Source organism: Synechococcus sp. L2F (assembly GCF_024345695.1).
In the GTDB taxonomy this organism is placed as follows: domain Bacteria; phylum Cyanobacteriota; class Cyanobacteriia; order PCC-6307; family Cyanobiaceae; genus MW101C3.
On record NZ_JAGQBP010000005.1, the window covers coordinates 1 to 57,671 of the forward strand.

The 57,671-nt window shown below is 59.7% G+C and carries 43 protein-coding genes and 2 pseudogenes (1 of these 45 running past the window's edge); 24 read left to right on the forward strand and 21 right to left on the reverse strand.

From position 1 onward, the window contains the following. The first annotated feature begins 159 nt into the window (after positions 1–159). The 8 genes from KBZ19_RS12530 (at position 160) to KBZ19_RS12565 (ending at position 10,326) form a co-directional block, all read left to right on the forward strand. Complete coding sequence (locus KBZ19_RS12530) at positions 160–477, forward strand: hypothetical protein (RefSeq protein ID WP_255101160.1); 318 nt, start codon at positions 160–162, stop codon at positions 475–477. Beyond that, a complete protein-coding gene (locus tag KBZ19_RS12535; RefSeq protein ID WP_255101161.1) occupies positions 474–779 on the forward strand; it encodes a hypothetical protein in 306 nt (101 codons plus the stop codon). The genes KBZ19_RS12530 and KBZ19_RS12535 overlap by 4 nt, the downstream gene beginning before the upstream one ends. A gap of 113 nt (positions 780–892) precedes the next feature. Beyond that, on the forward strand, positions 893–1,909 hold the full coding sequence (locus KBZ19_RS12540) for a DUF932 domain-containing protein (RefSeq protein ID WP_255101162.1): 1,017 nt from the start codon (positions 893–895) through the stop codon (positions 1,907–1,909). Positions 1,910–3,152: 1,243 nt separating this feature from the next. Further along, complete coding sequence (locus tag KBZ19_RS12545) at positions 3,153–5,327, forward strand: AAA family ATPase (RefSeq protein WP_255101163.1); 2,175 nt, start codon at positions 3,153–3,155, stop codon at positions 5,325–5,327. 177 nt (positions 5,328–5,504) lie between these two features. Beyond that, a complete protein-coding gene (locus KBZ19_RS12550) occupies positions 5,505–7,307 on the forward strand; it encodes an AAA family ATPase (RefSeq protein WP_255101164.1) in 1,803 nt (600 codons plus the stop codon). Positions 7,308–7,346: 39 nt separating this feature from the next. After that, positions 7,347–8,339 (forward strand): hypothetical protein, encoded by a 993-nt coding sequence (locus tag KBZ19_RS12555; protein ID WP_255101165.1) that lies wholly within the window; start codon positions 7,347–7,349, stop codon positions 8,337–8,339. 468 nt (positions 8,340–8,807) lie between these two features. Continuing rightward, the gene (locus tag KBZ19_RS12560) at positions 8,808–9,458 is read left to right on the forward strand and encodes an alpha-ketoglutarate-dependent dioxygenase AlkB (RefSeq protein ID WP_255101166.1); all 651 of its coding nucleotides are present in this window, start codon (positions 8,808–8,810) and stop codon (positions 9,456–9,458) included. Then, entirely contained in the window at positions 9,451–10,326 is an 876-nt protein-coding gene (locus KBZ19_RS12565) for a hypothetical protein (protein WP_255101167.1), read from the forward strand. The genes KBZ19_RS12560 and KBZ19_RS12565 overlap by 8 nt, the downstream gene beginning before the upstream one ends. Before the next feature lie 950 nt (positions 10,327–11,276). Here KBZ19_RS12565 and KBZ19_RS12570 read toward each other — a convergent pair. Beyond that, positions 11,277–11,615 carry a hypothetical protein gene (locus KBZ19_RS12570; protein WP_255101168.1) on the reverse strand — a complete coding sequence of 113 codons (339 nt, stop codon included), beginning with the start codon at positions 11,613–11,615 and terminating at the stop codon, positions 11,277–11,279. 15 nt (positions 11,616–11,630) lie between these two features. Continuing rightward, on the reverse strand, positions 11,631–11,798 hold the full coding sequence (locus KBZ19_RS12575) for a hypothetical protein (protein WP_255101169.1): 168 nt from the start codon (positions 11,796–11,798) through the stop codon (positions 11,631–11,633). Positions 11,799–12,224: 426 nt separating this feature from the next. Here KBZ19_RS12575 and KBZ19_RS12580 point away from each other — a divergent pair, with 426 nt between their 5' ends. From KBZ19_RS12580 to KBZ19_RS12595, 4 genes are all read left to right on the forward strand, one after another. Further along, positions 12,225–12,740: a zincin-like metallopeptidase domain-containing protein gene (locus tag KBZ19_RS12580; protein WP_255101170.1), complete on the forward strand. Its 516-nt coding sequence runs from the start codon at positions 12,225–12,227 to the stop codon at positions 12,738–12,740. 776 nt (positions 12,741–13,516) lie between these two features. Further along, complete coding sequence (locus KBZ19_RS12585; protein WP_255101171.1) at positions 13,517–16,723, forward strand: hypothetical protein; 3,207 nt, start codon at positions 13,517–13,519, stop codon at positions 16,721–16,723. After that, complete coding sequence (locus tag KBZ19_RS12590) at positions 16,720–17,625, forward strand: hypothetical protein (RefSeq protein ID WP_255101172.1); 906 nt, start codon at positions 16,720–16,722, stop codon at positions 17,623–17,625. Before KBZ19_RS12585 ends, KBZ19_RS12590 begins: the two co-directional genes overlap by 4 nt. A 38-nt stretch (positions 17,626–17,663) precedes the next feature. Further along, the gene (locus KBZ19_RS12595; RefSeq protein WP_255101173.1) at positions 17,664–23,987 is read left to right on the forward strand and encodes a DEAD/DEAH box helicase; all 6,324 of its coding nucleotides are present in this window, start codon (positions 17,664–17,666) and stop codon (positions 23,985–23,987) included. Positions 23,988–24,514: 527 nt separating this feature from the next. Here the strand turns inward: KBZ19_RS12595 and KBZ19_RS12600 are convergent. Genes KBZ19_RS12600 through KBZ19_RS12615 form a run of 4 tightly spaced genes read right to left on the reverse strand, consistent with a single transcriptional unit; the run spans position 24,515 to position 33,069 of the window. After that, on the reverse strand, positions 24,515–27,985 hold the full coding sequence (locus KBZ19_RS12600; RefSeq protein ID WP_255101174.1) for a DEAD/DEAH box helicase family protein: 3,471 nt from the start codon (positions 27,983–27,985) through the stop codon (positions 24,515–24,517). Continuing rightward, positions 27,972–30,101, reverse strand: coding sequence for a DUF262 and DUF1524 domain-containing protein (locus tag KBZ19_RS12605; protein WP_255101175.1), 2,130 nt, complete (start codon positions 30,099–30,101; stop codon positions 27,972–27,974). Before KBZ19_RS12605 ends, KBZ19_RS12600 begins: the two co-directional genes overlap by 14 nt. Further along, entirely contained in the window at positions 30,098–31,201 is a 1,104-nt protein-coding gene (locus KBZ19_RS12610; protein WP_255101176.1) for a restriction endonuclease subunit S, read from the reverse strand. Before KBZ19_RS12610 ends, KBZ19_RS12605 begins: the two co-directional genes overlap by 4 nt. Next, a complete protein-coding gene (locus KBZ19_RS12615; RefSeq protein WP_255101177.1) occupies positions 31,198–33,069 on the reverse strand; it encodes a class I SAM-dependent DNA methyltransferase in 1,872 nt (623 codons plus the stop codon). The genes KBZ19_RS12610 and KBZ19_RS12615 overlap by 4 nt, the downstream gene beginning before the upstream one ends. A 261-nt stretch (positions 33,070–33,330) precedes the next feature. On the opposite strand from KBZ19_RS12615, the gene KBZ19_RS12620 reads away from it, so the two are divergent. From KBZ19_RS12620 to KBZ19_RS12635, 4 genes are all read left to right on the forward strand, one after another. Then, positions 33,331–33,957, forward strand: a complete 627-nt coding sequence (locus KBZ19_RS12620; RefSeq protein WP_255101178.1) for a hypothetical protein — start codon at positions 33,331–33,333, stop codon at positions 33,955–33,957. 89 nt (positions 33,958–34,046) lie between these two features. Further along, on the forward strand, positions 34,047–35,663 hold the full coding sequence (locus KBZ19_RS15230) for an AAA family ATPase (RefSeq protein WP_399220261.1): 1,617 nt from the start codon (positions 34,047–34,049) through the stop codon (positions 35,661–35,663). Then, the gene (locus KBZ19_RS12630; protein ID WP_399220263.1) at positions 35,660–36,208 is read left to right on the forward strand and encodes a hypothetical protein; all 549 of its coding nucleotides are present in this window, start codon (positions 35,660–35,662) and stop codon (positions 36,206–36,208) included. The genes KBZ19_RS15230 and KBZ19_RS12630 overlap by 4 nt, the downstream gene beginning before the upstream one ends. Positions 36,209–36,415: 207 nt before the next feature. Further along, positions 36,416–36,985, forward strand: a complete 570-nt coding sequence (locus tag KBZ19_RS12635) for a DUF4236 domain-containing protein (protein WP_255101179.1) — start codon at positions 36,416–36,418, stop codon at positions 36,983–36,985. Positions 36,986–36,998: 13 nt separating this feature from the next. Here the strand turns inward: KBZ19_RS12635 and KBZ19_RS12640 are convergent, their stop codons facing one another. From KBZ19_RS12640 to KBZ19_RS12650, 3 genes are read right to left on the reverse strand one after another with little or no spacing between them, the layout of a single operon-like run. Further along, positions 36,999–37,667: an alpha/beta family hydrolase gene (locus KBZ19_RS12640; RefSeq protein WP_255101180.1), complete on the reverse strand. Its 669-nt coding sequence runs from the start codon at positions 37,665–37,667 to the stop codon at positions 36,999–37,001. Beyond that, complete coding sequence (locus KBZ19_RS12645; RefSeq protein WP_255101181.1) at positions 37,657–38,343, reverse strand: HD domain-containing protein; 687 nt, start codon at positions 38,341–38,343, stop codon at positions 37,657–37,659. Before KBZ19_RS12645 ends, KBZ19_RS12640 begins: the two co-directional genes overlap by 11 nt. Positions 38,344–38,401: 58 nt before the next feature. Continuing rightward, positions 38,402–39,196 carry an SIMPL domain-containing protein gene (locus KBZ19_RS12650; RefSeq protein ID WP_399220265.1) on the reverse strand — a complete coding sequence of 265 codons (795 nt, stop codon included), beginning with the start codon at positions 39,194–39,196 and terminating at the stop codon, positions 38,402–38,404. Positions 39,197–39,342: 146 nt separating this feature from the next. Here KBZ19_RS12650 and KBZ19_RS12655 point away from each other — a divergent pair, with 146 nt between their 5' ends. Beyond that, positions 39,343–39,516, forward strand: coding sequence for a hypothetical protein (locus KBZ19_RS12655; protein ID WP_255101182.1), 174 nt, complete (start codon positions 39,343–39,345; stop codon positions 39,514–39,516). A gap of 342 nt (positions 39,517–39,858) precedes the next feature. Here KBZ19_RS12655 and KBZ19_RS12660 read toward each other — a convergent pair whose 3' ends face one another. The 5 genes from KBZ19_RS12660 to KBZ19_RS15140 form a co-directional block, all read right to left on the reverse strand. Further along, entirely contained in the window at positions 39,859–40,182 is a 324-nt protein-coding gene (locus KBZ19_RS12660) for a hypothetical protein (RefSeq protein WP_255101183.1), read from the reverse strand. Between the two features lie 112 nt (positions 40,183–40,294). Further along, the gene (locus KBZ19_RS12665) at positions 40,295–40,765 is read right to left on the reverse strand and encodes a hypothetical protein (protein ID WP_255101184.1); all 471 of its coding nucleotides are present in this window, start codon (positions 40,763–40,765) and stop codon (positions 40,295–40,297) included. 110 nt (positions 40,766–40,875) lie between these two features. Further along, positions 40,876–42,765, reverse strand: a complete 1,890-nt coding sequence (locus KBZ19_RS12670; RefSeq protein ID WP_255101185.1) for a WYL domain-containing protein — start codon at positions 42,763–42,765, stop codon at positions 40,876–40,878. A gap of 12 nt (positions 42,766–42,777) precedes the next feature. Continuing rightward, positions 42,778–43,137, reverse strand: a complete 360-nt coding sequence (locus KBZ19_RS12675) for an AAA family ATPase (protein ID WP_255101186.1) — start codon at positions 43,135–43,137, stop codon at positions 42,778–42,780. A gap of 4 nt (positions 43,138–43,141) precedes the next feature. After that, positions 43,142–43,414, reverse strand: coding sequence for a hypothetical protein (locus tag KBZ19_RS15140; RefSeq protein WP_315856360.1), 273 nt, complete (start codon positions 43,412–43,414; stop codon positions 43,142–43,144). Positions 43,415–43,601: 187 nt separating this feature from the next. Here KBZ19_RS15140 and KBZ19_RS12685 point away from each other — a divergent pair, with 187 nt between their 5' ends. Continuing rightward, positions 43,602–43,988: a hypothetical protein gene (locus tag KBZ19_RS12685; RefSeq protein ID WP_255101187.1), complete on the forward strand. Its 387-nt coding sequence runs from the start codon at positions 43,602–43,604 to the stop codon at positions 43,986–43,988. Positions 43,989–44,149: 161 nt separating this feature from the next. On the opposite strand, the pseudogene KBZ19_RS12690 reads toward KBZ19_RS12685, so the two are convergent. The 3 genes and pseudogenes from KBZ19_RS12690 to KBZ19_RS12700 all read right to left on the reverse strand — a co-directional run bounded on the left by KBZ19_RS12690 (position 44,150) and on the right by KBZ19_RS12700 (position 47,753). Next, a pseudogene (locus KBZ19_RS12690) lies at positions 44,150–44,454 on the reverse strand (AbrB family transcriptional regulator). Positions 44,455–45,224: 770 nt separating this feature from the next. Beyond that, positions 45,225–46,976: a DUF262 domain-containing protein gene (locus tag KBZ19_RS12695; RefSeq protein WP_255101188.1), complete on the reverse strand. Its 1,752-nt coding sequence runs from the start codon at positions 46,974–46,976 to the stop codon at positions 45,225–45,227. Positions 46,977–47,006: 30 nt separating this feature from the next. Continuing rightward, the gene (locus tag KBZ19_RS12700) at positions 47,007–47,753 is read right to left on the reverse strand and encodes a M20/M25/M40 family metallo-hydrolase (RefSeq protein ID WP_255101189.1); all 747 of its coding nucleotides are present in this window, start codon (positions 47,751–47,753) and stop codon (positions 47,007–47,009) included. Between the two features lie 175 nt (positions 47,754–47,928). On the opposite strand from KBZ19_RS12700, the gene KBZ19_RS12705 reads away from it, so the two are divergent. The 6 genes from KBZ19_RS12705 to KBZ19_RS12730 all read left to right on the forward strand — a co-directional run bounded on the left by KBZ19_RS12705 (position 47,929) and on the right by KBZ19_RS12730 (position 55,135). Beyond that, positions 47,929–48,630: a MerR family transcriptional regulator gene (locus tag KBZ19_RS12705; RefSeq protein ID WP_255101190.1), complete on the forward strand. Its 702-nt coding sequence runs from the start codon at positions 47,929–47,931 to the stop codon at positions 48,628–48,630. 34 nt (positions 48,631–48,664) lie between these two features. Beyond that, on the forward strand, positions 48,665–49,921 hold the full coding sequence (locus KBZ19_RS12710; RefSeq protein ID WP_255101191.1) for a VWA domain-containing protein: 1,257 nt from the start codon (positions 48,665–48,667) through the stop codon (positions 49,919–49,921). Next, the gene (locus KBZ19_RS12715; protein ID WP_255101192.1) at positions 49,908–50,561 is read left to right on the forward strand and encodes a metallophosphoesterase family protein; all 654 of its coding nucleotides are present in this window, start codon (positions 49,908–49,910) and stop codon (positions 50,559–50,561) included. Before KBZ19_RS12710 ends, KBZ19_RS12715 begins: the two co-directional genes overlap by 14 nt. After that, positions 50,558–50,935: a hypothetical protein gene (locus tag KBZ19_RS12720; protein ID WP_255101193.1), complete on the forward strand. Its 378-nt coding sequence runs from the start codon at positions 50,558–50,560 to the stop codon at positions 50,933–50,935. The genes KBZ19_RS12715 and KBZ19_RS12720 overlap by 4 nt, the downstream gene beginning before the upstream one ends. Positions 50,936–50,982: 47 nt before the next feature. Beyond that, complete coding sequence (locus KBZ19_RS12725; RefSeq protein ID WP_255101194.1) at positions 50,983–54,516, forward strand: TM0106 family RecB-like putative nuclease; 3,534 nt, start codon at positions 50,983–50,985, stop codon at positions 54,514–54,516. A 157-nt stretch (positions 54,517–54,673) separates the two neighbouring features. Then, positions 54,674–55,135 (forward strand): hypothetical protein, encoded by a 462-nt coding sequence (locus KBZ19_RS12730; RefSeq protein WP_255101195.1) that lies wholly within the window; start codon positions 54,674–54,676, stop codon positions 55,133–55,135. A gap of 121 nt (positions 55,136–55,256) precedes the next feature. Here the strand turns inward: KBZ19_RS12730 and KBZ19_RS12735 are convergent, their stop codons facing one another. The 4 genes and pseudogenes from KBZ19_RS12735 to KBZ19_RS12750 form a co-directional block, all read right to left on the reverse strand. After that, complete coding sequence (locus tag KBZ19_RS12735; RefSeq protein ID WP_255101196.1) at positions 55,257–55,901, reverse strand: hypothetical protein; 645 nt, start codon at positions 55,899–55,901, stop codon at positions 55,257–55,259. Between the two features lie 443 nt (positions 55,902–56,344). Then, the gene (locus tag KBZ19_RS12740; RefSeq protein WP_255101197.1) at positions 56,345–56,599 is read right to left on the reverse strand and encodes a DUF1651 domain-containing protein; all 255 of its coding nucleotides are present in this window, start codon (positions 56,597–56,599) and stop codon (positions 56,345–56,347) included. Continuing rightward, positions 56,596–57,108 carry a hypothetical protein gene (locus tag KBZ19_RS12745; protein ID WP_255101198.1) on the reverse strand — a complete coding sequence of 171 codons (513 nt, stop codon included), beginning with the start codon at positions 57,106–57,108 and terminating at the stop codon, positions 56,596–56,598. Before KBZ19_RS12745 ends, KBZ19_RS12740 begins: the two co-directional genes overlap by 4 nt. Before the next feature lie 318 nt (positions 57,109–57,426). After that, a pseudogene (locus tag KBZ19_RS12750) lies at positions 57,427–57,671 on the reverse strand (DMT family transporter) (its annotated part continues 313 nt past the right edge of the window); the annotation flags it as partial.

Below are 57,671 nucleotides of genomic sequence, written 5' to 3' on the forward strand. Positions count from 1 at the left end.
CGCCTTGCGGTTCTGTTTCCCCGAGAACGGGCCAGGGCACTGACGCGTGTGCCTTCCAGTCAGCGGTCTGGTTCCCGCCTGCCGGTCCACCGCCTCCAGCTGGCTAACCCCCTGCCTCCCTCTCAATTCCCTCCACCGCCTGCTGCGCAGGCTTTTTTCATGCATTTCCACAGCGAGATCACCATCCGCCGCCCCGATGGTTCCCTCTTCCCTCCGATCGGCCTCCTCCATCAAGACGATGACGTCCTCTCCGGAATCCTGTTCCTGCAGAGCATGGGCCGCCAGATGGCGTGGCATCGCAATGGCGAGCTCAGCGGCCTCCAGCTCCAGGTCACCCCTACCCCTGAGCCCGAAAGCGCCCGAACCGACAGTCGGGAAGCCGCCAGTTTGTCCCCACCGCGCCACAAGGACCTGGATGACGCCTTCTCCTTCCTCGATTCCCCTGCCTGCTGCCCCAATGGAGCCCAGAGGCCATGAATATCACCGTGCTGACGGGCACCGCCCCCTTGCCGGTGCAGCTGACCTGCTTTGACTGCGGCGCCATCCGCGCCGAGCTGCTTCTGCTGGTCCCCGGCGTCGCCCCCCGCTGGCACGAAGAGTCCGCCGGTGGCTTCTCAGTGCTGATCGAGGTCTGGGGGAAGCAGGCACAGGAACTCAGCGACCACGCCACCCCCGGCATGCGGCTGGCCGCCTCCGGACGGCTATGCGGCAACCACTGCGGCCTGCGGCTGGTGGTCGATCGCTTCCGGCTGCTCAATCCATCCCCCTCCTGTAGCTGATCCGTTCAAACGGGCAGGCGGGTGTGAGCCCCGCCCCAGCTGTTGCCGGTCTCTCCCCCGAGGCCGGCTTTTTTGTCCTCTCTGGCGGCCTGTGCGCCGCAGCTGTGAACCCCATGTCCCACGATTTCCACTCCGGTGTCTTCCTCAACAGCCAGCCCGCCTGGCACCGCCTGGGCCTTGTGCTCGACGGCACCCTGCCGGCGCGGGAAGCCTTCCGCCTCGGTGGCGCCGACTTCCAGCTCGCCGGCCGCCCCGTCTACGACGCCGATATGCAGCCCATTGATGGCTACCAGGCGATTACAAGGACCGATACCGGCACCACCCTCTCGGTGATGAACGCCACCTATGAGGTGGTGCAAAACGAGCAGTTGATCCGGGTCGCCGAGGCCCTCCATAGCGATGCGGTCATGGATGCGGTCTGCGTTCTGGCGGGCGGCCGCAAGGTGACCTTTACAGCAAGGGTGCGCCAATCAGAAGGGGAGGTGCTCCCTGGTGATGCGGTGAATCAGTACCTGGTTGGCTGCACCAGCCATGACGGCACGATCGCTTTCTCCGTGTTCTTCTCCCCCATCCGGGTGGTGTGCAAGAACACGCTCTCTGCTGCCCTGGGTCTTGCCTCAGCGCGTAGCCGGCGCCAGCAGGGCTGCCGCATCCGCCACACCCGCAATGCCAATGCCTTGATCAGCCGGCTGCCTGAGCTGATTGACCTGCAGCGGCAGCAATTCAGCGGAGGACTGGCCGAACTGCGGGCGATGGCCGCCGCCCCCTGCACGGCTGCGCAGTTCCGCAGCTATGTCGAGACCCTGTTCGCCGATCAGCTGCGGGGAGCGATCAATGACCGCCGGGGCGATGCGGCGACCAGCCGGCCCAGGCGGCTGGAGGATCTTCCTGCCTGGGAGGGTCTGTCCGCCAAGTTCGACGGCCAGGCCATCGGCAGTGACATTCCGGGCGTGCAGGGCTCGATGTGGGGCGCCTACCAGGCGGTGACCGAATACCTCTCTCATGACGCTGGTCGCTCGAGAGATCCGATCGAAGCCGCCCGCCAGCGGCTGGAGGGGCTGTGGTTCGGTAAAGCCGCCGCCACCCTCACCCAGGCCCATGAACTGGCGCTGGCAGCCACCCGCAGTTGATGGCCTGCGGCTGGCTACATACGGGATCAGAAGAAAACAGCCGAAAAATGGGCAAGGTCTCTGACCTCCTTGCCCATTTTGTCCACACCAGCGGGCTGCGATGACCACCGGTGCGGCTTGATGGTGCCATGGCTTCTGGGGGATTCGGTTGAGCCGGGAGGCGCCGGAGCTTCCCCCGATCCCGTACATCCTGGCGCTCTTGATCTGGTTAACAACCTTAGGTGTGGTGGCGGGGGCTTTTGCCCCGAGCACGTCAGCACAGAGGAGACCCGCGGGCTTTCCCGGGTACCCACCCCGTGTGAGAGCCGAATCCCCCAGGAGGAGACCGTCCACCACAGAGACACTCAACAATCCGCCCATTCCATGAACATCAGCACCCAGCGGTGCACACAATCCCTATGACTTCCTACGAACCCAACGTCTGGACCACGATCGCCACCTTCTGCCGGGAGCTAGCTCCTATCAGCGGGGCGTTGCTTGACTCAATCGGTCAAACGGCAGCAGCAATCGATCGAGCCGGATTCGATTCTCGCTCGCTCAGAGCATCGGTAAATCGAAACCGACAGCCGGTGCTAACTACTGAGCATGAAGAAGATGAAGAATGGACATAATCGGATTAACTGGTGGATTTCCTTGCCGCCACCGTGCGCGGGATGTGATTTTACCTCTACCTCGTGATCGAAGTCTGGCGCCGCAAGTACGTCGTCTGGGATCTCGCCGACCGAGAGCACCCGGCCATCGCAACAGATGCTGGCTGCGCCTCCGGGAACACTGCTCCCAGTCCGGCATTGAGTCTTGCGACACCGTGCTGTTCACGGCCAAGGTGCAGCGCTGTACCAAGGGCTTGGGATCAACCCATCGCGTCGGTCGTCGAGGCAAGCCGCCGGCGGCAGCAGGTGAGTCGGCTAGGGGGCCCATCCGGGATGCGGTGGTCAAGCACCGCGCCCAGCGCCACAGCGTGATGTTGAGCGAACTGCAGTAGCAGGTGCAGACAGGCCCTGCTGCTCGCTGACGCGGAAGCTTAGGCCAGGCGGCTCAAGATCCACCGGGATGCGCTGCTTCAGGACCTACGGGAACTTCAGGAGCGGTTGCATCTGATCACCACCCATTGCAGGATCCTGGACCCCGGGGCCACTCGCTCGCTTCCGGCGAAGACAATACGGGCCACGGATGGGCGCCGGCGCTATTCGTGCTTCGCACGTGAGGCCATGCACAATGGATAGGGGTTCGCAAACCTCGGCCGATGACGGCACCCGTCCGCTGCCACCTGCTGATCGGCCCTCCCGCCAGCGGTAAGACCACCCTGGCCCACCAGTTGGCCCCCCTTCTCTCAGAGCCCGGCGCCTCTCCCGTCCTGGTGCTCTCCACGGATCGCATCCGCTGCGAGGTGTTCGGCGATGCCGCGGTGCAGGGTCCCTGGTCGGACATACGCGAGCGGTTGCTGGAAGAGTTGCGGCAGGAGGTGCGCGCCGGCCGACCGGTGATCCTCGATGCCACCCATGCGCGCCGACCCTGGCGGCTTGCCTTCACCCAGGCCCTGGAGCTTCCGGCACCGGTGGAGTGGATCGGCTGGTGGCTGCACACCCCACCAGCGCAGTGCCTCGCATGGAACCAGACGCGCCCGCGGAAGGTACCAGAGCCGGTGATCCGCGAAATGGCCGCGGCGCTCAGCCACAAGACCTTCGGGCCCTCCCGAGCCGAGGGCTTCGCGGTGCTAGTGGGTATCGATCCCAGCAAGGATTCCGTGGATACACAATTTCTGCAGACCCAGCTGGATGCTCTCGACAAACGAATCCGCAACGCCGTCAACAAGGAATTGGGGAAGAAGAACGGCAAAAAGCTTCATGCCTACTCCCGCCTGCTGGATCTTGAGCGGCTGCTGTATCTGATTCGATTACTGAGCTGCTTTCCTGAACTGGAGGCCACCGACGAAGCCACCCGGGAACAGTTGGAGGCGATCGTCAGCCCTCTGCCGGAAGGAAGCCTGGCCGAGAGGGCTGCGGCGTACATGCGCAGCTGGAACGAGATCCAGGGCGGTTTCGGCGAGTGCTATGCCGACCCGGCGGCCATCGAACGTGATCTCGACTGGCTGGAGGCGAATGGCTTTCTGCGAGCGAAGGAATCCAGCCGAGCGGCGATCGAGCCTGGTCCATTCCAGGCCAACCCATCCGACCCCGTGAATGGCGGCTACCCCGCCCACGGTGATCTCGCCGTCTTCCAGCGGGTGTTCACCCTGCTGCGCCACATCCTGCTCGAGCCCTTTGACACCCACACAGAGGGGGAGCGCTCAGCAAAGAACTCCTCTGGGCCCAATACTCAGAAGTTGCCCACCCACCTGATCCAGGAACTGGCAGAGATCCCAGGCAGCTATATGCCCGGGGAGCAAGACACCCTCCAGCAGGATGTGCGCCATCTGCTTACGCCCTACGGCTTCCGGAAACAGAACGACAACGCCCGCCATGGCTATGCCATAGGCAATGCCGTGCTCTCCGGTGCCCAGCTGTTGGAGGTGTACGGCTGGCTGCGGGAGACAAGCGAGCGTCTGGCCGATCCCTCCCATCAGCAGTTGCTGGAGAGTCTGCGCCGGCGGCTGAGATGGGGTGGGCTACTGAAGGAAGCCGACCAAAAACTGCCCCTGCGTGCAGTGGTGAACCGCTCGATCGTGCACCCCCGCACCGGCAGCCTGGCAGCAGACAACGGCAGCCGGATCGACACGGCGATCGTGGAGCACCGCAGAGTTCAACTCGAGCGTATCCAGCGAGCGTCGTCGCACCCCAACAGCCCCGATGGCATCTTCACCATCTGGCCGCTGCAGGTGATCTTCCACAACATTGCCTGGTACCTGGCCTATGAGGAATGGCATCCCGGCCAGGAACACGGGCTGATCCGAACCGAACGGCTCGATCGCCTCCACTGGATCCGGGAGGACGGCAGCTTCCGTCGTGACGAGGACCCCCATCACCAGGCCCTGCATCGGCTGGAGCGGCTGCTACAGGTGTGCGGCGGCATTTTCTTCGGGGAGGATCTCGATGCTCAGCTCGACCTGGCCAGCCCAACCCCAGCCGGACAGAAACGGCAGCTCAACAACACCCTTCGGTTTTCGTGCCAGGAGTGGAGCTTTGCCTTCATCCGCGAAGCCTCGCAGAAATTCCCAACCAGACAGATCCGCTACTCCAAGCCCATCACCTCGACTGCTGGCTGGAAGGCCGACAAGCTGCATTGCCTGCAGCCCAACCCCGCCGGCGACAGCCATCCCTACCCAGTGGAGATTGATCTGCCGATCTGGACCCTGGAGGAAGATCGGGATCTGCAGGCCTGGCTGTTCCGCTTTGGTGCCGGTATCAGGATTGAGAAGCCGGAAAATCTACGCTTCTTACATCGCACCACTGCCAAAGAGGTGCTGGATATTTACAGATAGTTAAAAGGATGACCATTCACAAAAGGAATGCAGCCACACTGGAACAATGCAAGCACGTCTCCACTGGCCAGCCATCATTCCTGGCCCCTGACTGCTCGAGCCGGAAACCCTCACAGCAAAGTGGCATAGAAATCCTGCCAAGCATACTGTTATCAACCTCCGGAACAAATCAACTACATGGACTCCACAACAATCCTGCCTTCTCTGACGATTGGAAACTTCAAGGCATTCCGAGGCATCAATCATATTGAACTAGCCCCACTAACAATACTATACGGACCAAACTCTTCCGGAAAGAGCTCTATTCTGCAAGCCATCCTTATGCTTGCAGACACTTTAGCCCTGAATGGTAATACAAGAGACTTGGGGCATGATAATAGGCTCAGGCTGGCATGCAACCAAAGAACTGATCTTGGCAGTCATGCAAACTTCACACATGGCCAAGGCGCCCTGAGGCGGTCAATATCGCTGGGCTTTCAAGCCAGAAAGAGCATCATTCACCCAAGCTGTATTCGTGAATGCTCCTTGCCAAGTATTCTTGACGAAATCTCAGGCTATCAGATTGTTCTTCACTTCTCCGAGCCCGGCCCAACTGACTCTCCAATAGCCAATCGCATCGATGTTCTGTACGGAAAGGAGAAGACCAGGCTACTCTCTTATCTGCTAGACTCGGCATCAGACGCATTTGTTCCAAATGAAGAATGCATAACTGATTATATTTCGTGGCTGGAAGATCTTCGGCTCTTGGCAGATAACTGGGAAACACCCTTCTGCCTTTGGGAACTCACAAGTTCCTTCGGTGGCCATGCACTGCTTCCATGGCTAGCTAACACAAGAAGCGATAGGCTGCTGATTCTTGAGCCGGCAGCGTGGGCTGAAGAAGGAGAGGAAAATCCCGATCCGTGCAGGCATTCTCTCAGCAACCAGATGATCTGGTTGTTTAAGGAGATGGACTTACGCTCAGATGAGCTTGCAAGAATCTTGTTTGCCTTTGATATCGACACACAAGTTATTACCTGGAGAACCCAAAGGCTGATCCGTGTTGACAGTCCAACTACTCAGGGAGGGACTCAGAAGCCGCTTGAGTTAAGGGTTTCAGAATCAATGAAGAATGCGCTCCAAGGCGCCATCGAGCTCAAGTCTACATGCTCCAGATGCACACCGGACAAACTAGGAATGTCAGAAGCAAGCGTAGAATTCTTGCGCAAACTGGTTGTTAAGGGAATCTTTGGCCTTGATGACTATAGCCTTGAAGATTCACTATATAAGATTGCCTCGTTACTTTGCTGCTTCCCCGTTCCTCTGCGGTTTGCTGGCACTATAGGTCATATAGGCCCGCTAAGGCCGCAGCCAAAACGCTTCTACTCAACAACTTCAGTATATTCTAATTTTCCCACCAGCCCTCCTCCCGAATGGCTTAAGAAGATTCTTCAGTCTTCCGAGGCCGGCATTGCTAGTTGCAACAATTGGCTACGGCGCCTAGACATTGATTACTCGATGAAAGTCATCCAATCATCTGACTCCGTAATAGGTAACTATATCACGGTATCCCTAACAGACCTAGCCACTGACACACGACATACTCTCTGCGATGTTGGCTTTGGCTTGTCACAGATCATCCCGATCATCACTACGGCTGCCTTGTCTGAGGGGCAGTTGCTAATGGTTGAGCAACCAGAGCTACACCTGCATCCCCGCCTCCAAGCAGAACTTGGGAACCTATTCGTTGAATCTTGCACCAAGGTGAAACCGAATCAATGGATTATCGAATCGCACAGCGAGTTACTGCTGCTTCGGGTTAGGCGCCTAATTCGAGATGGCGCAATATCTTCCTCCAGCGTAAAAGTAATCTATGTTGATCCTACACGCAAAGGATCAAGACTCAAGATTCTTAGGATTGGCGAAGATGGCGAAATGCTTGACGATTGGCCTGCTGGTTTCTTTGAAGATAAGTTGATTGAAATGGAGGGCCTACTCTAGATGCTTCTTCGAGTTCTAGCAGACGTAGACCACGAAAGCTTGATTCCCATTGAGAATTCAGCCCATGCTTATCTAGCTGATGAAATCCATGGCCACACTGTTCTCTACATTGATTCTGCCAAGCCGCTTGAGCTGACGAAGTTTTGGGATACGGTTCCAGAATTCTTGCAACCTAGATACAGAGCTGCACTGGAGCGTGCACTATCGAATGGCCGTGTTAAGTATGGGGATCCCGGCGAAGATGTGCAATCCTTTTCAATTCCAACATTATGGATTGATTCAAAGGCGGATTCTGGTCTCGGAAATTCTCTCCAAGACGTCCAAATTGGGCTAGACGAATTTGTGCAGGGCATAGATCTTCCGCTTGAAAGTCGTCGAGAACATCTTCATCCCAACGCCATTGCCTTTTCTCGGATACTGGCTTTGCGACGGCATATTGCTCTCATGAATCAGCTCCATCTAAGTAGCGGTTTATTCAGGCACGAGGTGTGGAGAAGCATCTTTAGTCCTTATTCGCACGAGTTAGGCAAAGTCACATTGTGTGATAGATATTGCCTTGCAAAGCATGGGATGAATGGGCTCGAATACTTGATCTCTAGACTTTCATCCTCGGGCTGCACTTCTCTCAATGTCTATGCGTCACTTTTTGAAGAGAAGAATGCAGGGTCTCGTATCTCAATAGATAAGGAAAAGATCTGGCGCTCAATTCGCCATTTGTCTGGCATTGGCCAAAAGAATGGCGTCTCAATTGGAATTAGTCTAGGGGCCGATCGTAAATTTAGGCTCCCTGCCCATGACCGCTATATTCGCTTCCAAGACCTGGTTTTTTCGCTTGGCAGTGGCATCACTCTTTTTTCTGACAACCGCCTGCGTGCTCACCATCAGTTATCCATGGGCTTGTATGATAGCAACCTCCGTTCTGTTGAACAAGCCTTGAGAAAGGAACAGGAGATCAGTTTTGAGCTTCCATTCGCCAGTAATGCAAGGGAGGCTGAGCAAGAGAGGAATTTTCTGGAACCCATCGATACATAACACACGACGAGCAGCTGAGCGATTGCTTCTGTCTTTGGCTTGACAACGCCTCAATTCCTCTTTACATCAGTGCCATCAAGTAAACCATTGTCGCATTCATCGCCTAGCTCCTCGGCTGGCGCTCATCTCAGGAACGGCTCAGAGGGCTGCTTTGCTGCGTAACGTGCTGAAACACAACAGCTAAGAGGCACGAGAAGCCAGTTTATACCAATGCTTCTCTCATGCCGATCTTTAGTAGCAAGCCCTACCATAGCTTAGGGCTTAAATGCACTCCGAGAGAAACGACTTGGATAAGGCAGCAAGGCAGGAAACACGGTCCCGGCTTTCTACGCTGGTAATGGCAGTCGCCGGCAGGGCTGTACTTGACTTGCATGCAGCTCTGCAAAGCTCGTCATTCGCACGAGGCGGGTTCGATCTGCCGTCATTGGTGCGAGATTGGAAAACCGAAGCCTCATCTCTATCTCTCCTATGAATACTCAGCTGGGGCTTTTCGATTCACCCGCACTTGAAGGGCCGCAGCAGCTCCAGCTGCCTGGTCTGGCTTTGCGCTTCTGGCCCCGCTGGTCTAGGGCCAATACCGACAGATTGAGCAGTCGCCTGAAAAGTGAAGTTCGCTGGAAGCAGGACCAGATCAGCCTCTTCGGCCGCACCCATCCACTGCCACGCCTCACCTGCTGGGTAGGCGACCCTGGCTGTTCCTACACCTACAGCGGGGTGGCCAACCCGATTGAGCCCTGGACCCCGCTGCTCCAGGAGCTGCGGGAGCGCGTGCAGTTTGCAGCTGGCTGCCTTTTCAACTCCCTGCTGCTCAACCGCTACCGCGACGGTCGCGACAAGCTCGACTGGCACGCCGACGACGAGCCGGAGCTTGACCCTGCAGCCCCGATCGCTTCCCTGAGCTTGGGCACCGCCCGCAGCTTCCGCCTGAAGCCGAAGGTCCCTGCGTTCCATCCAGGCGAACCGCTGGTCTACGAGCTTGGCCACGGTGATCTCCTCGTGATGGATCCCCCCACCCAGGAGCACTGGCTGCATCAGGTTCCCCCTCGCCTGCGTGTGAAGGCAGAACGCATCAACCTCACCTTCCGCGTGATCCGCCCGGAGGCGATCCGCCATGTATGAACAGCTGATCCCTGCCGTTGTCGACACCTTCTCCCTGCCTGGGGAGCCGGAGCACGACTTTCTCCTGCGTCTTCGCGCTGCCGACATCTGCCTACGCAGGAACTACGCCACTTCCGCTGCCGTGTCGTCCGAGCCCTATGCCGAGCCGATCCTCCGCGCCGCCTACCTGCTGCGCTACCTGGGGCACTACACTCTTCAGCTCGGAGATCTCCTCAAGGAGCTAGAGGGATCCGCGGCGGCGCATGTGCTTGCGCTGCCGGAACTGCGCCTGGCCGCACTCTGTGGCGGGCCCTGCCCGGAGGCGATCGCTCTGGCCGCACTGCACAGCCAAGCCGGGGGGCGCCGCCTGCAGGTTGATGCACTCGATCGCCATGCCGAGGCCTGGTCCGACTGCTGGCCGATCACCAGCGCGATCATCCGCCACTATCCCGGCCATCCAGAGGTGAGGATCGAGGGGGTGGGTACGGATCTTCTCAAGCCCTCGCTGACGCCGCAGGAACACCGCCGGCTGCAGATGGCTCAGGTCTTCACATCCATGAACTGCCTAAACGAACTCGTGGGCGTTGATGCCGACAGTCTCCAGCGTGGTCTGGCGATGCGTCTTGATGCGCTGTCTCCCGGAACGCTCGTGCTCGCCAGCGACCTTGCCGGCTACAGCGACTGTGCCCAAGGCCTGCAAATGCTGCTGGATCTGCTCACCGCGCGGCAGGCCACGGTCTTGCTGGCTGAACTGGATCCAAGCCGGCCCCACGAGATGGAGAACCGCTTCGAGATCCCGGAGCGGATCGCCTGGATCTACAGCGGCGAGTACGAAAACAGGTTCCGCATCTTCGTGCGGCAGCTCCGCCTGGCCGCCGTCCTGAACTGAACATCGTTCTTCGCACGAAGAAAGCAAGATCTCCGCTCGACTGGCCCGAACTTGAAGAGGTCCTTTGCCTCTTCCGCCATGCCTCGTCGCTCCGGCAGCTGGGAGCAGTTCCATCACCACATCCGATGGAGCGAACCACCAAGACCCGCTCCTGCGCCACCACCACCGGTGGTGCGCTCGGCCCAGAGGGCATCCAGGAGCCCTCGCCCAGAGTCCAGCAAGGGCTCCGGCGAGTCGGGCTATGCACATCTGCTCCTCACGTTGTGGCAGGTTTTCTGGCGCGGCTTCTGAGGTCAAACGGATCGTTCGCCGGGGTCGGCAGGGAGCGGCCCAGACCCACCACCGACAGACCAACCAGCAACACCTGGCCGCCGGGTGCAGCGCGAGGGCAACGCTCAGCGTGAGTGAGGCCGCAACTCCACCGAGGGCTGCAAGACCAGTGTTTGCAAGGCCATGCTTCACAAGCGTTTCCCGGCCAGCTGCATCGGCACGGTTCCACTCCATGCGATGGGCCAGGAGCCACAGGGTGTGGTGCAACGCTGCGGCCACAATCGTCGCCTCCAGGCACTCGGGCCCGATGGCATGAGGCATCCCCTCGGCCACGAGTGCATCAACACCCCCATCCAGGTGCGCCCTGCTCACGTCCCACGCATCCATCGGCTCGGCCCCTCTTGCGCGGTTCCAGCTCGCCGTCTCGAACTGCCATCCCTGAGCGGCGCTTCCCCCCTCCGCCTTTGGGATCCAGTGGCTGGGATCCTTGTCCGCCAGCCAACTGCTCACTGCCCCCTGCGGATCAGGCACCCGAAACAGCAGCTCCGGCAGCTGGCCTCTGAGTTCGGCGCTGTGACGTGCCAGACGTTCCTGAACAGTGGTGAGGGTGGTGGGATCGGCGAGCGCATCGCGAAGCCGGGCGATCAGGGCACCCCACCCAGCGGCGGCCAAGGGTTGTCTCATGCCACACCGCGGGAGTTGATGCCCTGCTCACTATCCAGGTAGCGGCGCAGGTTCACGCCGGCGTCATGGGCCGCCGCCAACTGCTGCGCCTGCTGATCCTGGCCCAGCCCATCCCAGAAGGCATGAAACACATCCAGCGTCGCCTTACCCATCCCCACAAATGCGAGCAGCTTGAGCGGCCAGCCCAGCCAGGGGAAGATCAGTAGCACCACGCTGAGAACAACGCGCACCATCGCTCCCTGCTTACTGCTCTCCCACACCGTGACGGAGATGGTGCGCACCTGGGTTGCCCGATCGATCTCACCCCGCTGTCGCAGGGCTTCAGTGCGCAGCACTACAGGCAGGGTCTGCTAGATGGCGTAGACCACCACCCCGTAGAAGGTGGATTCGGCCACGAACTCCCCTCCGCTGAAGGATCCACCGTTGCCATTGGCGTCAATCGAGGCGAGCCCGGCTGAAGGTGCTGACTCCCAGCCGGCGCGGGGGAGGCGGAAGGGATCAGAAGCTACGCGGGTCATGGGTCTTCTGCATGGTCGTGAAGTCAGTCTCAGCAGGTTGAGCGGGCAAGGGTGGCTTGACCGTGCGAACGACCAACAGAAGCCGGATGCCATCAGGCCTCCTCTGCAACCTCCTCGACCCCGTCCTCGAATACATCCGACCCTGGAAGCTCCAGTAAGGGGAGGGCCCGGACAGCACTGCCAGAGATCCCTCGGATCGAGCCATACATCTGGGCCGTGCTGACCATCACCTTCTCGATTGTCAAGCGACATCCGGAAATGGACCTCCGGCGGCAAGAAATCTGGCCCACCCTTTCGGGATTGAGACCCGGCTTGTTGACGCTGTAGCCGGCGTCTATCGGTCTTGGTCATCAGTCGTTGGCAATGGGGGTGGATCGTGAGGGACGGGATGCTCATGGGCTCCCTCCCTCCTCCCCGGTGGTGGGGATGGTGCTCACCGCACTGCTGGCCTTGATCAGACCGGAGCGCCGATTCTCGCGCAGGCGGTACTGTCGCCCCGCATGGTCAGCGCATGGCTGTGGTGCAGCAGCCGATCGAGGGGATCGGGCCTGCGATCTGCCCGCCATCGATCGGATCCAGCTGCCCGATCGCGCCAGTTTCTACTCACCGGCAGCGTTCTGCGCCAACTGGGCCCATGAGCAGATCCATTCCACCCGCCATGAATCCCCTCTGAAGCGGGATCTGGGCGGTGTCTTCGTGAAGCCGCGCTATGCCCGTGAGGAGCTGGTCGCTGAGCTGGGGGCCTTGCTGCTGGGTGATCGAATGGAGATCGGCAGCGAGATCGAGAGCTATGTAGCCGATCTCGGCCACTGGTTCGAGCTGCTTAGGCAATCGCCCGAGGTGCTCTTCCAGGTGCTCAGCGAGGCGCGGCAGGCGGCGGATCTGATCTGCCCGGAAGCGTCTGAGCAGCTGGAGCACCAGGGCGAGCTCCGCCCCGCCTGAAGGGTGCGGGGCATGCTCTGGGTCTTGCTATGCACTCCATCAAGTCATTGCAAGGTGATCACAACTGAGGAGGGTCCTCAGTGTCAGACCACCGCGATTTTCGTTTTTCGCAGGAAGATCAACACAACTTGAGCCTCCTACCGCAAAGCTAGGTTCATGACCAATAGTCGCCACTCGAAGCATCAATTGGATCGAATCCACAGTTGGATGATGCAACACTTTCAGCGACTAGGCCGAGTCGTAAGACTACTTCATCTCATATCGATTCACTCCTTGCACAACTCGCAGCAATGTCGAAGTCGATATGAGTGGCTCATCCGACAACATGAAAGTATGACAGAAGAGATGCGGCAGCCCTCCCATGATCTTGCCTTCCAAGTGGGTATGTATCGCAAGCAACAGGAAGACTCACGTCAGGAAGCTCTAGTGCAGCAGGCCCGACTGAGAAGCACTCATGATGGTCGCTGTGTGCCCAAAGAAGTATTTGGCACTACAAATCTCCTTAATTCAGCCGATCGAGTGGCGGGGTTGTTACAGAATGAGACGGTTCTTCCCATGAGTGCCTATCTTGGCTTCTCTGAGCGTTTCCAGAATCTGAATGCCATGCTTCAGGCTCCACATCAGACGTTGCGCCGAACGCAGTTCAGGTTTGTGGCCATTCTTCCACAGCAGCATTCCGAGGGACAGTACCAAGGAGCGCATTGCACTTGGAGCAAGTCAAGCCGTATGTCTAGTTCCGCCGTCGATGCCAGGGGACGCGGCGTGGGACTAGTCCTGTGAGCCAGATCGTCGACTTTGCTGCTCCTGGCCAGGCTCGAGCTTTCTGGGGCGAACTAGATGTTGATGGGCTCCTGCAGGCGCAGCCAGCAGGTCGGCGCTACTTGGGTGCTCTTCAGATCGATCAGAAGACAGCTGAGATTCTCTTGGATATAGCGGCTGCCAACTTCAGCCGTCTGAGACCCTTCACAACCAATGCCTGTACCCAGGTCTTCGACAATGTCGACCGACAGCGCTATTGGTGCCGCCTCACAACCATTGCCTTATCTGAGTTCGCGTACCACCGCAGCGCTAAGAAAGCCTTCTGGAAAGAGCTTTCAGCACGTCTGAATATCGATGAAAGCCAGGCGATGCGCAACTGCTTCTACGACATTCTCAGGAAAGGGTTTACTTCGCTCGGTGCAGTTCAGGCGCACGATCACGCAGAAGTGCGTCGCCTCTATGTGGCTACCCTCTACTTACAGAACGGGATCCCTGTTCAGCATCAGGAGCGGTTCGCCACATTGCTATCTGAACTCAGAGACGATTACGGATGGTGGGAGATCGCCCATTCCAGTCCCGCCGCGATCTCGGAGCTGCTCCACCATGACTGCAGCCACAGACACGATGCTTGGGGTACCATCCTCAGGTTCCTGAGCCTCAGTTGTCCGAAGGACGGAGAGGACTGCCAACCGATCTCCGGCGAACTTACCCAGAGCCTGGCGATGATCGCCACCGAGCTTGACCGCCGTGGCCTCGATGCTCGCATGCTTGTTGACGAGACACAGCGCAGCAGCTTGCTGGCCGGATTCGATATCCCCAACGCATTCTTTCTCCGCGATTGGTCGTCCATTGCACAATTACTGCGCTTCAACCCCACCCCCTCCACCGGCAGGCGGATTCGCTCGATGCAGCGCCGGCCGTTGACGCTTCGCCTCGAACCGGAGGAACGGGGAGAGATACAGCTCGTTCTTCCCCCACAGCACATCTATCGAGCTGAATGGAAGAACCGCAGCACGAGCTTTTGCTGCATTCCGGAGGCCGAGGGAGCGGAGTTCGACATCGACACTGCCCAAGGGATCCTGGACCTGGATCGGGAGATAACCACCCCTGTGCTTGCAATCGAGGAACTCTGGCGCTGGCAGTTGCGGATGGGGGCTGGAGAGGGGGAGGTGGCGTTCGAGTGGAACTGCTGCGGAGTCGATCCAACATCTCCCATTTTGATCTTCGATCCCATCAATGGTGAACGCCTTGAACCCTCCACTGATCTGGGATCTGCCAGGGAACTGGTGGTGTTTACACCCAGGGACTACCTCCTAGCGGATCATCCCGATGTGGAGGTGTTGGAACGCATTCGTTGGTGCAGCATCAAGGGCTGGTGGGGTCATCACCTCGAAAAGAACTCCGAAGCAGTTCAGCTTTCCTTCCGCTCCGGCGATACCAGCTTCTCCCTGGACTGGAGCGGCCAAACCCTTCGAGTACCCGAGCTTCGCGGTGAACGCATCCACAACCGTCAGCTGATCTTCAGTTCGGCTCCGCAGCTCTGGATCCCGCCACTGGAGCATGACCTCGACGTTCACGTGCGCGTCGATGATCTCGATCGAAGAGTATGCCTGACCGCCGAAGCTGATCTGATTCCTCTGGATGCTGATTCCAACTGGCAGTGCATCGACCTCAGCGACTGCATCCAACAGACCGCCCGAGTTGCCGTCGTCGTTTGGCTGGAGCAAGAGCATCCCTTCCTGCCTCGTCGCTGGGAGCAGGTGGCGCAGGTGGACCTGGAGGCCATGGCTATTGACCCCTTAACACTGCCTAGCCCCAGCCTTCTCAGGCTCCACTCGGAGAAAAATAAAGAATGGCCATTCAACCCAGAACTTCAACCTCTTGTCTTGGAGGAAGCGACGGAGTTCTGGTTGCCTGCATGGCGGCTCAAGGGTCTCTGGCCGTTCGAAACAATCACAATTCATTTACGCAGCAGCGAAGCATCGCTGAGCGTCGATCAAGTCGCCTCGGCTAGGGGAGAGCTGGAGATTGAAATGGCCACCTTCCGCTACAGCCTTGCAGAGTCCGACCACTATGAATTCTATCTGCAACGTCAGGGTGATCCCGATCTCCATTTGATTTGTGGTTTGGGGCAACCCGAAGCGGAGTCGATCGCATGGGATTCCAGTGATGGGATCCTCGATGGCCTTCGTCCAGGAACTACCTATCAGTTGGAGGTCTGGAATCTCTTGAACTCCAACCAATCACCCGAATCAGTCGATCTCGTTGCAGCTAGCGAATCGATTGACGTCAATTTAGAAGATTTCCTTGTCGAGCCTGCCGGTCTCTACTATCTGGAACTTCGAAAGGATAGCCGGCATTTACGGACTCTGGGCTGGTGGTCGGGCATTAAAGACAAGCTCGCACTTTTCCCTGATGGCATAGACCTTGAGCTGCTTGGCAACCTGCTTGACAACGAACCACTCGAGGCATTCAAGGGTAGCTTTTCATCTCATCCGCATGCTCTTTCTGACCGGATGTTGGCGAGGGCCGTCGATGCCCTCGCCGATCCTCAGGCACTGCCGTCTTGGATCGATCGGAAGCTTCTTAGGAACAAGCTTGATGTCTGGCTACACCCTGAAGGCCCTGTGGATGACACCCCCCAACAGCCTGATGGTGATTGCCCTAAGGAACAGCCAATCAAGATCACACTTCAGCTGGAGCCCGTTCCGTTTCGCCCCTGGTCTAGGAGAAGCCGACTTGAAGCTACTCGATACTTCATACATAGCTTCCAGAAGGTCCGTGAGAGCATGGGTATTCCTTCAGATGGAATTCGCATCGAAGCCCTTGATACAGACATCTGGGTGGTACTAGCGAAAGTATTTTTACGAGAAGACCTCAGCCAGATACTCGTCAAGGCTGGCGAAGAACACGCGCTAAGAATAAAGCAAGTCGAGACAGGAAAAAGGCTGCAGGCACTGGCCTTCCACGTCAAGTTTACCCCTTCCCAAGAGCATTCCTCCTCCAGAAGAGCTCAGTCAGAGGAGTTTCTGGAAATCATGAATGACTGTCGAAATGAAATGAATGTTTCCCCTGATTCAATTCGATTTTCGATTGATGAGGAAACGGCGCTGCCTGTCATCACGGTGAGCCATAAGGAGCATAAGGAGAAGCTCGATGAAATGAGGGCAGAGGCAGAATCCGAACTCTCAGTTGGTATCACCCTAATCCGTAAACGCGAATGACCATGCACGACCAGCTGATTCGAATCCTGTCCCGCCATCGGGGTGAAGTGGATCGTCACTATCCACGGCCCTTGCCACTTCATGTCATCACCCAGTTGCTCCAGCAGGAGGAGGCGCCAGACAAGCCAGCTCCTGACCAAAGTGCACTGATTGAGACCCTCCATGAACTGGAGGCGAAGGGAGAGATTGTCTCAGGACCAGGCAAGTGCTTCTGCATGGCGCCCCCCAGCCTGGTGATTGAGGCTGACTCCATGCTCAATGCTCGATTCCTCGGTGATCGGGCCTACCTTGCCGCGGTGCACCAGCATCTCGATTCCAGCATTGAGGCAGAAGACTGCTGCCTCAATAGTCCATTGGATCCTGCACAAGCCCGTCAGAGACTGGCGCGGGTTGGTGTGAGCCTAAAAACCTGGGACGATCTACTCCGAGCTCTACCCTCTCCCACGACCCCCTCCCCCCTGGCGCTCCGCCATGCCAGTTGGAACCGGGATCCCTTTCAGCTATTTGATTGGATCGAGCACTACAAGCCCTCCACGGCAACAACTCAACCTCACCGCTGGCTCGAGCTCTTTCACGCTGAGGATGTGAGTTCTCACTTGCTGCGTCTACCCGATCACACCCTGCTCTGGAAGATTGAGAACCTCTTCTATGAGATCACCCCAGATGTAGCGGTGTTGGCGATGTTTGCCCTTGATCGTGAGGATGGCAGGCCACTGTTGATTCCCTGGCAGGAGGCTACCGGCATCCTTGATTTGCGTGAGATTCAGCTTCCAGCTGCCTATGCCCGGCTGCTCTGGGCCCTCTCGGAGCCAGCTCCGGAGACCTGGAGGTCACGAATCGTGAGAGCACGCAACAGGCCTCTAGTGCGGGCAGCCCTCAACCGCCTTGGTCTGGAGATCTGATCCTTGCGACCACCCATCAACATTCCCCCTTCTTCCCCATGATTACGAAAGGACTGGATGCTGTCGCTGCAGCCACTGAGCCTCGGGAGAGCCTCATTCGGTACCTGCTATCGGCGTATCTCCTTCGTGATGCACATCTGAGATTCGGCTTCGAACAGCTGCTCCAGGAGCCTGGTGCAGTCGCTCAGGACCCCTATCTCGAAGGGACCCAGCCCTATCAGGGTGACAAGTCTCTGTTGGACCTGCAAAGAGAAGGTGTTTTGGACCCAGGAATCCTACGGATGTTCGATCCACCTCATCGTGTGCTGTACAGCCACCAGGAAAGGGCCATTCGCTCAGCGGTTCAGGATCAGGAGAACATTGTTGTGGCCACGGGAACAGGGTCGGGTAAGACGGAATGTTTCACAGTTCCGATGATGGATCACCTGTTGAAGAACCCACAGCCAGGGATGCAGGCACTGATCCTCTACCCCATGAATGCGCTGGTGAACGACCAGGTGAAGCGTCTTCGTCAGCTTCTCTGTCGCCAGGGGAGTGACCACCAGCTCATACGCTTTGGCTTTTACACAAGCCGAACAGAGAAAAGCACAGACAAGGCCATTGCCGCCTTACGCGAGGAACTGGAGGGAACAGACAGGAATGAGCTCCTATCGCTCCTTTCTATTCGTGACCAAGAAGCACTAGCCGACAGGCCCCATCAGGACATTGTGGAGGCCGCTCAGATTCGTATCCTGCAGATTCAGCTTGTATCCAGAGAGCAAATCTGGCAGAACCCACCACAAATCCTGGTGACCAACTACTCAATGCTCGAGCACATGCTCGTGCGACCCTTGGAGCGCTCAAGGATTTTTGAAAGTTCTCGCCACTTTCACATGCTCATCGTCGATGAGGCACACACTTACAACGGCTCAACTGGCACCGAGGTGTCAATGCTGATTAAACGCTTCAAGTCTGCGGTAGGAGTATCAGAGAGCGGTAAGATCCAGGCAATGGCCACAAGTGCCTCGCTGGGAGAAAGTTCTGATCCAGAAACCAAGAGTAAGGTCATTGCTTTCGTCAGTCAGCTATTGGGGGAACCTTTCAAAGATGTAATCTGGGGTGAGCGGGTTTCCGTTGAAGTACGCCTCGGAGAACCTTACGAACTTCCCGGTGGACTCCAGGAAGAGGAACTCTATGAGTTCGTTGATGAGCTTAGTCTTCCCTCACTGAAAGCAACGTTGACCGCTTGGAAGCTGCAGCTCAGTTGCCTTGTGCCTGATGCGGTCCTTGAGAATGCAGAAGTGGAGGGGCGAGGCGAGATCCATCAGTTCTTGTGGCATGCCCTCAAAGGCCATCCCGTGATGCACCGTTTGATCAAGATTCTGGCCCGTGGCCCACAGCCATGGCAGCAATTGGCGTACAGCCATGAACTATGGGCTGTACCCACATCCCTCCAGGGAGAAGTCTTGCAGGAAGAACGACTTCGTCTCGAAAGAGCCCTTTCAAATCTGGTGCAACTAGGCACCCTGGCACGATCGTCGCCAAATGAGCTTCCCTTACTCCCCGTTCGATTGCATTTGCTATTCCGCAGCATTGAAGGTCTATTTGCTTGTGTGAATCCAGCATGTGATGATGCCGCTCATGATCCCAATTCGACTCAGAAAGTTAAGTATGGTCGTCTCTACCTGAGTAGTCAGCAAGAGTGCAGTTGTTGCTCAGCTCCAGTTATTGAGCTTTCGAGTTGTCGCAAATGTGGTGAAGCCTTCGGTCTCGGCATTGTCCGTAACAAACAGCTTCAACCTTTGCCAAGGTCTCTGGAAAACCTGGAGGACAAAAGTGAATTGTATGTAGTAACCACAGTTCCGGTCGATAACATTACCAGTGATGAAGATACCGGTGAGGAAGATTCCGCAGAGGAATCCTCTGATGCCACTGAAGGGTTGGTCTTGAACGGTGGTTATCTCCTCAGTCCACTGTCCCTGATGAAAGATGGTGACAAGTGGAGTGTACGCCTCAAGCCTTCTAGTGATGGTGGGTCTGTTTGGCCACTCCAGTGGTATCGACCTGCCAAAAGCGGCAATGAAGAGGGTGGGCTGTTGCAATGCTGTCCCGCCTGTGGAGCGCGAAAGCGACTCAGTGGTTCGATTGGCCGCTTCGTTTCTTTCTCAGACGCACCTTTGGAGGTCATGTTGGATACGTTGTTTGAGCTGATGCCTGATTCGGTTGATGTGCGACCTGGTACCACACAGCGTAAGATTCTTACCTTTTCAGATGGACGCCAGGATGCTGCATTCTTTGCCTCGGATTTTCAACGTACCCATACGGAAAATCTCTATCGACAAGTTGTATGGCATACATATCTGAGTAAACAATCTGATGGTGTTGCGAGCATACGAGAGGTGGAGGCAGGGATTGCTGACGAGTTTCTCACTCTTTCGGTGCCACATCCCGATCCACAGCCCCAACGCCATCATCGCAGTTATGTTCCTCATGATGAGAATGAAAGGGATCGGAAGAATCGTCGAGATTGTCTACAGTGGGCAGGCCAAAGGGCGCGTGAGCTCTTACTGCGCGAATTCGGCCTTCCTTCTTCTCGAAGATTCTCTATAGAGTCTCTGGGAATGCTGGCATGTCACGTCGACGCGATCAGTCAGGATCTCATCCTCAAGGTAGTTGGTCATTTCAGTCTTGAAGGTGAAGATGCGAGGCAATTGGCACAAGTGTTTCTCACTAGTCTTACAGATCAGATTCGGCTCCTGGGAGCAGTTGACCTCGATGACGCTTCTCATTACTTTCCCGAGACTGGGGGTGTGGATGGAGGTATGCCAGGCATGCTTGGCTTAACAGGACGTCCGCGAATCCGCCTGAAGTTAAGAAAGGTGCCTAAAGAGAAAGACACCATTTCTTTTCTGCCTCGTCTAACTAAGGATCGCGGCGAGCATCCTTTTCAGAATCGGCTTCTTGATTATTGCCATAAGTTCTTTGGAGGACTCCCCAGTGAGGGCTCAATGAATTCACTCTATCAGTCGCTCGTGAACGAGCGCATCTTGAGTGTCTACAATGACGGCCACCAATTGGAATGGGATATTCTCACACTGACTTGCTCGGACGATGATTGGTTTTGCTGCCCATCTTGTCAGCAGTTGTTCCATATCCCTCTGTTGAGGAATCTCAATCCTGATAAGAGAAAGCATGCATTCAGCTGTCCATCCTACAAATGCAAGGGCAGTCTTCAGACTTGTGTGCCAAAGTCCTTACCCATCAATCATTATCGCAATTTGATTTCACGAAAACCGTTGCCCCTTCGTGCCGAGGAGCATACAGCGCAGTTGGAAACAGAGGATCTCTCCCAGAGAGAGAATCGCTTTAGACGAGGCCAAATCAATCTGCTGAGTTCATCGACCACACTAGAGATGGGCGTCGACATTGGAGAACTTCAGGTTGTGGCCATGCGCAATTTCCCGCCCCATGTCAGCAACTATCAGCAGCGAGCTGGACGAGCTGGTAGGCGCACCGATGGTGTTGCCGTGACGCTGATGTATGGTCAACGACGGCCGCATGATCGGTATTATTTTGATCAACCAAGCCGACTGATTGCCGGCAGCAATCAGGTTCCAAGTCTCGATCCCCATAACTTTGATATTCAGAGTCGGCACATTCGTGCTGAATTATTGGCTCGCTTTCTCCGTGATCGATGTGATCGCGGTGCCGAAAAGGTTCTGATTGGAGAATTCCTTGGCTTTCCTGAGGAACTTTCTCCCGTAGCCGAAGGAATCCAGTCATCACTTCTTCAGGAGTTCACAGAGTGGCTGCATGAGAGGGCAGCCCGCGATCTGATTGACTATTGGATTGTGCTTCTAGAGAGTCAAGCAACCAAGGATACTGTTGTTAATGATTTCTGCAGAAGGCTTCATGTTTTTTGCATTGAGCAACAACGAGACTGGAATGGTCTTGCGGAGATCCTTGATAGTGTCAACCTCGAGTTAACTCAGCTCATAACAAAGACTGACAAGGATAGCAAAAAACGGCGCGACTCCTTGTTAAAACGTCAACCGGCAATCCAGCGTCAAATTCAAAAGATCAACGATCGTCAGCTGCACGAGGAGCTGGCAACGGCCAGCATTCTTCCAATCTATGGGTTTCCCATTGACGTAGTTCAGTTGATGACACAGGAGAATGTCAATTCATTTTCTTACAAAGGCGGGCATCGACTGCAGCGCGATCGAAGGTTAGCGCTCAGTGAGTATTCACCAGGGCAAGACATCGTTGTTGATGATCGAGTACATCGAAGCGTGGGTGTGGTGCGTGTTGGAGATCTTGAAACGAACCACTACTGGTGCTGTAAAACTTGCAATTTCTTTATACGTGAAAGCACTGAGGAGGCTATTGAGCAGCGCCTAGGTGGTGATGGAATCTTCTCTTGCCCAGTTTGTGCAACGGATCTACGGCCAGGTGCAAAGCCTTCAAGGGCCTATAAAGTTCCTCGAGCCTTCACTACCGACTGGGCAGAGGTCCCAAAGGTCACGCCCTTCCGTAAACCAGTTCGCCAGCCCACGTCCCAGGTTTTTCTAGCCCAGGCAGATGATGATTCCGAAACTAAGCGCTATCAGTACTTCCAAATCACTGCGAGTCAAGGGGGCGAGTTCTTCCTCTCCAATCAGGGCTCTTCTAAGTTAGGGCGTTCCGCAGAGAAACTTGGCTTTCCCCTCTGCACCCGCTGTGGTCGTGACTTAACGGAGCAGATCAAGGAAATGCGCAAGAAGAAATCTGCAGACAATGGACGTGCGAATTCTTCAACAGCACTCCCGCATTCCCACCCAATAACTCAGGGTGCCTGTAAAGGTCGCTATGAGTACGTGCATCTTGCGCATCGATTCCGTAGTGATCTGGTCAAAATTCGATTTACGTCAGAGGCTAGACCTCCTGCTTTGCATTCATCGATTCGGAATCTCGAGTCGGGCTCGGGAATCACATCCGAAATGGATGATCAGTCTTCATTCATCAGCGACCAGAGCTCAGGAGGGCTCAGCTTTTGGCGCTCTTTAACGTATGCAATTCTTGCTGCTTCAGCCCAAGTCATTGATGTTCCACGGGCTGAACTTGATGGGCTGTTCCGTCCGGTTGAGAATGAGCCTGGTGTTACCGAACTCGTCCTCTATGACAATGTCGCTTCTGGCGCTGGTCACAGTAAGAAGATCGCCGGTAAGTTTCAAGAGGTTCTAGAGCGCACGCTTAGCCTTGTAAGTTCATGCAGTTGTGGAAGTAGTTGTTACGACTGCTTGCGCACCTACACGAATCAGATCTTCCATGATGATTTGGACCGCCATCTTGTTCGTCGATTTTTGCTGCCCATCGTTGAGCAGTTGAGGCCTGATGATCGGCAGAAGGCGTTTGCACCCCATTCCAGCAGGGTTGATGGCGAGAGAGTCACCTTGCTCTTTGACCGCGCTGTGCGTATGGCTGGTGCAGAAACCATTCTTGGGTTCTCCTCATTCCGCGATCCTTTCAGCCTTGCCTTTCTTGCCAGAGCGATTGACGGTAACCGAACGGGTACACCGGTTACGCTTGTATTACCGAGTCTGCCTCAAAGAGCATCCGATAATTCCACACGCTTGCTGAGAAGACGCTTATCACAGTGGATTGATGAGAATGTACTACTGCTCTATACATCAAAGAATGTGTCTGAAGATAGCTTGTGTTTCAGCTCTACTCAGTCCCATCGCTCTGCCTATCAAGTGCGTACCGGGGAGGACGGAGGCATTGTTGAATGTCTCGAGACGCGCAGCACAGAAGGTGTGCATACCGTTCTAGAGAGACTTCATGGCTGGAGGGACACTGGAAGCTTGGTGGATCTCCAGGAACTCAATGATCCGGATACTCAAATCTTCTTCCCCGAGAGGAAGTGGGGGACCGTCAGCATTGATGAGCTTAGAGCTCGAATTGGTCTTGAGGCCCTCTTAAATGGTCATGTACTTCAGAAAGTTGAGTACACTGACCGATATCTTGACAATCAAGATCTCTATTCAGCAGAGCTATTTGTGGAGCTCTTCAAGGGGCCATGGTTGAATCCCAAGACTCGTATGCGTGTTTCAACTGCGGAGACCAAGGATGAATTCGAAAGGAGAACTGATGCTCGTCGCCTACGGATCCAGCAGGCCCTTGACACGATGCCTCTCGATCAGCCTCCCGAGCTGGTATGGCAGCCCTATGGTCGGACGCCGCATGGGAAGCGCTTGAAGCATGCGAGGGAGCTTTCCATTCACTTAGATGATGGTGATGCTTTTCAGATCCTGTTTGACAAGGGCCTTGACTTCGTTCGGCCTGATCAGGGAGCCTGCCGAGTCCACGAGGATTCTTATGTTGTGATCAACCGTTCACGCTAGTTGTGACCTTGCCGAGCAAAGGTAGGAACGAGAGAATGTCGGATTTTCGACTGAACCATTGGCTCAGTGTCTAGAAGGCCACCGCTCGACACCATTAAACGGTCTTGGCATCCAAAGTCTTTCCCAGGGGCTGCAGGTGTCCTGGCGACTCCAGGCTGACACAAGAACTCGACCACGCTCAGCACTGAAGGTGATCAGATACCTGTACAGGGAGAAGCAAGAGTCATACCCACGCAGAGGCTTACCGCCCCCATGGAGAATGAATTCAATCGTCTGTACGATAGTTAGCCTTGCGAGTCCAGGCTCGACTTCACCTAACCATCGTGCCAGCCAGCTGTAGAAACTGTTGGGTCGACCACATCCTGGCAGAAGGAAGTGCTGCTGCTCTCCAGAGTCAATTGACAACAGTGTGAGCAGGGCATCTTCGGACACGAAGGCTGATGGCAGCGGCAGATAGCCAATGCCACCAAATTATGGATGTGTACCAGTTGGTGCCTGAAACGGACCCGTGCCAGGCTTCGTCTCTCTCAGGCGGCCAGTGGAATCTCAGCCCGCTGACGAATGTCGGCCAGCAGATCACAGATGCGGTCCACTTCCGATTCGGAGAACAGATCTTCCGGTCCAGTGGGTGCCAGATCACGGAATGGGGGGTCGTAGAGGCGAGTGGGGTCCATTACGCCACGGCTCGTGAGTTCATTGATGATCTCGTTGATGAACTGGATCTGAGTTGCGGTGTGAGTGTTCTCGGTGAGGAACTCACTGAAAACTTCCTTGGCAGTGTTGCGATCGAGCCCCACCAGGGAGCGGATAAAGAGCCCGAAACCGTTGCACTCCTCTGCAGCCCGGGCGATCACCTTCTCGCTGCCGATGTCATGGCTGAGGAGAAAGCGTTCGAGTTCCTCAAGATCGGTGGCCGTGAGTGGCTGATTTCGGCGCAGCCGCTGCATGGTGAGATGATCCTGATGGGCCTTGAGGAACTCCCGTGCCCGCAGCCGGAACTGGCGGAACTCATCGCGGCTGATCAGGAGGGTGGGGTCGAGCTCTCGCAACTCCCCGAGTTCATCGGTGAAGCTCGTGTAGATGGGGGAGCGAGCCTGTCGCTCAATCAGGCCCACGAGGCCGCGAAGCTTACGCCTCACCTCCTCCAGCATGGGCACCGTCACGTCCTGCCACCACTCATCGAGCAGCAGATCCTGAATCAGGCCCATCTCGGCGGCCACCATCGGGATTGTGTGCCGTTCCTCCAAGAGAGCAGCTATCGCGCGCACCTGGCCCTGGAGTTTGGCGATGCGTGGATCGCTTCTCAGCAGCGCGATCTGGAGGTTGTAGAGAAGTAGATCGAAACGCCTGGCGTCAGCATCGGTGTCGCCGTCTTCCTCGGCCAGGGCTGAGGGGAGAGGAGCCAGGGTGAAGGACAACTTGGCTAGAGCATCGGCGTTGAGCTGCTCCCAGGCTTCCGGCTGACTGAAGCGCTCCACCAGTTCCAGATGGGGCCGCACCAGGAAATTGTCGCTCGGACAGGCAGCCACATGGCGTCTCAGCCCATTCGCCAGTTCGAAGCGGTGGGCCTTCAGCTCCGCTGACAGCGTCTGCTCCCCCGGGGAAGCCTGTTGATCGAGGTTATCGATCAGGGCCAGGCGAGCCTTGAAGAGCTTCGAGCTGAGGGATTCAGGGGCCGAGCTGCCTCCACTACCCCCCTGGCCAAGGAAGAACTCCAGGTTCTGGCAGCAATCGAAGATCCAGAAGAACTCCTTGTGCTCTCCTGGGCCAAACAGATCAGGGCATAGACGGGTGCCACGACCCACCATCTGCCAGAACTTGGTGCGCGAGCGCACCGGCTTGAAGAACAGCAGGTTGACGATTTCAGGGATGTCGATGCCGGTATCGAGCATGTCGACGGAGATGGCGATGTCGAGGCCGCTGCTTGGATCGGCGAACTCGTCGATCAGGCTCTGGGCGTAGGGCGCGCGGTTGTCGATCACCCGGGCCGCTTTGCCGGCGAGATGGGGGTAGTGATGATCGAAACGCTTCTGGATGAAGATGGCGTGATCGTGGTTGCGGGCAAAGAGGATCGTCTTGCCAATGCGATCACCGTCCGAGCCGCGCATGCCCTTGGTCATCAGCACCTGCAGGCCCTTATCCACGGTGTCGGTGTTGAACAGCCAGGCATTCACGGCACCGGATTCCACTCTGCCGTTGCCGAGCACACCCTCCTCCCAGTCCAGCAGGTCCCACTGGGATTTGTCCTCTTCACTGAGCTCCGCGTAGGTGATGCCGTCGCGGGGAAACTTCAGCGGCACCGTCACGGGCCGGAACGGCACGAGGTAACCGTCTTCCACGGCTTGATCGAGGCCGTATTCATCGGTGGGCAGGCCCACCTCCAGATCAAACAGGTCGTAGGTGTTGCGATCGATATCGTCGCGGGGAGTGGCGGTTAGGCCTGCGAGAAGGGAATCGAAGTAGCTGAAGATGCCGCTGTATTTCTGGTAGACGCTGCGGTGTGCCTCATCCACCACGACCAGATCGAAGTGTCCGACCCCGAAGCGCTTCTCGCCTCGGGAGTCCTCCGCATCAATCAGGTTCATCATCGTGGGATAGGTGCTCAGGAACACGCGCCCCTCACCGCCACGGTTGGAGACAAGATTCACGGGTGAGCAGTCCGGCAGGAAGCGGCGGAAGGCCCGCTCGGCCTGCAGCACCAGGGCATTGCGATCGGCGAGGAAGAGCACCCGTTTCACCCAGTTGCAGCGTATCAACAGATCCGCCAGGGCGATCACGGTGCGGGTCTTGCCGCTGCCGGTGGCCATCACCAGCAGTACCTTGCGCCGACCCCGCTCTAGCGACTCAGAGATAGCTCGGATGGCGCGCTGCTGGTAATAACGCTCCACGATCTGGGGGTCGATGCTGGAGGCTGCCAGTGAGTGACGATTGGCGCGTCGACGAATCAACGTTTCCAGTTCCGCCTTCTTGTAAAAACCCTGCACATCACGGGGCGGATAACGACTGTCATCCCAGAGGCGGTGACGGTAGCCGTTGGAGAGAAAGATCAGTGGCCGCTGGCCGTACTGGGTTTCGAGACAATCGGCATAGAGCTTCGCCTGCTGCTGGCCGAGCATCGGATCCTTGCTGGTGCGTTTGGCCTCAACCAGGGCGAGGGGCTTGGCGTCATCCCCCCAGAGCACGTAATCGACGAAACCGATGCCTTCGGCGTTCGGCATACAGTGGACCTCCACCTCATCGGAGTGGCCTTCCCCGAGTCGCCAGCCCACCTCCTCGAGGTAGTGGTCGATGTAGAGGCGACGTGTCGCGAACTCGGTGAGATCAGCCTCAGGCAGGGCGGCCGCCTGGTTGGCCTTGCGCAGGGCCGTGATCTCCAGTCGAAGTGCTTCCAGCTCCTCGCGGGAGGCGGCGGATTCTTCACGAGCCGCTCGCAGCTGCTGATCCCGTTCGGCCAACTGGGTGGCCAGCACCTCCAGCTGCTCACGGCTCTGGGCCTGCTGCTGTGCTGCCGCCGGTTGGGCTGCAGGCAGAAGCCCCTTGTCGAAGCGAGCACCGCGCACGGCGCCTGGATCACGGCCATAGGTGAGGGCCAACCATCGCAACACCTGGAACAGCTCGGTGGCCGCTAAAACGGATGCGCCCGGTCGGATCGCCTCGGCGCGATGGACGGCGTCATTGCCCAGGTCTTTGAGCAGCTTGAAGCGACCCAGGAGTTGGTCTCCCACGAGCTGCCGGAAGTCTGTGCCGTGAATCAGCTGCGAGAGGGAGGGTTCCCCCCAGGGCCGTTGCAGCTGGCTGTCGTTGGCGTAGACCCATTCCACCAACAGTTCCACGGTGCGGCGGGCGTAGAAGCAGGCGGTGCGGGGATCGCTCAGGGCAAAGCTCTCCACCTTGATGGCCTCGACGTGAAGCTCAGGCCACTGGCTTGCAATGAGGCCGTATTGGGATGGGGAGTTGATCATTGCCGACATCGTGACCACCCCATCACCCGTTGTCATCCAGCTGCCGCTCCAGCGACTGGCGAATCAGGCCGATGGCATAGGGCACCTCGGCGAGGCTGGCCACCCGAACCTCCACGTCCCCATTCCCCCAACGGCCGATGGTGGTGATGTCCCGGGCAATCCCACTGGGGTCATCCAGCTCGGCAAAGGGCATGTTGAGGCTGAGCCGCAAGCTCCTGACTTGCGGCACGATGTCGACAAAGTTCGTCTCGCACTTGTAGGCGATGTAGAGCTTCAGCACCTCCTGGTAGACGTTGGGGTCCAGAGCTCGGATGCCCAGATCGAGGGCATCGAACAGGGCACGAATCTGAGGATTCGCCAGCTGGGGGTGATCGGCCAGGGAGTAGGCCGCAGCAGGGTGGGCAGGTCGGCTCCAGTACTCGGCCAGCTGCGCCTCCGATAGCTCAGGCGCCGCCCACACCGCCAGCGCCCGCTCGGCCAGATGTGCCCCCCGCGCCTGAATCTCTTCCACACCCCAGGACTCGACTTGGCCCAGTCCCTGGTTCAGCTTCAAGGGGCTGCCGGCAAAACCGCCTGCGTGGTTCCGCTTTTCGAGAAAGGGGCGATCGCTCAGCTCAGCGTTGTAGCCGGTGAGGGTGAGGTTGCCGAGGCGATGCAGCCATTCCTCCTGGAGGGCCTTCCAGTTCTCGCCCAGGGCCTGGCGCCAGGGAACGGACAGTTCAGGGTTCTGGGGAAGGATGTGCTCGATCGTGTAGTTGGCAACGGCGATCAGCTCCCTGCGCTGGTGGTTCTCGAGCTTCTGAAGCCAGTAGCTGCAGCTCTTGTTGAACTTGTAGAGATTGCGGAGCTGGATCTCACGACGGAACTCCTCGTCGCTGGGAAAGCGGCGGTAGGAGGGAAGGCTGAGCAGGTGAGCCTTGAAGCCGGGCAGGTAGTGGCCGTTCTCCTTGCGCAGGGAACGGCTGAAGGTGGCGAAGGTCTTCTGCTGGGAGTTGGAGGGAATCGCGCAGACGGCCCGCCGGAACACATACGACTCCAAGAGCTGCAGGGCCTCAAGGAACTCGCCATGGCTGAGCAAGCCGGCTTCATGGTCGGCGTAGAGCTCCAGCAGGAGGGGGTTCACCACGCTGACCTTGAGCTCCCGCAGGTTGAAAAACGCCTGGTGGAGGGCGGGATCAGGCTCCTTGCCGAGCACGATGCGGCAGTATCGCCTCGCCACGGCGTGCACGTCCTTCAGCAGCGATTCGGTGCCTGCCTGCTCGATCTCCGGCCGGCGGGCGTAGGCCTTGAAGGTGTCGTACACCTGATTGAGCAGTGGCACTTCCCCGGTTTGCAGGGTGAGGAAATCGCGCATGAAGGCGCTGAATTCGTTGCCGCTGTAGGCCTCCTGACCAAAGAGCAGCTCCATCGGCCGCCAGTGGAGGGTGTAAAGCTGCTCCTGCAGCTCGGGCGGCTGGCCCATCAGCACGAAGTTGCGGATCAGATCGGCCTGGGAGAGCTCCCGGCCGGTGGAGTTCATGCTCTCGAAGATCAGCTGGGGATTGTCCTGATCGCGGGCGAGGGCCACATCCACCACAAGCAACTTGCTGATGCCACGGCACACCATGGCGAGATCGGTGCTGGGCTGACGCAACTGCTCCAGGAAGAACTGATGATTGGCCTGGATGCGGATCGAGGGTTCGGATGGTGGTGCAGCGGCTGTTGTATCCACCAACGCCATCAGGGTGACGCGGTCGGTATCTGAGAGCAGCAGCTTGAAGCGCTTGTCGCCTTTCTGCAGCCGATTGATCAGGTAGTACTCGCGGATCATCGCCGGGGCAAAGCCTTCGATCGGTTCCTGCTGATCTTCCGGCAGAGCTTCCAGCACCTCGGCCAGGGCGGTGAGTAGCAGGGTGATGGTGGTGAGCCGCTGCTGGCCGTCGATCACCAACTTGGGAGCCTGAACGGCCAGGTTGCCGAGTCCTTCATCGATGTGCACCACCGAGCCAATGAAGTGCACGCCGATGGCCTCCGTGGAACCCGTGCGGAGGAGATCAGCCCAGAGCTGCTGGCATTCCTTCTCCGTCCAGGAATAGGTGCGCTGGTAGATCGGGATGATGAACTGGGAGACAGCGCCCTGGATCTGGAGGAGTTTGGCTTCGGTGGCTTTCATGCTCTGCCGTCACCAGAAAGTTGCGCCGCAAGGCAGTTTGCCACTTCGGATATTGATCTTTCTGAGAGTCGCGAACTGTTGTCCACACGCTTAACAGCTCTGAGCTCATTCGAAAAACTCCCCTGCTCTTCAATCGACGGCACGGGTATCGTTACTGCCTCTAGCCCCTGCCTTGTGATCTGAGGCTGAGCCGATCCAGATATTACATCATGCATGCCCCGAAGTCGCAGCACCCATGCGAGATACTCAGTGGTGATTAGTCTGTAGTCTGGGTCGTCCATGGCCATCGAATTGCCTGTCACATAGCAGTCGGGAGGAGAGATATTGACTGTGCCGCAGGTGGCTCCACGGCATGTCACCAGCACGGTTGGATGCGGGTGATTGAACCTGTCAAAGTATCCGATTAACCCATTTGCACCAAATACTGGGTAGCCGCTGTCTTTGAGCTGCTTCGAAGAGATTGTCGGCCATTGCTTGGGATTGCAAATTTCGACTAACCTATAGAGAGGGAGCTCATACGGATTTTCTGAAGGCAAGCCAAAGCGGCGCATGAAAAGAGATCTTCCGAGCGCCGATAGCAAATCAGCCCGCTGGGCGGCTTTTCCCTTAATGTCTTGAGCCCTATCCAGAATCACCGCGATGCGCTGCTGCTCCTCCAGTGGGGGAAGCGGGATTTTGATCTTGGCGACATACTTCGGGCGAGCTCTGAGAAGGGATCCGCCTACGCCAGACACCGTCTGCATAAATTGACGATGAAAGCCATCAGATAGCAAAAAGTGACGGAGGTATCGGGCATCTGCCTCATTGTTGCTAAAGACAATCCATTCGCTTGATGCAATCTGTCTTGAACCCGCTGATTTTTCGACAACCCAGGCTCGGCGGATGTGGGGAACAATTTTTGAAAGAAGAACGTCACCTGGTTGTACGACTTGCTTTGTGGATCCAATTTCACCGCCCAAAGCAATCTCTGGGGAATTCCTGTCGTAAGCAGGGATGCTGAGCAGCTCAAATGCCTCGCTTGGATAGTCGGCTGGGTTGATCGAGCTCCTGCCCTCCTTGGGCATTAGTTCTCCAAGTTCAATCTCGCGAGAATTATTCATCGCAACATCCCCTCCAGCTCCTCAATCCCCTGCAGGATCTCCTGCTCGATCGCCCGCAACTCGGCAAGAATCTCCAGCGGCGGACGATGCTCCACCTCCTCGTGCACCAGCTCCTTGTAGCGGTTGAGGCTGAGGTCGTAGCCCTGCTCGGCGATCTCCGCTTTGGGCACGCAGAAGCTCTGGGCGGTGCGTTCGCGCTGCCGCTCTGAATTCTCGCGTTGGCGCCAGCGGTTCAGACAGTCGGGCAGGTTGTTCTTCTCGTGCTCGTCTTCGGCCAGGGGTTCTTTCGGAGCGGGCCCGAGCTTCTCCAACGGCAGCAGCGGGTTGCGCTTGTCGTCGAGGCTCCAGCCGTCGGCGGTCATGTCGTAGAACCACACCTGATCGGTGCCGCCCCGGCCGGTTTTGGTGAACAGCAGAATCGCCGTGCTCACGCCCGCATAGGGGCGGAACACCCCACTCGGCAACGACACCACACCTTCCAGGAAGTGGTCGTCCACCAGGGTGCGGCGGAGTTCCTTGTGGGCCTTGCTGGAGCCGAACAACACCCCATCGGGCACGATCACCGCCGCCCGGCCGCCGGGCTTGAGCAGCTGCAGGAACAGCGCCATGAACAGCAGCTCTGTTTTCTTGGTCTTCACCACCCGCTGCAATCGGGCACTGGTGCTTTCGATGTCCAACGACCCCGCGAAGGGCGGATTGGCCAGGATCAACGAGTAGCGGTTTTCTTCGGCGGCGGTGTCTTCCGAGAGCGAATCGCGATAGCGCACATCGGGGTTCTCCACCCCGTGCAGCAGCATGTTCATCGCACCGATGCGCAGCATCGTGTTGTCGAAATCAAAGCCATGGAACAGGCCATGGTTGAAGTGCTCCCGTAGCTGGGGATCACTGAAGAGATCCGGGTTGTGCTCCCTGAGGTATTCGCCCACCGCCACCGGAAAGCCGCAGGTGCCGCAGGCAGGATCGGCCATCACATCGGTGGGCACCGGCTCGGTCATCGCCACCATCAGCTCGATGATGTGGCGCGGTGTGCGGAACTGGCCGTTGGTGCCGGCAGTGGCCAGCTTGCCGAGCATGTATTCGTAGATGTCGCCCTTGGTGTCGCGGTCGGCCATCGGCACCGCGTCGAGCAGATCCACCACCTTGGCCAGCAGCGCCGGCGTGGGAATCGTGAAGCGTGCATCCTTCATGTGGCCGGCATAGGCCGAGCCATCACCGCCGAGTTCGCGCAGGAACGGGAACAGGCTTTCGCCCACCAGCGCAAACATCTCAGCGGCGGCCAGATGCTTGAAGCGGCTCCAGCGCAGCTGTTCGTAGGGGCGATCGCGCCCATCCACACCCTCTGGGAAAAGCCGCCGCGCCATCGGTTGGCCGGTGCGTTGGGCCTTGCGCTCCTCCAGGGTTTCCAGCTCATCGAGCCGCCGGATGAACAGCAGGTAGGTGAGCTGCTCCAGCACCTCCAGCGGGTTGGCGATGCCGCCGCTCCAGAAGGCATTCCAGATGGAATCGATCTGGTTGCGCAGTTCACCGGTGAGCACCGAGGCGGCGGTGGTGCCGGGGGCGATCGAGGGTTGGGCGCCGGCAGCGGCGGCGCCATTGCTGTTGCGGCGGCTGCGGCCGTTGCTTGATGCGGCAGCAGCTTTGGGCGGTGGTTCCACCCCGGCCAGGCGCAACCCGCCGCCGGGCCCCTTCACTTTCACCGCAGCCCCCATGGCCACCAGATGATCCTTGGCGGCATCGAACTCCTCGGCGGTGAAGGGTTCCTCCGCCTCCTGAGCCAGGGCTGCCCGCAGTTGGTCATTGCTGAGCCGGCTGCCGTCCTCGGGGATCAAGGCCAGCAGGGCATCGGTGAGGTCGGTGCGGGGGGGCATGGGGGCAGAACGCTGAAAGCGAGTTGTGGAGAGGCTGTTCTGCGACGCCGCAGTCTGGCACTCCCTTTTGGATCAGCCCAGTGTGGGGCTGAGGGCGTGGCCTTGGTCGGAGGTTCGTGCGAACGACCAGAAACAGCTGGGCCCCGCAGGTGAGACTTTCTTCTTTGGTCTCTTCCCGGCCTCCTCTCGTCGTTCGCACGTAGATCTGCGATTGCTCCCGAAGTTGGGCGGAGCATGACCTCATCAACTGCTTCGTCTCCCATGGTTCCCCTCATCCTTCGTGCGCTGCACGGCCAGGTCCATCGCTTCACCGGCGTTGTCGACCGCTTCGGATCATTCCCACTGGGTGGGGAAGTGATCCATACCGTCTGCATTCGCGAGCTCCAACACGCCCGCAGCGAACAACCGGTCAAACCCGACCACTGGTGGTTCCGATTGCGGGAACCCTGGGCCCAGGCCAGTGTTCAACTGGGTGACACGGTGTTGTTCACCGCCAAGGTGCAGCTCTGCACCAAAGGCTGGGACGAGATCGCCATCGAACCCGCCGTACCCGTTCGCCGGCAACGGCAGGTGGTCGGACTGGGCGGTCGGATCCGTGACGTGGTCGTCACCCGCCGCGCTCAGCGCCACAGCGTGGTGATGGACGACTTGGAGGAGGCAGTCCGCCTAAAGGCCCAGCAACTCGTGGAAGCAGAAGATCGGGCACGACTGCTGGAGCAGCACCGTGATGCCCTGCTGAGAGACCTGGCGGCCCTGCAGAAGCGGCTGCAGCAGGCCAACATCCGTTGCCGGGTCCTTGATCCCAAGTCGGCCAAGGCTCTGCATGTTCCTCTGCGCTGCTCTGCAGGAGGGCGCCAGCACCGCGGCTTCGCGGTCCTCTCCGCTTGATCATCAGCGTCCCGTCAGCGACGGGATATCGATCTGTTCTTCGCAGGAACCACTTGATTGCTGAAGTGCGGCCTATCAAGCTGGCGCCCATGAGTCTTCCCCAGCGCTGCCATCTGCTGATCGGCCCTCCCGCCAGTGGCAAAACCACCCTGGCCCATCAGCTGGCGCCCCTGCTCACAGCGCCGGGTGAGCCACCCGCCGTGGTGCTCTCCACCGACCTGATCCGCCAGGAGATCTTCGGTGATGCGGCGGTGCAGGGGCCCTGGTCAACGATCCGTGAGCAACTGGTGAGCCGTCTTCAAGAGGAAGTGGCAGCGGGCCATCCGGTGATCATCGATGCCACTCATGCCAGGCGGCCCTGGCGATTGGCCTTCACCCAGGATCTCGAGCTTCCGAAGCCGGTGGAGTGGATCGGCTGGTGGCTCTTCACCCCCCTGGCCACCTGTCTGGAGTGGAATCAGCGGCGACCGCGCCTCGTGCCCGAGCCCGTGATCAAGGAACTGGCGGCGGCCCTGGCCGATCCGAACTTCGGGCCCAGCCGCGCCGAGGGCTTTGCCGCCGTGGTGACGCTGGTGCCGACCCACCACGACGCACTGGAGCCTGTGCTGCGTGAGGAGCTGGACCGTCTCGACCTCCGCATCCGCTCCGCCGCCAACCGGGAGAAACGGATCGAGCTGCATGGCTATTCCCGCCTGCTGGATCTCGAACGCCTGCTCTACCTGCTTCGCCTGCTGAGCTGCTTCCCCGATCTGGCCGCCAAGGATCCCGTCACCGCCGCCGACCTGGAGGCAATCGTTTCCCCACTGCCCGAAGGCGACGTGGCCGATCGAGCTGCCGCCTTTTTGCAACGGCTGCACGGCGATTGCTATGGCGATCCAGCGGCCCTCCGCGCCGATCTGGCCTGGCTGGAGCAGCAGGGGTTCACCTCCGCCCAACCCGTCGCCGCCCCAATCCAACTCGCGCCGTTGGGGTCGCTGGTCTCGTCTGGGGAACGTTCAGCGCTGCCCACGCCGGGAGGGGTGAACGGCGGTCACCCTCCACTGGGGGATGCTCAGGTCTTCATTCGGGATTTCAGCCTGCTGCGCCATGTGTTGCAGCACCCGTTCGATCGGGAGCGCGGAAGCGATCTACCCGCCCACCTGATCGCAGCGATGGAGGAGATCCCTGGGGCGTACTTGCCCGGAGAGGCCGCCACCCTGCGCAAAGACCTGGAAAAGCTGCTTACGCCCTATGGCTTTCGCTCTCGCAACGACAACGTCCGCCACGGCTACGCCCTGGGCACGGCCCTGCTCTCAGCGCCCCGCCTGAGGGAGATCCATGGGGTGGTGAGCCAGGCCGCCGCTCGGCTCGGCGATCCATCGGCGCAGGACCTGCTCGCTGAGCTGGAGGCGCGTCTGCGCTGGGGCGGCATCAACCCCGATACCTCCGCACCAGTGCGCACCTACCCCACCACTCAGTGGTGGATGCAACCCTTGTACGACAGGATTCGCTGGCCGCCGAGCGCCACTCCTACCAGCAGGCGGAGGCGATCGAAACGGCGATCCTCGAGCACCGGCGCGTGGTGCTGGAGCGGTTCTCCTCGGTCGCCAGCTTCCCAGGAAGTCCATCAGGCGAGCTGCGGGTCTGGCCGCTCCAGCTGGTTTTCCACAACATCGGCTGGTATCTCCTCTATGAAGAAGATGCCGTCGCCCAGCCGCAGGGCTTGATCCGCACCGAGCGGCTGGATCGCCTGGCCCTGCGCCGAAGTGAGAGCCGCAACCGCCGCAGCGATGCCGTCCATCAGCAGGCCGTCGAGCGGGCCAAGCAACTACTGCACCTCAGAGCTGGCATCTACTGCGGTGACGACCTCAGCGAGCAGCTGGCCCTCACCAGTGCCTCAGCGAAAGCACAGGCCCAACACCTCGTGACCCTGCGCTTCTCCTGTGAGGCCTGGGCCTTTGCCTTCATCCGCGAGGGCGTGCAGCGCTTCCCGATGGAGCACACCCGCTTCTCAAAGCCCCTCCCCGGCGACAACTGGTGGCGCCACCCAAAAGCCCCCCATGTTCTGGAGCCGAACCCCGCCGCTGACAGCCACCCCTACCCGGTGGAATTGGATCTACCGGCCTGGACGGTCCGGCGAGATGTGGACATGCGCAATTGGTTGCTGGGGTTTGTCGGCGGCATCCGCATTGAGGCGCCGGAAACTATGCGCGACGAACACCAGGCCAAGGCCAGAGCCATCCTCGATGCTTACGGTCATTCAGAAGAATGAAGCCAGGCCGTCCACGAGAAGGCGGAGGCACCAGCCTTGACCTAATTCCCCCATCGGGTTCGCCGCGATTGATCGGCTGATTCTTCGCACGTGATCAGGCGTTCGTTTGGCGAGCGATCGGAAGAATGGAGCAACAGCAACTCAGTAGTCACTGCCCGGCCATGAACCTTCTTGCCGAGCAGCTCCGCCATCCTGACGACTGAAGCCATGTCCTTTCGCTTCCGCCGCAGCGCCCGCATCGGCCCCCTGCGCTTCAACTTCGGCAAGAGCGGCCTGAGCTCGATTTCGCTTGGGGGTCGGGGGGCATCCTTCAACATCCCGGTAGCCCGGTCCGGTGGCCCCCGCACCACCGTGGGCCTACCCGGCACAGGGCTGAGCTGGAGCGTCGAGCACAACCCTGATGCAAATCAACCGGCCCCGGCGCAGCTCCCGGCTGGCCCGGCGGAGGGCCTGCCCAACAGCCGCCGCTTCAGGCCCGGCCAGCTTGACGCCTTCAAGCAGGGCTGCCTGGGCGTGCTGCAGGAGCAGCTGTTCGCGTCCGGATCCCAAGGCCAGCTCATCTGGGAGCTGAACCTGATCACCCGGCTGCTGGCGGATCCCTCCCTTGGCAGCCGGACCCAAGGTCTGCTGGCCACGATCGAAACGCCAGAAGCGATGGAGGCCTACCTGCTCCGCGCCCAAAGCCAGGACGACGCCAAACGTCGGGCCCATCGCTGCGTGGAGGCAGCCCAGGAAGCAGCACGGCTGGTGAACGCCCGGGGCTGGTTGAAGGCTTAGGCAGCCGGGAGGCTCAGCACATCAGACGCTCCCGCAGGAACTGATCGCCCACGGCCACCGCCGTGGCCCAGTTCTCCGCCTCGGAGAGACCGGAGCTGTGGGTGGGCTTGAAGCTGTGGTCGCCGCTGGGGATCCAGCGCAGCTGCACCTGGGGCGAGAGGCGGTAGGTCTCCACCTCCTCCCGTCGCCCGAAGCTGTCCCGCTCTCCCTGCAGGATCAGGGTTGGCGTCTGCAGTGAAGCCAGGTGTTCGGTGCGCAGCTGCAGCGGCATGCCGGGCGGGTGGAAGGGGTAGCCAAGGCACAGACAACCGCGCACCCCATCGCTGGCGGCCAGCTCATCGATCAGCAGGCTGGCCACCCGACCACCCATCGACTTGCCGCCGATGAACACCGGTCGGCCCGGCTGTCCCGTCTTCTCCAGCCGCACCTGCTGGCGGAACGCCTCCTGCAACACCGGCATCCGGTGGGCCAACTGGCGGCGGCCTGTTACGCGCATGCGGGCCATGTAGGCAAACGCAAAGCGCACCACCCGCCTGCCCGACGCAGCCAGTCCGCTGGCGATGGCCGCCATGAACGGGCTGTCTATCGGTGCGCCGGCCCCATGGGCCAGCAGCACGGTGGCCGGCGCGTCGTCGGGGCCATCAATCAACCGCGGCGCGGAGTTGGGTGCCTCATCCGTCATGGGCTGATCCGCCCCGGTGCGTCTCCGGCCGCTCTAGATACCCCGCCGCCCACACCGCTGGGGCAATCCCGTGGGGCACGATCCGTCGGTAGGCCTCACTGGCGAGGATCTCCTTCACGGCCTCCCCGAGCAACTCGTTGGAGCGGCTGGCGGGCAACCGGTGGCTGAGGATCTGGTGGATCCGCAGCAAGTACCAGGCGGAGCCATCGAGCCCCGCCTTGTATCGATCCCAGCTGGCGGGGTCGCGGCGGCCATCGAGCACCTGATCGCGGGCGTTATGGGCCTTGTCGGCCACCGTCACCAGCAGCGAGGACTCGCTCTTGTGCTCCAGCGAGGCCACATAACGGGTCTTGCGCACCAGCCAAGGTTCTTTGCCTGCGCCGGTCAGTCCCTCGGCGGTGTCGGTGCAGTCCACCACGATGCCGGCCACCTTTTCCCCAAAGCGTTCGGCGATCGAGGCGTGGCTCTGGCCGGCATCCTCGATCGAGTCGTGCAGCAGACCGGCGATCGCCTGATCTTCCGTGCCCCCGTCCTCCCACACCAGACCGCTCACGGCGATCAGGTGGGAGATGTAGGGGACTGGCTTGCCTTTTCGGCGCTGGTATCGGTGCAGTTGGGCGGCCCAGCTCAGGGCATCGACATAGCGCTCGCGATGGGCCAGATCAGAGGGCGTCATCGTTTTGCTGTTCGGGGATAAATGATCGTTGATCGCGGTTGCTCTGTTCGCCTTCCCGTTACTGAACCCGGAAGGTCACGGCCATCACAGCGGTGATGTCCTTATCGATCGTGCTGGTGTCGTAGGTGCCTGTGTCGCTGGTCTCAGTGGAGTTCGGCGCCGTGATCTGAAACGAGCCTGTGTCTGCATTGGTGATTGCACCAATCCTGGCGCCTGCCTCCTGGGCAATTGCCTTGGCACGTTGACGTGCGTCGTGGGTCGCCTTGGCCAACATGTCCACCCGCTTTTCCGCCAGCTTGGTGAAGGTAAAGGCTGGTTCGTTGATCGTCAGTGGTATGCCTTGGCCCACCAGGGCGCCGATGCGACCGGAGATTTGCTGGATCTTGGCCACATCCCAGCTGCCGATCAACACAGCCTGCTTCGTGGTCCACACTGTGGAGCGCAGCTCACCGGTGCGGGGATCGCGCACCTCCTCCTTCTCGGACTGCGCCGAATCGAGCTCGAGTTCATCGGCCTCGATTCCCTGGGCTCTGAGGAAGGCCACGGTCTTCTGTACCGACGGCTGTAGGCCCTCGTACGAGTCACGCTGGCTGGGGCCGCTGTAGCTCACCAGGACCGACCAGTCGACGTAGTCGCTGCGGATCCGCTCGGTGCTGGCGCCAGTCACAGTGATCGTGTCGTTGGCGTTGCGGAGGCCCTTCACCAGCACCCCAGTGGCGCTGGTGAGGCCCAACCCAAGCACCGCCATGGCGAACACCAATGGCGGCGTGCTGCGCAGCAGCGACTTGGTGTGGTGGCACAAACGCCGGAACTGCTCGCGCCGGGGGATCAGACGGTTGAGGAATCCAGCCATGGGTGCATTGCGGTATTCCTCCAGCGTCGCTGAACCCCATGCACACCGCCGTCCATCTTCTGCGAATCACCAGCTCGTCGTTCGCACAAATCCTCTACTCGTGCTGATCCGAGGTCGCAACACTGGGTCCATCCACACCAACCGCCATGACCCGCATCACCATCGAATGGCAGAACCAATTCGGCCGCTGGCAGCACTACACCTCAAGCCACCACGAGCCCAGCGCTTATCGCACTGCCCAGCAGCGAGCCCGCTCCACCGGCAAGCGCTACCGCCTGGTGGATGATGAGGGACGAGTGCTCGACATTGTTGAGCCATGAGGGGCTAGTGCCCCGGCAGCGGCCGATCACCACCTGCCCGGCCTCCGGTTCCCAGTGGAAGTGGAGGCGCAGTGTGCGGCTTATTGAACCCGAACGCCGATCTTGAGGAGCTGCCACATCCCCAGCTCCTGGCCCATGTAGAGGAAGGTGCGTGGCCGCCGAGCCATGGGGTTGTTTTCAATCGTCTCGGATTCCCTGGGGCATGACTCCCAGCGACAACCTTGCCGGCGATCCGATCAGGGGCCCCTTCAGTTTCGGCGCGCGGAAGATTGTGGCTAGCAGCCAGAGCTGCTAGAACAGCTGTTCGCCAAGTTCGAAACCTCTCTCCGCATCGGCTGAGGTCTAGGCACTGTCGTGCACCAGCAGGTGGGCGGGCCAGAGCTCCTCGCTCACGAGTTCCGGACAGTCCCGAGACTTGAGGCGCTGGAGACTGGCCATGGCCCGCAGTCCGTTCCAGCAGCGCTCAGCCTGAGCCTGCTGCTCATTCTCACCGTCCTGGCTGCTCCACGGCAGGTAGCTGCCTGGATCCGTTGAGGAAGGCCCGGCCGCCTCCAGGTAGTCAATGTCCAGCCTCAGGCGTTCGAGTGCGCTCCCCCGGGTGCTCTCGCAGGGCTCACCGAAGTGGCTGCGGATCCAGAGTTCTCCCTCGGCGCGGTCCTCCGGCACCAGGCCGTCCCCCTCGGTGAGGCTCAGATACCAGGGTTAGTGAAGACCGTGCGGGTTGGAGTAGCGGTGGCGACGAGGAGGGAGAGGAGAGTAGATCGGGGGGTAGAGGAACTCATTCCAGATCAACGCTCTCCAGCAGCATCCGGCTGCGGTAAAGACGGTCGGCATCCACCGCCCAGCTGATGATCTGAGTGTGTTTGGCGTCGTCGTCGCTCTTCATCTCGACGACCACCTCATCGTGGAAGCCCTCAAGCTGCCGCACCAAGGTGAGCGCAATCTGCTGATCCTCAGCGGCGGTGGTATCGAGCTTTTCAATCAGATCCAGCACCTCCTGCACCTTGGCGCTCTGCTGTCGCGCGGGCTTTTCAGGGCGCTCCGGGTTGTTTGCTTGCATGGCCATCAACTCCTGGGGACTGTTAGGGATGCCGGTACCAACCGGCGCGGCGGCATGGTCAGCGCCCATCTCGGGATGGACGCCGGCACTGGGATCAAGGGGCTGGCCGCGCTGGAAGCGGTAACGGCCGCGGGGCTGGCTGGGCGGGTTGGGCTGGTGATCGGGCTTGGCGTCCTTCGGCTTGGTCATGGCACCTCGTTCGTCTTTCGATGCTCCTACCTTCGCGGCAATTCGCCGAAGGTGATGGCCTCCTACTGCGAAGGACGACTGGAGAAACGACCTCCCATGCGCTCACAACGTCAGAGGCTGGGGGCTTTGGCGTAGAGATCCACCACCGCCCGGGACTGTTGCAGGTGCAGCGCCCGCAGCTCGCTGGGCTGCTCGATGCGGAGGCCGGCGCCCCAACGGAACAGCCAGTTGCGCAGGTCCCAGTCCTGCTCAAGTGTCCAGCGGGGCAGGCGGATCTCCACCGGATAGGGATGGCTGTCGCTGGCGGGATTGGGTGTGAGGGTGTCGCGCGGACGAGCGGCGCCGAGCCCATCGCCGGCGATGGGTCTGGAGTAGGCGGTGTGCTCCGGCGGGAAGCGGTGGGGTTCTTCGCGGATCAGCCGGAACACCGCCGGCGCGCAGGAATAGCGCAGCAGGCCCCAGGGGGGCTGAGGCTTCCGGCCGGTTGACGGCTGCATTACCGCCAGCTGGTCGTCGATCGCGTCGCCGAAATAGATGCCACCACAAACGTGCAACAGCCGTTGCATCCGCTCCAGTGCCATGGCGTGCTGGGCCTCGGCGCCACGGCGGGTGTTGCCGTCTTCGTTGAGCAGCACGAGCCGATCCACACGCAGAGTACGGATCAGCCCCGTCTGCCGGCCGATCGTTGCTGTTTCGAAGGCCAGATACCAGCTGATGTTGTGGAAGAGCAGCTGCACGGGCCAGGCGCGGAGACGATCGTCATCCACCCGTTTGCGCTGCTGCTCGCTCATGGCATCGGGCAGGTGGCGAAGCCAGACGCGGCGGCGGTCGCGGATCGCCCGCTCCACCCGCGCAACTTGCTCCGGGCTGGCCAGGGTTCCAGTGACTTCCGCTGTTATCGACCGGTGGGCCAATGCGCGCTTGGGCTGGTGCCGGCGGCCGGGGCTGCCATCAGCATGGAGGAGGCCGGCCCGCTGCAGGCGATCTTCCAGAGTGAGCAGTAACGGCTTTTGCGACTGATCGCTGAGACGATCGATCGAGGCCTTGAGCTGGGCGTGAACCTCCAGCAGCTGGTCGGCGGAGAGCAGAGCGGTACCGATCGCATATCCATGGCGACGGCTATGTGGGCGGCCTCTCACCTGCGGCATGAAGCCGTAGGGGTTGAGCACATGCTCGACGTCGTAGCGGAGCACGGCCACCTGATCGGCCGCGTAACCACCCTCAATGCCCGCGAGGCGCCCGATCAGGTGGCGGTAGAGGGGGCTGAATTCATGGCTGCCGCGACGTGCTCGCTTCTGGCGCGGCGTGCGGCATCCAGACGGCTTCTGCTCGGCCTCGGTCTCGGGCCCATCGAAGGGGTCCTTGAGGATGTGTCGCAGCATGGTGAAGACCCGCCGGAAGGTCTGGCAGTCAGCCAGGGCGGGATAACCGCCGTTCAGGCTGCTACCGGTCGCCGCCCCCTCGGCTCCGAGCTCAATCGGCTGGTCGCCCTGCCAGTCGAGCTGGAGGAAGCCGTTGGCCTGTAGCCAGGCAAGATCGCTGCGGATCGTGGCCCCATCGGCGTAGCCGTCGCTGTTGCCGCCGTGCACTTCCTTCCACCTGGCCAGATAGGCGGCAGCCCGCTCAGCCAGGTCGCCCTGGGGAGGTGGGTTGCAGATCTGGATCAGGTCGGCGGCGGTACCCGCATCGCTCTCATCGAGGCCGTTGAAACTAGTGGGTAGGCGGATCAGGAACAGCAGCCGCTCCAGATCCAGCAGCCGTGAATAGCGGTGCAGCTGGGCCGCGACAGCGCGCTGGCGGTTGCAGGCGTTGCGGATGCGGCCATCGAGGGAAGCCAGCCGGCCAATTAGGTCGGCGTCGCTGGTGCCCTCGCCAGCAGAGGGGTTGAGGGCAACGATCACCGCAAACCCCTCCGCGCGATCCGGTCTGAAGAAGCGGTGGTTAAGGCTGGGGTGGAACTCCTCAATCACCGCCTCGGGTACGGGCCGATTGCGGCGCAAGGCCCATGCATTTCACTGCTCCAGCGGGGTGGTGAGCCACCAGGCGATCCACTCCACCGGCCGGGGCAGTTGCAGCTGTTGGGTGTAGAGCAGCCGCCAGGGTCTACGGGCGTGGGTGGCATCGATGATGACCGGCTGGCCGGCCGCTACGGCCTCCTGCAGACGCTGGAGCAACAGGGCGCGGATTTCTTCCCAAGGCCCCTGAACGGCCGCATCGCCGAACAACTCGGCGCGGATCACATCGGTGGAGAGCACGAGTGCCGGCTCACCCGACTCCCCCTGCAGCAGGGGCGCCAGCAGGGTGGCGAGGGTGGTCTTGCCACTGCCTAGTGGGCCGATCAGCAGGTGACAGCGCAGGGTGCTGGAGGTCATGGATTCATCTTGAAACGACGTCCGGGCCATGGCCCTCGTCTCCTGCGAAGCATGGGTCCCAGGATTCAGTGCAGGCTGGTTCTGATGCCAGCGCGATCTCAGGGGCATCAATGCAGGCCAGCCGGATCGTGATCTTGCGGCCCTGGGCACGCACGCGAATGGTGTCGCCATCACTGATCGAAAGCACCGTGGCGCGGCTATCTGTCCCAGCCATGGCAGCCGGGGCCATCGCCACCACAAGCAGCAGGCCCCCGAACAGCAGCAGTAGGCGACGCATCGGCAAAGCCTGGCAGTGCTTCAACTCATGGCACCAACCTTGCTTCAGCCGGACAACGGCCCATCGTGGTGTGAAACCATCAGTTAGAAGACGGTCCGCGACGGGTCGCCATCCTGATGTCCGGCCAACCATCGCTTGGAGCCTCTGGGTGATGGGCTGGAGCACACACACCACGAGGAGCACCGCGTTGTCACTTGAGGATCGCGACGAAGAACTTCTGGCCCTGCTGGACGGGCCCTTCAAGCGGGTGCGGGATGACAACCACGTAGATCCCCACTCCATCCTTGTGTGGGACAGCAGCCGAATCCCTGTGATCGAAGCTGTGGGGATCCTTGAACTGCTTGGCCGGTATCCCTGCGGTGGACACGGATCCCAATGGGCCGCCTCAGATCTGCTGGAGATCCTGCTCGACAAGCGCAACCAGTACCGCAAGAGCATCGCTTCCCATGACATTTCTGATGACGACCCTGAGATCACCCCGGCCTGCGGAACCGTGGTGCTTATCGCGAGCGATGACCCGAGTCGCGGCCATCGCTGGGTCGCCATCAACGCCCTGATTGAACCAGGGGAATGAACATGGAGGCATCTCGCTCCTCAGGCACGGTCCGCTACTTTTGCAAGCCGACGTCACGTCACGCCGATCAGCTCAACGCCGCCTCTCCAAGCAAGAGCGCCTAGCGCAGCTGCCCCTCACTCCTCATCGTCAGTCTCACCAGCGAGAATCAGCCGGATCTGCTAGCGACCCAGCTTGATCGCGAACTCATCGCAGGGCCTTAGATTGAGCATAGCGGTATTGACCCTGCCCACCAGCAGGTTGCCGTTGTCCTGCACCGTGGCCACGTAGCACAGGCTACGGCCTGGTTTCCCTTTGCCATTGCCGCCCCACTCTCCGAGGCTGACGCCTTTGGCTTCCAGCAGCGCCTCATAGAAGCGGTGACATCTAGCCATTCGCCGCCGTCCTTCTTGGTGCTCACATTGCCAGCGGCTCGCACAAGATCGGACTTGGAGGCATAACCCAGCTCCTTGGATTTGGCAAGCAGTACCCCCCGCGTTCAGGGAAGATGTCACCTCTCTGATCCGCAGACCCGGGAGCTTGATTGAGAGGATCAATGCGTCGTTACAGCGAAGCCGCCATAGCTGATGTGCGCAGCTGGGTGAGCCCGCCGCAGAGGCAGAGCGTGTCAACGACGCTGATCGAGAGCACCGTGGCGGTAGGAGGCCGCTGGGCCTGCGCCATGGCCTCGGAAAATCCGTTGCCCCACCCAGCGATGACAGCAGCGGCACCGATCAGGAGCCACCTGATCACTCGCTGAGCACAGGTTCGATCCGCGCTAGAAGCGCAGATAGTTGCACGAACAAGGCATCAGGGCCCTTTGCTTCATCAGAGGGGGATCGCATCCCGCTCAGCAGAGGTCAAAGCGGTTGGTTTGATATTGCACCGGCGAATCAGATCGACTCTAAAGCTCAGGCTGTCATCTAGAGCATGCGCCACGGCGATATGATCCAGCAGACCGGCACGCGAAGGCATATCCACAAGTAGATCCAGATCACGGCCGGGGCCAGCCTCGTAACGGGCGACGGATCAACCCCGCAAGGCTGATGGCGCCACAGGTACTAGCGATCTCCCTAATCCTTGAAGACTGAGTAAGCAGGTCTTCGAGGCGCATGGCAGACGAAAGCCAAAGATATCCTATAAGAAGCGGCTCTGATAGTCATGGCACCAAGGCATTGCCCGTAATGGATGACATTATCGAGTCTCACGTGCCAAGGCCCCGAAACAAGAAGAGATATGTTCAGCATTCCTTAGATGCTATTGACCGATTTCGTCCTTGATCTTTTGAACTAACAACAATTCTCTTTGATCTCGGAATGCCTTGAAGTCTGACAACTTTAATGATATGTCGGGAATCAGGTGATTTCGATAAAATGCATCCCTATTGGAGTTTCTGGTTTGCTCATCCACCCATTCCTCTAGCGACTTGTGCTGCTTTGACATATTCTCATTGGCGTCAAGCATTTGCAAGTTAATAATGCTATTATTGAATGCTGAGTCAAAGAACTCACTGCGATCAGCCTCATTAAGGCAAAGACTCTCGGCCTTCGCTTCAGAAAAACTACTAATTGGGTGTAAATGATCCTTATGAAAATTGTTATTCCTATAGTCCATATTAGGAAACAATATAGCTAATATAGAGAATGCATACTGATCGTCCTTTTGAGTTTTCAGCAAATCAATGATGAGCTCATCAGTTAAAGATATATCTTTCGCAATTCCACGACGGATCTCAGCTGACGGAAAATCATCAATCTCACTCTGGATATAATCTTGGGAAATATTAGATGTGAATACACTCCTTATTTGAGTCAAGACAGCATCAGTTTGGCTGCCGAACACTTTTAGTATCAAAACAGTGTGCAACCATTTTCTCATAATTGTTCTGTTTGTAGCATTTGCCACTGAGTCCGTGAAGTTGGTTGTAATGCCTTTATGAAAGACATAATAAATGATCGGCAGCAGTGCATTTTTAGATGTCAAGGTGTAGTCGTTAAACCCGATTGCCTCAGCCAGCTTAAAAACTTCAATGATGACATCTCGAATTCTTTCCCAATTTGCTTCAAAGTCTTGAGCATTTTGCCTGCTAAAGTTGTGGACTTTAAACTTTATGTCCTTGCTAAAGAGATACAAGTAGCATTTAAGTACAAAATCTTTACTGATGGCAAACCCAGAATTTCGAACATAGTCAACAAGTGAATGAATCTCGCGTCGGGCATCCTTCTGCTCCCAGTTTGCTACTGCAATGGACATTATTAAATCTGAAAAGTTTAAGGGTTCTCCACCGCTATTGATTCTTATAAAGATGTTCAAGGCCTTGTCCAAATTTTGCTCTTCTTCCAAATAGAAGTTAACAGTAGAATCCGAATGGATTGCCTCCTGCAGTGACGATAAGATTTCGATAGAGGGATATGGCAGTTGATTGTCTATCACAAATGCGTTGAATCTTGCAAGATTCCTAAGATCTAGAATTTTACCAACCTTAAACCAGCGCGATTTATAAAGATCTGAGCCCTGAGTAACTTCGTCCTTTAAAAATGAAAATTCATACTCGCGGCCATCTTCTTGATCAACCAACTTATCTTCAATGTTTAAATACAGTCGTCTTGTTGGTAAACAGTTTTCGTTATCATCCCACTTTTTGCGAGGCTCCTTATAAGCATAGGAGCCCTTCAATCCCAAATACAAGGAGGTAAGCCGCTGTTGACCATCCAATACCGCAGTGAATCCATATAGTCCATCAGTCGAAACTTCTGCATTGTGAATCTTGTATCGCTCTCTATACTCGGAAAGAAAGCTGTAAAACCTATAGCCATTGCGTTGCTGGCTTTCTACCTTCCAAAACAAAAAAGAACTAATAGGGTACTTTCTCAGCAGAGAGTCGAATAGCCATTCAATTTGACTAGCACTCCACACAAATTCTCGCTGAATCGCTGGCAATAAGTATTTTTTGCTTTCAATGTTCTCAATTGCTTGCCAAATTGTGATTGGTGTCTGGAATCCTGACATCTGCGCTTAATTCTTGTATCAATGTCACAATCATAAGCTAGAGAGCCCCTCCTTCAAACCCTCGGTGACGGCCGCCAGAAAAGGCAGATCAAGGGTGTCAATCGTGTCGCTCATCTGGTGGTAGTGCGGGTTGCGCATGAAGGAGGTGTCGGTGACCATCGCAGCGTTGTAGCCCGCATCCCAGAAGGGGCTGTGGTCGCTCAGGCGCACATCGGGCAGCGCCCGGCCAGCATCGGGCACAGGCAGCACCTTGGTGGTGACGTAACGTCCCATTCGGCTGGCCAGACCCGGCAGCATCGCTGCAGCGCCGAAGTTGCCCACCACGGCGATGTAATCGCCCCGATCGCCGTAAATCGCCCGCATCGCCGGGTGCGGGTAGTTCTGGGTTTCGCAGGTGTAGGCGAGCATCTCCAGGCTCACCATCAACTTGAGCTTCTGGCCGCTGGCCTTGAGATCACGGGCCAGGGCCGAGCTGCCGAGCATGCCCCATTCCTCCTGATCAAACGCCACGAGCCACACCGGTCTCCTGGGTGGATGGTCCGACCAGTGGCGGGCCAGCTCGATCAGGGCCGCCAGACCGGAAGCGTTGTCATCGGCGCCGATCGAATGCAGGGGTCCGTCGTAGTGGGCCGCCACCAGCAGGGGATCGAGCTCAGGGCGCTGGCCGGGGAGCTTGAGGATCAGGTTGGTGCCCTCATCGATCCCTTCCGAGAAGCGGTGTTCTTCCACGGGACCAAGTGCGCCGAGCTGCTCCTTGAGATAGGTCCGAACCGCCATCAGGCCCATGGGGTCCCAGCGGGCATGGCGGGGCCGGGCCAGTTGCTGCAGGTGCTCCAGCAGTCGGGTGTGGTCTGGGGCGAGCTTGGGAGCGGGGTATTCGATGGTGATCTGCCTGATGTGGCATGAAGCTTACTCGCTTGACACCTGCACTGCAACTGTGGATAATTAGGCCATGGTGAAAGTCTCCACTCCAGCTGACGCCCTCTACGGCCTCGAGGAGCTCCTCCTCGTCGCCGGCAAGCTGCTGGGAGAGGTGATTTCACCCCGCACCGTGCGTCTCTATGCCACCCAGGGGTTGATCGATCGCCCCGGCAAGGAGGGCCGCAGTGCGGTCTATACCCACCGCCATCTCCTGCAATTGGTGTTGGTGCGCGCCCTGGCTCGGCGCGGTCTCAGCCTCTCGGCGATTGCTCCCCTCTGCGTTCTGGCCGACGCCGATCTGGAGCAACAGCTGGAGCAGCTCGATGGGGAAGGGGCGGCGGCCACCGTTCCTCCCCCTCCTGCTTCCCGTAACGCCCTCGACTACCTCCGGGATCTGCAGTCCTCAGAGGAATCCACCCCAACCAGCGACGACTTCCCTTCCGGCCTGTTGAGCAAAACCCATTCGCTCAGTCCCGTTCTCGGGATGCTCAGCGAACCCTTCTCTACCCAGGCCCGCTCAGAACGCTCCCCTTCCCGCTCCCCTTCCGGTTCCCGCTACGGGGGCAGCAGTCGCGAGGCCTCCAGCCGCTGGCTCCGTTTCACCCTCGCCCCCGGGATCGAAGTTCACGTCCGCGAATCCGTTTCTCTTCCTCCTGCCGGTTCCCGCCGTCAGCAGTGGCTCAAGCGCCTGCTGGATCGGCTCAACGAACTGATCGACGACCCCTTCAGCTGAATCTTTTTTTCCAAGTACCACCGCCTACTCAGCTATGACCCAACCCACCCTGCGCTTCCGGCCTCTGCGGCCGGCGGTGGCCTCTGATCGCCCGTCACGCCTTGATCTGCTGCTCACGATCACACCCCCAGGCCTTGACGTTGATCCCCAACGCCAGCAACGGCCGCCGCTGAACCTGGCCCTGGTAATCGACCGCTCCGGCTCGATGAGCGGCACCAAGCTCAGCTACGCCCGCAAGGCGGCCCGCTTCCTGGCCGGGGAACTCACCAGCCGTGATCGCCTCGCCATCGTCACCTTTGACGACGAGGTGAAGGTGGTGGTGCCCTCCACCCCCGTCATCGATCCGCAGTCGTTCATCGCTGCGATCAACACGATCCACAGCGGTGGCTGCACGGCCCTCTTCGATGGCTGGCTGGCGGGAGCCACCCAGGTGGCCGAACACCTCGATCCCACCCAGATGAACCGGGTGCTGCTGCTCTCTGATGGCCAGGCCAATGAGGGCCTCACCGACCAGGAACAGATCGCCGCCAAGGTGGAGGGCCTGACCCAGCGAGGCATCAGCACCAGTGCCTTTGGCCTGGGGGCGGACTTCGATGAAGACCTGATGGGGGCCATGGCCACTGCTGGCGATGGCACCCTGGCCCACATCGAAACCCCGAGCCAGCTGGCGGATCTTTACGCCTCCGAGCTCCAGGGCCTGGCCACCACCTTCGGGCGGCGGGTGAGCATCGGTCTACGGGTCAAGCACGGCGCCGAGTTGGTCGATCTGCTCAACGACCTCAAGCCCACCGGCGCCGGCAATCACCAGCTCCCCAACCTGCGCGCCGGCCAAGAGCTCAATGTGGGTGTGCAGCTCAAGCTGCCCGCCTGGATCCCCAATCAGGAGATCCTCAGCGTGCGCCTGGCCTGGGATGCCCCCGGCAGCAACGAACGCCAGACCCTGATCGAGCATCTGCAGTTGCCTGTAATGGAAAGCGAGGAGCTCGGGGCACTGGACCCCGATGAGGCGGTGGCTGAACAGCTGGCCCTCTTCAAAGCCAACCGTGAGCGCAGGCGCGTGATCGAGGAACTCGATCGAGGTGATCACGACACCGCAAGCCTCAGTCTGCGGAATCTGCGCGACAACCTGTTGAAGATGCCCGCCAGCCCGAGGATCACCCGCGAGCTCGACCTGCTCAGCGAAAAGCTGGCCTTGCTCAAAAGCGATCCGAAGCGCGGCCGCAAGAACCTGAGCAAGGAGTCGCAGCGCTCCAGCCTCAATGTCTGGGAGAGCGACGATGACCAGTCCTGATGTGGTGGCGATCGGGGATGTGCATGGCTGCGCCTCCCTGCTGGAGCAGGAACTCACCCCGCACCTGGACACCGGCGCCGAGCTGATCTTCTTGGGGGACCTCATCGACCGATCCCCTGAGCCCGATGGCGATCGCAAGGTCTTGGAGCGGGTCTGGCAGCTGCAGGACAACCCAGCGGCCTACGGCCTTGCGGGTGTGACCGTGCTGCGAGGCAACCACGAGCAGATGCTGCTGGACGCCATGGCCCTATCGACCCCAGAGGAAGACTTCGATCTGTGGCGTTGCAACGGCGGCCATAAGGATCTCCTCCCCCTGGCCCGCGAACACAAGCAGTGGTTCAAGCAGCTGCCGGTCACAGCGCTTCGCGGCAATTACCTGTTTGTGCATGCGGGGGTGCGGCCGGGGGTTCCGCTGGAGCGCCAGTCTTTCGACGATCTGATCTGGATCCGCAAGCCCTTTCTCTCCCAGCCCCATGGGTTGCCCTACACCGTGGTGCACGGGCATACGTTCCGCAATGACTACCAGGTCGCCCGCCTGCCACACCGCATCGGCATCGACACCGGGGCGTATTTGAGTGGAACGCTGACGACTCTGCGGCTTGACATTCCACCCGAACCGAATCAGGGGGCAGACGCGTGACGCAACAGGAGATATGCCGTGAGGCACGGCTGGCTTATCTGGACTATTTCCGTGAAGCCCGGGATCTGGCCATCGACAGCCCATTCCATTACCTGCTGTTTGATGAGGACCTCTCCCCGGTCGTACAGGCTCTCACCCTCGATGAGATTCTCAGCGTGCATCCCACAGATGCTCCCTTCCAGCAGCGCGTCTGGATATGCCAGGACGTGGCCAACTTTGTCGAGCGCAAGCGCAACCTCTGGCAGCCGATGGGTCCTCTGCCCCAGCTCTATCGAGGCATGGGGACGATGATGCTTGTGGTTCCTCGCCTCGACGAAGACAAGAAGCGTGGCGCTGGATCCTGGGAAACCGTCTACAGAAGTGGGAAGGAGTGATGCCTGAGTCCGTTGGCCAGACTTCAGTCGAGCAAGCGGGTCAGGGTGTGAGCCAACGCCTGATCACCTCCAGCCAGCTCTCCCTCTTCAGCCGCAGCCCGCGAATCGGAGCGTGGTGGGAGGAACTCAAGGCCAGAGGCCTCTTCTCTGGTGTGCAGCCACCCCCTTCCTCCCTTGATGAGCAACTGTTCGACGATGGCCTTCGCCTCGAGCAGGTGTTGCTCAACCAGTTGGAAGCCGAGGGCTATCGCATCGCCCGCCTGGCCGGCAAGCAGAACGAGGCTGATTACGTAGCCACCCGCGAGGCGATAGAAGCAGGGTTTGACTTCATCCATCAGGCCTCACTGAACAACGGAGAGATCCGCGGCTCGGCCGATGTGCTGCGCAGGATTCCCAAGCCATCAGTTCTCGGCGACTGGAGTTACATCCCGATCGAGTGCAAGCTGGCCAGCAAGCCCCGCACCACCTTTCTGGTTCAGGCCTGCGCCTATTGCGAACTGCTCACCCCCCTGCTGGGGCACCGGCCCGATCGCTTCGAGTTGTTTCTCGGTGGTGGCCGCTTCCAGACCTATGACACCGATCGTTTCTGGGCCTGGTACCAACAGCTCCGCAACCGCTACCGCGATTTCTGTGCTGCCTTCGATTCCGCCTCACCACCGGAGGATGAACCCGGTGATCACGGCAGCTGGAGCGCCTTCATTGAGGAGCGCCTGATCGCCGAGCGGGATTTGGTTTTGGTGGCCAACATGCGCCAGAACCAGCGCCTCAAGCTCAAGGCCGCCGGGATCCACACAATCGAGCAGCTGGCCGAGCTGCCTCCCGGCTCCAGCATTGCTGGCCTGGCTGCCGAGGCCCTGTTCGAGCTGCGTCAGCAGGCCCAGCTACAGCTCACGCCCCATGGAGCCGACAGCAAGCCCGCCTTCCTGGTTCGCCCCCTGCAGCCGGGCAAGGGGCTGGCCGCCCTGCCCGCCGCCGATGCCGGGGACATCTGGTTTGACATGGAGGGCATCCAGGATGCCGTTGCCGCCAAGAAGCTCGAATACCTCTTTGGGGCCTGCTACCGGGAGGCCCCGGCTGAGCCGGCAGCCTTCATCGCCTGGTGGGGACATAGCCCCCTGGGAGAAAAACGGGCCTTCGAGGGGTTTGTGGATTGGGTGGAGGAACGACGGCGCCGTCATCCAGGCCTGCACGTCTACCACTACGCCAGCTATGAGAAATCGGCGATGCGCCGCCTCTCCCAGCAACACCAGACCCGTGAGGCGGTGATCGACGACTGGTTGCGCAGCGATCTGCTCTGCGACCTGCTGCCGATCGTCACCCGATCGATTGTGCTCGGTGAGGGCAGCTACTCGATCAAGAAGGTGGAGGGGCTCTACATGGGTCCCCGGGGCGCCGATGTCACCAACGCCGGTGATTCTGTTGTCGCCTACCTGCACTGGCAGTCCTCCGGTGAGCCTTCCCTGCCGGGACCCGCCCCAGAAGGCAGCCCCAGGCTTCAGGCGATCGAGGACTACAACCGCGACGACTGCGTCTCCACCGTGCTGCTGCACGACTGGCTGCTGGAGTTGCGCCGTGCCCAGGGCCTGCCCGAGCAACCGCTCGAGCATCCGCAGGAGGAACGCCCTGAGGCCGAACCCTGGCCCTTGGAAGCCCTCAGCGCCCGGTTGATCGCCGAGTTGCCCGAGCAGCTCCAGAGCGATCCAGCCGCCAATGCCCCAGAAGCGGAGCTGATCGCCCAGGAACAACTGGGTTTACGGGGCCTCAGGTGGCGTGTGCAGCGCCTGCTGGCCCAGCTGCTGCCGTTCCATCACCGCGAGGCCAAGGTGGCCTGGTGGGCCTACTTCGATCGCAGAGGCAAGGCCCTGCAGAGTCCTGAGGATCTCGACGCCGATGGCGAGGCGATCAACGGAGCCGTCTGGCAAAGCGTTGAGAGCGTGCCGAGTCCCAGAACCGGCTCCGACTGGCACAGCTTCTGCTTCGATCCGAGTCAGACCCTCAAACTCCATGTCGCCCAGGGAGATGGGCCCATCAAGCTGGAGATCCCCGAGACTGGCCAGAAGCTCCCGGCCGTGGTGATTGACGGCGAGCGGGGCACCCTCACCCTCAAGTACCCCTGGAGCACGAGAGACAAGCGGCAAGCCGCCGACCAGTCGGTTGAACTTCCCAGGGGTCCTATGGCCCTGATCAAGGTTCCCGAGGACATCAGCGAGCTCCTACGGGACAGCCTGCTGGCCCAGGCCGAGAGCTGGGTGGATGGTGTCAAGCCGATCCCTGCCGCCATTGTTCACCTGCTGGAGCGCCGTGCCATTGAGCCACTGATCTCGCTCAATGCCGCCCTCGCAGCCGATCCGAGCGCTTTGCCTGTCCAACTGGCGGAGTTTCTGGCCTCCCACAGCGATCTGACCCTGGCGCTCCAGGGCCCCCCAGGCACTGGCAAAACCACCGTCACCGCCGAGGTCATCGCCGAGTTGGTGCAGCGCGGTCTGCGGGTGGCGATCAGCTCGAACAGCCACGCCGCGATCAACAACCTGCTGCTCAAGGCCCACAGCACCTGCGCCGCCCGTGGCCTCAGCCAGCAGGCCGTGAAGTGCACCACCGCCAAGGACGACAAAGGCTTGGTCGGCCAGCCCGTGGCGCTCTGCAAACCCGATGCCCTCACAGGCTCGATGGCCGTGGTGGGCGGCACGGCCTGGATGTTCGCTCGCCCCGTGATGGAGGAGATCTTCGACTGGCTGGTGGTGGATGAGGCGGGGCAGATGTCACTGGCCAATCTGCTGGTGATGGCCCGCTGTGCCCGAGGAATCCTGCTGGTGGGGGATCAACAGCAGCTGGCCCAGCCCAGCCAGGCCGATCACCCGGGAGAAAGCGGCCGCTCCTGCCTGGAGTATCTGATGCAGGACAAGGCGGTGGTGCCGGCGGATCAGGGCGTGTTCCTGGCCACCAGCTGGCGGATGGAACCCTCGCTCACCGCCATGGTGTCGGCGCTCTTTTACGACGGCCGGCTCAAGGCCAGCCCCGCCAATGCCATCAACCGGATCGAGTGGCGGGAGCCTTTCACCAGCAGCAATGGTGGAGTCCTCCCCAGCCAGGGGTTGGTGTTTGAGGCGGTTGAGCACACCGTCTGCAGCGTCAGCTCAGAAGAAGAAATCGAGCGCATCGCTCAGCTGGTGGAAACCCTGCTGGGCTGCAGCTACCGCCATGCCAGCAGCGGCGGTGAACGCAGTGGGCTGTTGACCCCAGACGACATCCTGGTGACCGCCCCCTACAACGTTCAGGTGAACCGTCTACAGCAACGGCTGGGCAACCGTGCCCGGGTGGGAACGGTGGACCGATTCCAGGGCCAGGAAGCCCCCGTGGCCATCCACTCCCTCACCGCCAGCGACGGAGACGCCGCCCCCCGGGGCCTGGGTTTCCTGCTGCAGCCCAACCGGCTCAATGTCGCCATCAGCCGTGCCCGTTGCCTCTCGATCGTTGTGGGCTCACCCGGCCTCGTCACGGGTATCGCCAACACGGTGGAGGAGGCGGAGCAGATCAGTCGGTTGTGCCGTTTGGTCCAAGCTTCTATGGAAGATGATCACTGAGATTTCAGCTGAACTGAATTGGATGCCCTTCTCAATCCATTGAGGAACAGCCCATCCTGATCAATTGTGTCACTGAAGTGACCCCCCTTGAGGTTGAAGTGATCGGGATGGAGGGGCGTCAACTTGCCTGGAAGAGAAGGAAACAGAACACCTAAGCTTGAGCGAACGCGCTTCTATCACTCGTCCTGAATTAGTGGAAACCATGTCGTTCAACGTCAAGTCTCGGCTGGCAGATTCGGTGGTCAATGCAGTATTGGCCAAGCCATCTGGCTCACGCCACGGAATCACTGGGTTCTGGCTCGCATCGCTGGATCGCGTACGCAATGAGCGCATCCTGAGGATTGGCACGCTCCATGGGCATCACTTCTTGCTTGCTGCTGAGATTGACCCGATTGCGACGCACGTGATGGACCCGAAGCGTCTTGATGAGTACGTCGAGCATGAGATCCTCAAGCACTCCAAAGACAAGGACTCCTATTTCATAGAAGCTGCTCGTACCCACGTACAAGAATGCATCGAGAAAGGGCGCATCGTCGTCGCCTTCCGGAATGCTCGTACCTTCACTGAAGGGTTCAAGAGCAATGGGCGCAACTCCATCTGGTATGAGGAAGATCAGTGACATTGAAACCCAACCCAACAGCCCAAGACCTCACACCCCATGCCTACACACGCCAAGGCCCGCCTGACACCCATCAGCCGTGCCCATTGCCTCTCGAACACAGTGGCCGAAGCAGAGCAGATCACCCGGTTGTGCCGGACCCTGCAGGAAAGCCTTCGTGGTAGCGGCCAGTGGATTGGTAGCGAATCCGCTGATTGATCGCGTCCATGGTGAAGTCAAATAATTCACCGTCGTTGAGGTCGATGAACTGACCGGCAAGCAAGAGGCCGTGTTCAATCGTCTCCACCAGCTGGCCATAGTCGATTCGGTAGAGGTGGGCGTGGTTCCCATAAGAATCCTTGATGGCCGCGAACAACTCTGAAAGGTTCTCGCTGAACTCCTCATCGAACACCTCATCGGAGGACATACCCTCCGGCAGGTTGTAGGCCGTGGGGCGCAGCAAGGGAACACTGTCCGGGACGGCGACTTCCTCCTCCGGTGCATAGACCATCGGACAGCTGCCACGGGTTTCGAGCATCCACTCCAGAAGCTTGTCCAACCCCTCCGCATCAGCGGTCATCAGCGCCATTTCACCGTCCTCGTCCGGCTGGCTCTTCACCCAGTCGATCGCTTGGATGGCTGCCATGCCGTGGCCTTCGTCCATCCATGGCAAGAGATCCTGCAAGGAACAACCCTGGAATCCCTCCTCCACGAGGCAGTCGATGCTCCGGGTCGTGCTGTCGAGCTGATTGAGCCACCGCAGGGTCGCTGGAGCGAGATCGGTCATGGTGCGGCCGGGAGCAAGGAAGCCGGGCAGTCTATCTTGTCCTCACAGTTGCAGTGGCACTGTCGTCCTTTTGGGTTTCAGGCTCGGGCTTGTCCTGGCCTCGGCGCTCTGGCTTGCGAAACAAACGGCAGAGCGAGATAGGCCATCGGCGTTGCTCCAGCCATGCCCACTGCGTCGGCTCGGGCCCCTGCGCCCCATCAATCTCTGTGGAGCCGAGGCTATGCCGTCACAACTACCCCATTAACCACCAGGGCTGGTGATTATCTGCTGATCTTCCCCATGAAAAGGGCGCCCCGTGTCGGGCGCCCTTGGGCCGGTTGCAGGGCTTGGGCTCGCGCTGCCCTGGTCGAGGCCTCTGATTCATTAATAGATCCGCCTGGCTTGCTTGTCAGTACGGCAAGCCGATCACGGCGGTGGGGGCCTCAACTGCAGACAGGACCAGCTCACCACTGGGGGCTGCAGGGCGCCCAGCCCGCCTTGCGTTTCTCGCTCCAGAGCTTGAGGGCTTCATCCCGGCTGATCTCCCGGCGGTTCTTGAGCAGCGGCACCGGCTCGCCGGGAAGCAACTCGCCGCTGGTGATTTCCAATCTCTGGTAGGTGCGCTCCCAGCGGGTCGGGCGAAAGCGCAGCACCTGACGGCCGTCGCTCAGCCAGCCCTCCTTTGGCGTCAGGGGGACACGATGTGATGGCCGGCTCATGCCTCTGTGAGTCGGGCCTCGATCAACCGGCAGCACTCCTGCACATCGCTCGCGCTCACCACCCCCTTGCTGAGTGAAAGGAAGAAGTCCCGCCACAGCGCCAGTACCTCCAGCAGGATCAACGGCCTGCCCGCATTGAGCTGATGGGCGGCTTCTGAGGCTGTGCCGGGGCCTCCGCCCCCGCAGATCACCACCACATCGGCGCTGAGCACGTTGATCACGTTGCGGGCCTTGCCCATGCCGGTGAACACCGCCAGATCCAGCTCCGCGGTGCATTGCCTGTCGTCACCCTTCCCTTCATCGGGCAGCACCCCCACCACCAGGTGCCCCTCCACCCGCAATGCGCCACGGCTGGCCGCCGCCATCACCCCCGCCGGGCGGCCACCGGTGAGTAGCACCCATCCCCTGGTGCTGATGCACTCCCCCAGCTCCTCGGCCAGGGCCACAGCCTCAGCCGAGGCGCCCTCTCCGGCACCCATCACACCCACCACCGCACGCCGGCTGCTCATGTCACCTCCGGGCACCAGCCCCGCTGGCGCGTCATGTCCTCGGTCCAACCCTGGCACCGGCGGGTGAGGTGCTCCGTCCACTCTCTAGCGCCCACTGTGCAGCTACCAGCTCTGGATAACGAGCACCAGCATCAATTGCTGCGGGGATTACACCTGCCCATGTGTTCGGATAAGCCTTGACTGACATGAATCAAGTGCATGTAAGCCAGATTAAATAAAGCTAGAAATATAACTACATACTCTGGTCAGCGGTCCATTGTCGGTCCACCACCCTTTACTAACTCATGCTCAACTCAGTGATAGCAACCAATCTCAGCCATAGGTTACCACCACCAGGGGGTGTTCGCTGCGGCGCAGGGCGCGCACGCTCACGTACGCCAGCGCCGACAGCAACGCGCCGGCCAGGGCGAACAGCAGCGGCAGGGTGGGCAGGGCCGCGCCAGCCGCCACACCAGCCGCCGTGCCTGGCGGGAGAACCAGCGCCAGGGCGCCGGGATCGGTGAGCAGCAGCACGCCCAGCCAGCCGAGGGCCACCGCCAGCCACACCCGGGCGCCGGGCCGTT

Coding starts and splice junctions, on each gene's coding strand:
- KBZ19_RS12705 (WP_255101190.1), top strand. CDS start 47,929: ATGGTGAAAGTCTCCACTCCAGCTGACGCCCTCTACGGCCTCGAGGAG.
- KBZ19_RS12590 (WP_255101172.1), top strand. CDS start 16,720: ATGACCATGCACGACCAGCTGATTCGAATCCTGTCCCGCCATCGGGGT.
- KBZ19_RS12580 (WP_255101170.1), top strand. CDS start 12,225: ATGGTGCTCACCGCACTGCTGGCCTTGATCAGACCGGAGCGCCGATTC.
- KBZ19_RS12565 (WP_255101167.1), top strand. CDS start 9,451: ATGTATGAACAGCTGATCCCTGCCGTTGTCGACACCTTCTCCCTGCCT.
- KBZ19_RS12665 (WP_255101184.1), bottom strand. CDS start 40,765: ATGACCAAGCCGAAGGACGCCAAGCCCGATCACCAGCCCAACCCGCCC.
- KBZ19_RS12655 (WP_255101182.1), top strand. CDS start 39,343: ATGACCCGCATCACCATCGAATGGCAGAACCAATTCGGCCGCTGGCAG.
- KBZ19_RS12740 (WP_255101197.1), bottom strand. CDS start 56,599: ATGAGCCGGCCATCACATCGTGTCCCCCTGACGCCAAAGGAGGGCTGG.
- KBZ19_RS12615 (WP_255101177.1), bottom strand. CDS start 33,069: ATGCCCCCCCGCACCGACCTCACCGATGCCCTGCTGGCCTTGATCCCC.
- KBZ19_RS12530 (WP_255101160.1), top strand. CDS start 160: ATGCATTTCCACAGCGAGATCACCATCCGCCGCCCCGATGGTTCCCTC.
- KBZ19_RS12745 (WP_255101198.1), bottom strand. CDS start 57,108: ATGAGCAGCCGGCGTGCGGTGGTGGGTGTGATGGGTGCCGGAGAGGGC.
- KBZ19_RS12645 (WP_255101181.1), bottom strand. CDS start 38,343: ATGACGCCCTCTGATCTGGCCCATCGCGAGCGCTATGTCGATGCCCTG.
- KBZ19_RS12545 (WP_255101163.1), top strand. CDS start 3,153: ATGACGGCACCCGTCCGCTGCCACCTGCTGATCGGCCCTCCCGCCAGC.
- KBZ19_RS12540 (WP_255101162.1), top strand. CDS start 893: ATGTCCCACGATTTCCACTCCGGTGTCTTCCTCAACAGCCAGCCCGCC.
- KBZ19_RS12635 (WP_255101179.1), top strand. CDS start 36,416: ATGTCCTTTCGCTTCCGCCGCAGCGCCCGCATCGGCCCCCTGCGCTTC.
- KBZ19_RS12695 (WP_255101188.1), bottom strand. CDS start 46,976: ATGTCAGGATTCCAGACACCAATCACAATTTGGCAAGCAATTGAGAAC.
- KBZ19_RS12620 (WP_255101178.1), top strand. CDS start 33,331: ATGGTTCCCCTCATCCTTCGTGCGCTGCACGGCCAGGTCCATCGCTTC.
- KBZ19_RS12600 (WP_255101174.1), bottom strand. CDS start 27,985: ATGACAACGGGTGATGGGGTGGTCACGATGTCGGCAATGATCAACTCC.
- KBZ19_RS12550 (WP_255101164.1), top strand. CDS start 5,505: ATGGACTCCACAACAATCCTGCCTTCTCTGACGATTGGAAACTTCAAG.
- KBZ19_RS12640 (WP_255101180.1), bottom strand. CDS start 37,667: ATGACGGATGAGGCACCCAACTCCGCGCCGCGGTTGATTGATGGCCCC.
- KBZ19_RS12605 (WP_255101175.1), bottom strand. CDS start 30,101: ATGAAAGCCACCGAAGCCAAACTCCTCCAGATCCAGGGCGCTGTCTCC.
- KBZ19_RS12735 (WP_255101196.1), bottom strand. CDS start 55,901: ATGACCGATCTCGCTCCAGCGACCCTGCGGTGGCTCAATCAGCTCGAC.
- KBZ19_RS12700 (WP_255101189.1), bottom strand. CDS start 47,753: ATGGCGGTTCGGACCTATCTCAAGGAGCAGCTCGGCGCACTTGGTCCC.
- KBZ19_RS12535 (WP_255101161.1), top strand. CDS start 474: ATGAATATCACCGTGCTGACGGGCACCGCCCCCTTGCCGGTGCAGCTG.
- KBZ19_RS12575 (WP_255101169.1), bottom strand. CDS start 11,798: ATGACCCGCGTAGCTTCTGATCCCTTCCGCCTCCCCCGCGCCGGCTGG.
- KBZ19_RS12675 (WP_255101186.1), bottom strand. CDS start 43,137: ATGACCTCCAGCACCCTGCGCTGTCACCTGCTGATCGGCCCACTAGGC.
- KBZ19_RS12715 (WP_255101192.1), top strand. CDS start 49,908: ATGACCAGTCCTGATGTGGTGGCGATCGGGGATGTGCATGGCTGCGCC.
- KBZ19_RS12610 (WP_255101176.1), bottom strand. CDS start 31,201: ATGAATAATTCTCGCGAGATTGAACTTGGAGAACTAATGCCCAAGGAG.
- KBZ19_RS12650 (WP_399220265.1), bottom strand. CDS start 39,196: ATGGCTGGATTCCTCAACCGTCTGATCCCCCGGCGCGAGCAGTTCCGG.
- KBZ19_RS15230 (WP_399220261.1), top strand. CDS start 34,047: ATGAGTCTTCCCCAGCGCTGCCATCTGCTGATCGGCCCTCCCGCCAGT.
- KBZ19_RS12560 (WP_255101166.1), top strand. CDS start 8,808: ATGAATACTCAGCTGGGGCTTTTCGATTCACCCGCACTTGAAGGGCCG.
- KBZ19_RS12595 (WP_255101173.1), top strand. CDS start 17,664: ATGATTACGAAAGGACTGGATGCTGTCGCTGCAGCCACTGAGCCTCGG.
- KBZ19_RS12710 (WP_255101191.1), top strand. CDS start 48,665: ATGACCCAACCCACCCTGCGCTTCCGGCCTCTGCGGCCGGCGGTGGCC.
- KBZ19_RS15140 (WP_315856360.1), bottom strand. CDS start 43,414: ATGCGTCGCCTACTGCTGCTGTTCGGGGGCCTGCTGCTTGTGGTGGCG.